Genomic DNA, 52,464 nt, shown 5'->3' on the forward strand with positions numbered 1-52,464 from the left:
TAGCGTTCGAACGTCGCGCGGCGCAGCGGGCGATCGGCCGTGATGTGCGCGGCGATCGCGCGGATCTTCGATTCCATCGCGCCGGGCTTGCCGGTGACCTTGACGTCCGATACGTAGCCTTCGACGACCGTAACGCGCACGACGCCGTTCTCGAACGTTTGCGCGGGAATGAACGCGAACGACAGCGCATAGCCGCGACCCTGGTACAGCTTGGTCACGCCGTTGGCGGTTTCGATGAGCTCGCCGATCGTGATGTCCTTGCCGACGAGGGGTGTGAAGCGACGCGAGATTTCGTCGAACGGCACCGACTTCACGCCTTCGACCTGGAACGTCGTCGGCGTCAGGTGCCGTGACAGCAGCTCCTGCAGTTGCGGTGCCTGCGGCGCGACCTGCACGGTGACGCTCGGGCCTTTCTGCGGCGCGTTGATCTGGGGGAGGGAATCGAGCGGGTTACCTGCCGCGCGTGTCTGTGCATGTGCCGTGCCTGCTGCCGCGATGGCGAGCAGCATCATCCATCTGTCGAGTCTGGATTTCATTGTTCTTCCTCGTAGGCCTTGCTTTTCGTCTTCTTTCTTATGCGGGCGCGCGACACCAGGGTGTCGCGCGCCGCGTGCCGCGTTGCCGGTTGTGCTTGTACGGCCGTGCCTCGTGCTCCGGCTGCAAAGGCGCGACCGTCCTCCTTACTTGCCGACGCTACCCAGCGTGCCGAGCAGTCCCGTGACCGGTGCCAGCAGACCCGTCGAGCTGCCCGACGATGCCGCACCCGTCACGCCGCCGACCAGCGACGTGACCGGCGCGAGCGGGCTCGCCGACCCCCCGGTTCCCGCGGCACCGCCGACTGCGCCGGTGACAGTATTCAGCAAACCGGTGACGGGCGCGAGAGGGTTTGCCCCGCCGGCGCCACCTGTTGCGCCGCCCAGCGTGCCCGTGACCGTCGACACGAGGCCCGTGACCGGTGCGAGCGGATTGCTGCCCGAGCTACCCGTTGCGCCGCCGACTGCACCCGTGAGCGAACCGAGCGGCGTCGAGCCGAGCCCGGACAGCAGGCCGCCGAGCGGGTTCGTCGAGCTGGAGCCCGACGACGTGCCGCTCTGGACGGTTGCCGTTGAACCGCCGACAAGGCTCGTGATCAGGCCGGGGATCGGTGCCGCGCCGTTCGGGCCGTTCGGGTTCACGAGGCCCCCCGCGTTGGTCACGGTGTTGCCGACCGCGGTGACGAGCTGGCCGACGTCGCCGACGAGCGGCTGGTTAGACGTGCTTGCGACCTTCGTGCCCGCCGAGCTGATCGCGCCGCCGACCTGGCCGAGCAGGCCCGACACGGGTTGCCCGAGGCCGGTGGTCGTGCCGACCTGTTGCGTGACCTGGCCTGCGGTGATCACCAGCGGTGTAATCGCCGAGCTGAGCGGTTGCGTAACCTGCTGCACGGCACCCGACGACAGCGTCGAGCCGATCGTCGTGCCGGCGGCCGACAGGCCGTTGGCAACCGTGTCGAGCACGGTGCCGACCGGTGTCGTGACAGGGGCGAGCGGTGCGAGCTGACCCGTGCCGAGCGCCTTGACCGTCGAACTCAGCCCAGACACGGTATTGCTCGTCGCGCCGACGACATTCCCGAGGCCGGCGACCGTCGTGCCGACGGGATCCTTGATCGAGCCGGTCTGTCCCAACCCGTTGCTCAACGCATCGGCGGCCGCGTTGATGATCGTGCCGGTGCTCGAGACGGTGCTGCCGACACCCTTCGTCACGCCGTCGCCGAGGCCCGGCACGCTGACGTTGCCGATCGTGCTGCCGAGGTCGGTCGCGGTCTGGCCGATCGTGCTGACAGCGCCCTTGGTGCCGGTGGACGAGCCGCTGGTGCCGCTCGTGCCGCTGGAGCCGCCGGCGTTGCTGCTGGTCGGCGGCGTGCTGACGCTGTTGCCGCCGCATGCGGCCAGCAGGCATGCCGTGGCGAAGGCGGTGAGGGGCACGCGCCACTGGTTCAGGGCGGCCGTCGTGATCGAACGTTGCTGGGACATGATGGACTCCTCGCTGTCTTGTCGATGAATGGATGTCGGATTACTTGCCGTGCGTACCGCCGAGCAGGCCGCCGATCAACGACGTGACAGGCGCGAGCAGATTCGAGTTCGAGCCCGAATTCGTGACGGCGCCCGTGGTGCCGCTCAGTGCCGGTACGCCGACCGTGCTGGTGACCGTGGAGACCGCGCCCGTCACGGGAGCGAGCGCGGCGCTGCCGCCTGCGCCGCCCGTTGCGCTGCCGAGCGCACCGGTGACCGTCGAGACCAGGCCCGTGACCGGGGCGAGCGGGCCGCTGCTGCCGCCGGCTGCGCCGCCGAGTGCGCCGGTGACGGTGGAGACGAGACCGGTGACCGGAGCAAGCGGGCCGCCGCTCGTGCCGCCCGTTGCACCGCCGAGTGCGCCGGTGACGGTGGAGACGAGACCGGTGACCGGAGCGAGCGGGCCGCCGCTCGTGCCGCCCGTTGCGCCGCCGAGTGTGCCGGTGACGGTGGAGACGAGACCGGTGACCGGAGCAAGCGGGCCGCCGCTCGTGCCGCCCGTTGCACCGCCGAGTGCGCCGGTGACGGTGGAGACGAGACCGGTGACCGGGGCGAGCGGGCCACTGCTCGTACCGCCCGTTGCGCCGCCGAGTGTGCCGGTGACCGTCGTGAGGAGGCCCGTGAGCGGTGCCAGCGGGTTGGTTGCACCGCTGGTGCTGCCCGTGAGCAGGCCGCCGACAGCCTTCACGGTATTGCCGGTCGACGAGACGGTGTTGCCGAGGCCTGTCGTGACGGGATTGCCCCCCGTCGACGCGATCAGCGCGCCGCCCTGGTTCAGGCCGTTGCCGATCGTGCCGAGCAGCGTGTTGACCGGGGCGCCGAGGCCGGTGGCCGTCCCGATCGTCTGCGTCGTCTGACCGACCATCGTCGTGATCGGCGTGATCGCCGAGCTGACCGTCTGCGTGAGCTGCTGGATCGGGCCGCTCGACAGCACGTTGGACAGCGTGGTGCCGCCGTTCGATACCGCGTTGCCGACCTGCGTCACGAGGCCGCCGACGGCGCCGGTGACGGGGGCGAGCGGCGACAGCGGGCCGCTGCCGAGGCTCGTGACCAGGTTGCCGGTCTGCGTGACTGCGCCGCCGAGCTGGTTCACCACGCCGCCGGTGCTGGCGACCGTGACGCCGACCGGGTCCTTCGTCGCGCCGAGCTGGCCGAGGCCGTTGCCGAGGCCATTGCCGAGTGCAGTGACCGCGCCGCCGACGTTCTGGACGATACCGCCTGCCGCCTGCGTCGTGGCCGGGTCGACGCCAGGCAATGACTGGCTCGCGACGACGCCGCCCAGATTCGAGACGGTGCCACCGAGACCGGTGACGAGATTGCTGCCGCTTGCGAGGAGATTACCCACTGCGTTCGACGACACACCGGAGGTGCCGCTCGTGCCGCTGGACGTTCCGCTCGTCGTGCCGCTGGTGCTGCCGCTCGTCGAGCCGCTGGTGCTACCCGACGTGCTGCCGCTGGTCGAGCCGCTGGTGCTGCCCGACGTGCCGCCGCTCGTCGAGCCGGACGTGCCACCCGAGGTGCCGCCGCCCGACGTGGAGATCGAGTCGCCACTGCCGGAGCTGGAGCCGCCGCTGAGCCCCTTGCTGATGGAGCCGGAACCGCCGCACGCGGAGAGGGAAAGCATGGCTGCCACGGTGGCCGCGATCATAGTCGTCCGGAGCGTGCCATGAGGGATAACCTGAATGTCCATTTCGTCCTCGCATTGAAACTGATGTTGTGTTGAGTGATGCGGGGATTACTCTGCAACTGTCGTGCCATTTCGATGGTCGACGGTTCGACGATTGGTTTTAAACGGTGCAATTCCTTGTCGGAAAAGGAGTTTGTGGTAATTGAAAGACTGTTGAGATTGTTTAAAAACAGTCAGACGAGAACGGTTTCGGCCGTTTTGTAACGTAACGTCACAACATTGGCGTTACGCGTGCGGCGTAACGTGGGAGGGCGTACAGGCTTGGGGGGCTTGGTTGTTTTACTGGTGGATTAGGTGTGCACATCTAACCTATCGTAAATCCTATGTGTAAGTCGTACCGAAACACCGTACAAATACGCAGTGCTCCCGGAAAGTTTTTTCGACCCGGCCTTAAAAGAGGTTGGAAGTTAAATAGGATCGGATATAGAATCCGGAGCAAGTGTAAGTAAATGTACAGCTCGGTACACGACGTTCGAGGAGGGTCACTATCGCGAATGTTAACTTGCATCAAATTGTGATACATACCCCTCGGGGTGATATATAAAGAAGGCGCACCTGGTTGTCGTTACTCAGGTTAACGAACAGCGCGGGGCAAGGGCCAGATATGCGGGGTTGCACAACGTATAAAAGGCCAAAAAACGTACATACAGGCACGAGGAATTAAAAAATGAAAGCACTCTTCAAGCGCTTCCTCAAGGAAGAAGACGGGGTTACCGCGATCGAGTATGGGCTGATTGCGGGTCTGATTGCGGTGGCAATCATCGCAAGCGTTTCGACGATCGGTTCGAATCTCGGAACCATGTTCTCGACTATCTCCAGTTGCGTGACCACGCCTGCTACCTGTAAGGCCAGTTGATCTCCGTGTTCCGCTGAGGCGGCGAGCGAACGCACTGGGGTTCGCTCGTCCTCCTGCGGGCGGTTGGTTGTTGTCATGGCGCATCTTTTGTTCGGCGGGATTTTCCTCGCCTGGGCTACGTTCGTCGGAAACGCTGATATTCGGTATCGGCGTATTCCGAATTCACTGGTTATTGCGGGTTTGGCAGGCGCTTTGGTAGGCGCTGCCGCCAGTGGAAATCCGTTCGGGGTTACCGTGGTTCAGTCGCTGATCGGCGCGTCGGTGGGCCTTGTCTGCTTTTTCCCCTTCTTCGCATTACGTGTGATGGGCGCGGCAGACGTCAAGGTATTCGCCGTGCTCGGTGCGTGGTGCGGCGTGCAAGCGTTGCCATGGTTCTGGGCTATCGCAAGTATCGCCGCGGGTTTCCACGCGCTCTGGTTAATGGTGCTGTCACGGACTTCGATTGCTGCGCTGTACAAGCGCGGTACGCCCGCGATGGCACTCGGTGGCCGTCGAGCGACGCCTTACGCAGCGTTTCTCGTGATGCCCGCTGCTGCTTGGTTTCTGTATCTTATGCGTGTGAGGGGAGTGTGATGGCTCGGTGGGCGCAAGCACGCCAGTCGCCCGCGCGGCGGCGGCAACGGGGAGTGGCGGCGATCGAGTTCGCGTTCGTATTTCCCTTGTTCTTCCTGATTTTTTACGCGATCGTCACGTTCGGGATGGTGTTCATCATCCAGCAAAGCCTGACATTCGCCGCATCCGAAGGCGCGCGCGCTGCGCTGAACTACGCATCGGCGCCGTGCGATCGGCTGCAGGTCAATGCGCGAAATGCCGTGACGCAAGCATTGGGCGGCGCGCCGTGGTCGAAGAATGTCAGTTTCGCCGCACAAGTTTCCACATCGGTACCTGCACCCACATCGACGCCCGGCGTGACCTGCGGCACGACATTCGCATCGACGTCCACATCCGCATTCAACGTGATGGTCACAACGACCTACTCATACGCGGCGAATCCGCTGATTCCGTGGATATTCATATTCAACGCGCCGCAACTGCAGAGCAGTGCGACCGTGCAGGTTCAGCCCAGCATGCTTTGAATCGCACACCTATCGAATGTTGTCGCCCGACCGTTGCCACGCTCCAGAACCTGATTCCGGCATCCCCATATCAACATGGCCAACAATCTGACAAAAATCATCGCGGGGTTGCTGATTGCGATCGCTGTTCTGCTCGGAATCTACGCATGGATGCTTGGACGCAGTACGTCGCGTCCTGTCCCTGTACAACAGGCCGCCGCTGCGAGCCCGGTGCCGGTGGTCATCGCGACGCGCACGCTGCAGGCCGGTCAGCCGATTGCCGCCGATGCGTTGAAAGTTCAACCGACCGCTCCCGCGCCTGGAGGCGTGTTTGCCGATCCGGCCACCCTGGTCGGTCGGGTTCCTGCGAGGGACATCCCGGCGTCCGCACCGATCGTGTCGGACGCACTGGTATCCGGGCTCGCCGAGGACGTTCAGCCGGGCGAACGCGCAATTGCGGTTCACGTCGACGAGACCAATGCGGTCGGCAATCGGCTCCGGCCGGGCAACTTCGTCGACGTATTCGTGAACCTGAAGCGTGAAGGGGGCGGCGCGATGTTCGACGGCGAAGTTTCGCAGACGCAAGCGCGGCTGCTGATGTCGAAGGTTCGCGTGCTGTCGTTCGGTGACGCGACACCGGACCGCGACAGCGGTAACAACACGAACGGCAATAACGGCCAGCCGAGCAATGCGCGCATCGCGATACTCGCGGTGCCGACCGCGCAGGTCGATGCACTGACACTCGGCGAGGCGAGCGGCCGGCTGACGCTCGCGTTGCGCAATCCGCGCGACGACGAGCTTGCGACGCAGACGGTGGCGGTGCGCACGGACAACAAGCTGTCGCCGTCGGCGCTTGCCGCGGCCGGCGTATCGCTGCAACAACTGTCCGGCACGTCGAGGACCGCGGTGGCCAACGTGAATGTGCCGCCGCTGCCGTCGCGCCTGCCGCCGGCGACGCGGCCCGGCGGCAGCGGAGGCGGGGGCGGCATCGAGGTGATCCGTGGCGGCCGGTCGGAAACGGTTGCGTATTGAGCAACATCGATGGCCATCGATATCAGCGACAAGTAACGGCCGTGCGACGGTCCAACAAACAATGAAAAACATACTGATTGCATTCGCGATTGCGCTCTGGACCCTGACATTCGCCTCCATTGCAAGCGCGAGCGGCACGATCGAACTCGCGGTCGGCGCGCAGCGGCAGATTTCCGCCGGCCGCGCGCTGCAGCGGGTCGCCGTCGGCGATCCGGCGATCGCCGATGTGCTCATCATGAAGGGAAGTCGTTCCGGTTCGGTGCTGCTGACCGCGAAAGCGCCGGGTGCGACGAACGTGATGTTGTGGGAGCGCGGTCACGATGAGCCGACGGTGTGGAGCGTGGAAGTCGTCGATGCGGCTGCGCAAGCGGTACTCGACGGTTCGACGCCGCAGGTGAAAGCCTACGGCGGGACGTCGGTGCTGCGGGGAACGTCGGCATCGCTCGATGCGCACGAACGGGCCGCGGCGGTCGCCAAGAACATGAGCCCCAAAGGTACGGTGATCGATCGCTCGACGCTGGCCGGCAAGAACGTCGTGCAGGTCGACGTTCGGGTGGTGGAATTCAGTCGCTCGGTGCTCAAGCAGGTCGGCTTCAACTTCTTCAAGCAGAGCAACGGCTTTTCGTTCGGTTCGTTCGCACCGGGCGGCGTGCAGTCGTATAACGGCGGATCGGGCCCGGGCACGGGCGGGTACATTCCGACGCTTGGCGCACCGGTGGCATCGGCATTCAACCTGGTCGTGAACGCAGCGGGCCGTGGCATCTTCGCCGACCTGTCGTTGCTCGAAGCCAACAACATGGCGCGCGTGCTCGCGGAGCCGACGCTCGTCGCACTATCCGGCCAGAGCGCCAGCTTCCTCGCAGGCGGCGAGATTCCGGTGCCGTCGCCGCAGGGGCTCGGCTCGACCGCGATCCAGTGGAAGCAATACGGTGTCGGGCTGTCGCTGACCCCGACGGTGCTGAGCCCGAACCGGATCGCGCTGAAGGTCGCGCCGGAATCGAGCCAGCTCGACTTCGTGAACAGCGTGACGATCAGCGGCGTCGCCGTGCCGGGCATCACGACGCGCCGTGCCGATACGACGGTCGAACTCGGTGACGGCGAGAGCTTCGTGATTGGCGGCCTGATCGACCGCCAGACGATGTCGAACGTGAACAAGGTACCGCTGCTGGGTGACCTGCCGATCATCGGCACGTTCTTCAAGAACCTGAACTACCAGCAGAACGACAAGGAATTGCTGATCATCGTGACACCGCATCTCGTCGCACCGATTGCGAAGGGCGCGGTACTGCCGGCGACGCCCGGCGAATTGTCCGAGCAGCGTGACGGGCCGGTGTGGCGATCCTATCTGGGCGGTGCGGCGTCGCCGGATGCAGCACCGGGCTTTTCGAAATGAATCTGAAGCATTGCGCGTCGCGGCACATCGCTACGCCTTGCGTAATCGGGGGTGTTCGACATGAATGCACGAACCCAATCATTGTGTGAACCCGCCGTGACCGACTACTTCATTTGTGCATCGACGAAGGAAGCGCACGTGCGCTGGCTTGCCGATACGCTGGTGTCGGCCGGGGCGGTCGAGGCCGCGGCGCTGGAGCCGGGCGCGCTTGCGCAGCGCATCACGGGGCTCAATCCGGCACTTGTGTTCATCGATTTCTCCGACCGCAGCGACGCGGCGAGCGTCGCTGCTGCCACGATACGCGCGGCACATCCGGGGTTGCCCATCGTTGCGCTCGGCTCGCTCACCCAGCCGGAGAGCACGCTCGCCGCACTGCGCGCGGGCGTACGCGATTTCATCGACGTGTCGGCCTCGGCCGAGGAAGCATTGCGGACGACGCGTGGATTGCTGTCCCACGTTGGCGAGCCGACGAGCCGTCACGGCAAGGTCGTCGCGTTGCTCGGGGCGCGTGCGGGCATGGGCGTCAGCACGCTTGCCGCGAATCTCGCGGTCTGGCTGCAGAAGCGGGCGCTCGGCCCGGGTGCGGCGGGCGGCCCTGACGGCGGCGCGCCGGTCGGTCGCCAAACCGCGCTGATCGATCTGGGGTTGCCGACCGGTGACGGCGCATTGTTCCTGAACACGCGCTGTGAATTCCATTTCATCGACGCCGTGCAGAATCTGCGCCGCATCGATCGCACGTTCGTGAACACCGCACTCACGCGGCACCAGAGCGGCCTCGCACTGACGTCACTGCCACCGGACCTTGGCGCGCTGCGCGACGTGTCTTATGCGTCATGCATCGGTTTGCTGAACCGTTTTCGCGCGTTCTTCGACCAGCAGGTCGTCGATCTCGGCGGCTTCTCGAATCGCGAGTTCGTCACGCAGATCGCCGCATCGACCGATGAGGCGTGGCTTGTCTGCGATCAGGGCGTCGCATCGATCGTGTCGGCGGCCGATCTGCTCACCGGGCTGCGCGATGCGGGCATCGATACCGATCGCGTCAAGCTCGTGGTCAATCAGTACGATCCCGCGCTGGACCTGATGCCCGGGCAGATCGCCGAGCGTCTCGGATTGTCGCTGGTCGGTACCATGCCCGCGCGTCGCGTCGCGATCGGCCGTGCTGCGAACCAGGGGCGGCTCATCGTCGATGCAGCGGAGCGCGATCCGTACGTGCGCGCACTCGAATCCCTCGCCGCGCGGCTGCCCGGCGTATCGGGCATGGCGGGCGCGTCGCGCGCCGCGCCGGGCCTGTCCGTGCTCAAGCGTTTCATTCAACCCTCGTCCAAGCGGTCGTAACCGATGGCACACGACATTCAATTTGCCGACGGCGCAGCGCCGTTCTCCCAGACGCAGCAATTCCACGACATCAAGAATGCCGCGCACGAGCACCTGCTGACGCGTATCGAGGAACTGGGCGCCGAGTTCGGCCGATGGTCGCGCCAGGCGATCAATCAGTTCGTCGATCTCGAGATCGACAGTTTCGTGCGCCTGCGCCGCATTCCGCTCAACGAGAACGAAGTGCGTGCGATCGCCGAGGCGCTGACGAAGGAACTCGCGGGCTTCGGGCCGATCGAGGACCTGCTCGCGGATCCGGCGGTCGAGGACATCCTGATCAACGGCTACAAGGACGTGTACGTGTCGCGTCACGGGATCCTCGCGAAGCTGCCGCTACGCTTCACCGACAACGCGCATCTGCTGCGAATCGTGCGCCGAATCCTCGCGCCGATCGGGCGCCGTCTCGACGAGTCGAACCCGATGGTCGACGCGCGACTGCCCGATGGCGGACGCGTGAACGTCGTGATCGAGCCCTTGTCGATCGACGGCCCGATCGTGTCGATCCGGAAATTCCGCAAGGATCCCCTCAAGCCCTCGGACCTGCTCGGCAACGGCACGTATAACGAAGAGATCGGCGCGCTGCTCGAGGCGGCGGTCGAGGCACGTTGCAACGTGCTCGTGTCGGGCGGCACGAGTTCGGGAAAGACGTCGCTGCTCAACGCGCTCGCGTTCCACATTCCGGAGGCCGAACGTGTCGTGACGATCGAGGATACGGCCGAACTGTCGCTGAACCACCCGCACGTCGTGCGGCTCGAAAGCCGGCCGGGCGGGTTCGACGGTAGCGGCGTCGTGACGATTCGCGATCTGTTGCGCAACACGCTGCGGATGCGTCCGGACCGGATCATCGTCGGCGAAGTGCGCGGCGGTGAAGTGCTCGAAATGCTGCAGGCCATGAACACGGGCCACGACGGCTCGATGGGCACCGTGCATGCGAGCTCGCCGCGCGAATGCCTGTACCGTCTCGAGATGCTCGCCGGCTTCGCGGGATTCCAGGGGACCGAGTCGAGCCTGCGTCGCCAGATCGCGAACGCGATCGATTTCATCGTGCAGATCGGGCGGCTGTCGAATGGACGTCGCCGGATTCTGTCGATCACCGAAGTGACCGGTCTGTCCGACAACATCATCGCGACGCAGGAGCTGTATCGCTATGAAGCGCGCGTGACACCCGAGGGCGAGGAAGTCGATCACTGGGAATCGCTGGGCATTCATCCGCATTCGCCGAAGCTCGCACGCTTCCGCCAGACGCTGACGAGCAGCGGCCTGGGCGGTGGCGGTTTCGGCGGCGGCTTTGGCGGCGGAGGGTTCGGCCGCGGCGGGGGCTTCAATGTATAGCGCGATGATCTGGGTGCTCGCGGTCGCGATGCTGTGCGTGGCATCGGCACTGATGCTGTGGCGACATGCGGAAACCCGGCGCGTGCGCACCGATGCGAAGCGCTTCATCGACAGTCGGCTCGAACCCGGCGCACGTGTGGCGGCACCGGCTGCGAGATCGGCGTCACCAGCCGCGTCGCGGAGCGTGTCGTCATCCGGTGGCGCACGCGATGCCGCGTCTGGCGCTTTCTGGGTGCACTGGTATGCGGTCGCAACGGAGTATCTGACCAACCTCGTGAACCGTGCCGGAATCGAAGGCGCACGTGGCAAGGCGATCGTCGCGCTGGCGGTTCTCGTCGTGGTAGCGGCAATCGCGGGCGGCCGCGGCGGCGCGCTCGCGTGTTTTGCCGCACTTGTCTGCGGGAGCGCGATTTTCGGCATCTGGCTCACGTCGCGAATCCATCGGCGGCGACTGAAAATCGTCCGGCAGATTCCTTCGTTTCTGGACGGGATCGTGCGACTGGTGACGCTTGGCAATAGCGTGCCGGCTGCATTCCAGGCTGCGCTGCTGACGACGGAAGAACCGCTGCGGGGATGTCTCGATCACGTGTCCCGGATGTTGCGCACGGGAGTTGAGATCGATCGCGCGATGCTCCATATCGCGAAGATCTACCGGACGCAAGAATTCGAACTTCTCGGATCTGTGCTGCGGTTGTCGGTCAAGTATGGCGGTCGTGCGGACGTGATGCTCGAACGCATGGCTGTGTTCATGCGCGATCTCGAGCAGGCGGAACGCGAGCTGACGGCGATGTCGGCGGAGACACGGTTGTCGGCGTTCGTGCTCGTGATGCTGCCGATCGCGATCGGCAGCTTTGTCGTGATGACCAATCCAAAGTATCTGGAAGGTATGTGGATTGACCCGAGCGGACGCACGCTCCTCATCGTCGCGTTCCTGATGCAGGTTGCGGGTAGCGTGTGGTTGTATCGAATGGCTCGACTCAGGTGACGCGATGACGGCAACTCAGATCGGATCGGTTGCTCTGGCGCTCGGCGCGCTGGGCGTGCTCTTGTTTGGCGTGGTCGCGTTGCTGCGCGCGAGCGCGGCGTCACGTGCCGAACGTGCGTTGGCCGAGGCGCTCCACCAGCGTATGGCGGCACTCGAAGCGGCCAAGGTTCGGACCGCGGCGGATGACAGTGCTGACGCGAAGCCGGACACTCGTGGCCGCCAGTGCATCGAGCGGATGCTTGCACGGTTGTCGGTGGCGGGGATGCGCTGGCTCGACACCGGGTTCGGCAAGCACATCGTCGCGGAAGAGGATCGCCGTCTTCTCGAGCAATGTGGCTACGTCGATACGCGCACGCGCGGACTGTTCCTGAGCGCGCGAATCGCTTGCGGGATCGTGTCGCCGCTTCTGTTCGCGATATGCGCCAGCGGGCGAATGAAGGGCGGACACTGGATCATCGGGATGTTCGCCGCATTCGGGCTCGGCTTCATGCTGCCGAAGCTTTTCCTGCGGCGTCGTGCTGCGGCCCGTCGCCAAAGCGTCGTCGATGAACTGCCGCTGTTTGTCGACATGCTGCGCCTGTTGCAGGGTGTCGGCCTGTCGCTCGATCAAAGCCTGCAGGTCGTGACCAACGATTTCCGCGGGATGATGCCGGTGCTGTCGTCCGAGGTAGGAATCGCGCAGCGTCAGTTCGCGGCGGGCCGCACGCGCGATCAATCGATGCAGAGATTGTCGGGCGGGTTCGACAACGAGGATCTGCGCGCGATTGCCCGGTTGATGGTGCAGGTGGACAAGCACGGCGGCGCGGTACAGGAGCCGCTCAAGCAGTTCGGCGACCGACTGCGCGAGACGCGCCGCGCGATGCTGCGCGAGCGGATCGGTCGACTGACCGTGAAGATGACGGGTGTCATGGTCCTGACGCTGTTGCCTGCGCTGCTGATCGTGACGGCAGGCCCCGGGTTTCTGGCAGTGCTGCATGCGCTGTCGGCGCACCATTGATGGGTGGAAGGAAAGACGATGAAGCGGATCAGCAGGATGGCAAGGCACGCAAGCATGGCGACAGCGGTGCTGTTGCTTGGTGCTTGCGCGACCAAGGAAAGCGGGTACGGTGTCGGCGCACAGACGGAACGCGCGGCGCTGATTCAGGCGGCCGACCAGAAGCAGGCGGTACCGGATACGCCCGCGATGTATCTCGGCTTGATCCAGCGGATGCAGGCACAGGGTCTCTACTACGCGTCGCTCGCGCACATCGATGCTTACGACAGCGCGTATGGCGTGTCGCCGGACACGATCCTGCTGCGAGCGGACGCACTGCGCATGACCGACCAGCCGGCTGCCAGCACCGCTGCCTATACGCAGTTGCTGAAGACACGGCTCGCTGCGCGCGGTTATCGCGGGCTCGGGTTGGTCGCCGGTGCGGCCGGCGATTTCGGCCAGGCTGTGCAGGCTCTGACGCAGGCGTCCGACCTCGCGCCGACCGACGCGTCGCTGCTGTCCGATCTCGCTTATGCAAAATTGCGTAATGGCGATGTGGTCGGCGCGCGGGTGCCGCTGATGAAGGCGGCGGAGCTGGATCAACGCAATCCGAAGATCGTCAGCAACCTGGTGCTGTATCTGCTCGCTGCCGGGCGCACCCAGGATGCGCAACGGCTGATGAACCAGCAGCATCTGCCGTCAGATATCCGCAAGGACATCATTGGGGATGCCGCAAGAATTGCGGCCGCGGCACGGGCGCAGCAGCGTGCGGTCGCGACGCCACCGGTGGTGTCGCGGCGCGCCGCGACGGCACCAATCACGCCGATGGCGAACAATTTCGGCTATGACCAGACGGTGCCACTGCTGCAACGGTTTGCACAATGAACGGACAGGCGGGAACGACATGAACAATAAACAATATCGAAACACGTTTGCGCATCGAGTCGTGGTGTTGAGCGCGATCATGGGCATGGCGGTAGGCACTGCAGCCGCACAGGCGCAACAGGGAACGGCACCGGCCGCGTCCGACGTCGACCGTTCGACGAAGGAGTGGCTTTCGATGCAACGAGACAACCGCGCGGCGGCACCGACGCAGCCGATGCTCGGAGACGTCGCGTCGCTCGTTTATCAACGCTATCTCGATTCGTTCAAGAACAAGATTCCCGAGTCGATGAGCACGCAACTTGGTAGTTCGTCCGGCGGCATGTCGGGTAGCGGGCAGGGTGCGCAGTAAGCGAGATGACGATGCGCGCAGATCAACCATATGGAGCTCGGGGGCGCGGCGTTCGCTGGCCGGGGAAGCGACGTCAACGCGGCGCCATCGTCGTCATGGCGGCGATTTGGGTCCTGGTCGCGATTGTCGTGCTCGGGGTGATCGACATCGCGAATCTGTATTTGCAGAAGCGGGATCTGCAGCGGGTCGTGGACCTGGCCGCGCTGGCGGCAGTGCAGCCCATGACGAGCGATCCGAGCGGTTGCCTGAGCGATGCGAAAAACAACGTGACGACGAGTGCGAACATCAACGACAAGGGTTATGCGTTCACGTTGATCAGCACCACGGCGACGGCAAGTCCTACCGCGGGCAACGATCAGATTGCCGTCAGCTGCGGAAGGTGGGATCCGTCGACCGCTTACGTGACGCCGGCGCCGGCTTCGGCGAATGCGGCCCGGGTTACGGCCTACCGGCAGGTGAACTACTTCTTCCTGGGACTGCTGAGTCAGTTGAGTGGGCGGCGGGCCGTTGTCTCCGCTACGGCTACCGCACGCGCGGCGGCGATCGACACATTCAGCGTTGGTTCGACGCTTGCCAGCCTGAATACTTCGTCATCCGCGATACTCGATCCGCTACTCACCGGATTGCTGGGTTCCACGACCAACGTCAATGTGGGATTGGCGAGTTACCAGTCGTTGGCCGGGGCAAACGTCACGCTTGGGCAGCTGGCGAATGCGGCGGTGCAACTCGGCACGGACGGCATGTCGAGTCCGGCCAGCATCGGAAAGCTGCTCGGTCTCAATCTGACCGTAGCTGAAATCCTGAACCTTTCCGCCACAGCGATAGGCAGCAATACCACGGTCGGCACGGTGCTCTCCGCGCTGAGCAAAAATGTTGGTGCCAATGTCAATGTCAACAAGATCACTTTGGGGAGTCTCCTTCAATACTCGGGCAGCAATGCGGAGGCGGCGGCGAACGCCAGTGTCAATGTGCTTCAGTTGTTGCTCGCGACGGCGGAGATCGGTGCCTACAACAGTGCGCTGACGGTATCGGTCGGTCAAGCCAACTGCCCCGGCAGTGCGTTTTGCCCGCTTATTTCTGCCGTGTCGTCGCTGGTTCGAGTCAATAGCCTCCAATTGCAGGTGCTGGCACCGCCGTCGATTGGAATCGGGGAGGCCGGACAAGTGAACGGCATCTGGCGCACGCAGGCCTCGCAAGCGGAGATCGGGCTCTACGTCGATGTACAAGTGCTGTCGGATCCGCTGCCGCTGGGAATTCCTGGCCTGTTGACGCTTCAGCTTACGGGTCCGCACTTGCCCCTCTATATCATTCTGGGTGGCCCGGGTCGCGCCTGGCTGGCCAACACGAGTTGCCAATCGACCCCGGCATCGAGCACCGTGACGTTCGGTGCGTTGCCGGGTGTGGCGATGATTTGCGCCGGACAAAATACTGGGGGGACGCTGAACCTCAATTCCCCGAGCTGTGCGTCCAGCTCGGGCACGATTCCTGTTGCGAAGCTGTCGGGTGGGGGGCTACTCGGCAATTTTTCGCTTCTGCAAGTCGCCTTGTCGCTGTCGAACCCCGTAGCGTATGTCGGGAGCAGTACCAGTACCCCTATCTATAGCGGGCCGCCATTGCCGTCAATTCCGGGCGCGCTGAGCGCCAGCCTGCCGTTGAACGGTACGGGGATCCTCTATCCGAACAGTTCGCAGTACTCGTTCTGTAATACCAAGCCGAGTAACGGTGCGTGTACTTCGTCCGCATGGTCTCCGGGGCCCAACTGGACGACGTCGTCGACAGCGACCAACTCGCTCAACGTGCAACTGACCAACCTGTTGAACGGAACGTCGCTCCAGCTCAACGTTTTGGGACTGGATCTATCGATCCTGACTCAGATTCTTGAGCCGCTCACGGGGCAGCTCATTCCTTTGCTGCTCGGGCTCGTCAACCCGTTGATCAACCAGTTGGTCACGCCGTTGTTGACGGCATTAGGATTGCAAATCGGCCAACTGACCGTGATACAACACAGCCTGACTTGCAACGCCCCGCAAATCGTTCATTGAAAGCATCAACAATGAGAACCACCTCCGCAATCGCAGAACTCGACCTGTACGTCTGGGAAGGCAAGGCGGACATTGTCGACCGCGTTGCCCGCTGCATGGCGAGCTTCGACGTCGAAGTGATCCGCGCCGACAATGCGGAAATCTCGCCGGAGCGCGCCGCATTGCGGCCGTCGCTCGCGATCATCAGCGTGACGATGATCGAAACCGGTGCGGCGTTCCTGCGCGACTGGCAGGCCAACATCGGCATGCCGGTCGTCTGGGTCGGCGCGGCGCGCGACCACGACGCGTCGCAGTATCCGCCCGACTATTCGCACATCCTGCCGCTCGACTTCACCTGCGCTGAACTGCGCGGGATGGTCGGCAAGCTCGTCACGCAACTGCGCGCGCACGCTGCCGAAACGCTGCAGCCGTCCGAACTCGTCGCGCACTCGGAGTCGATGCAGGCGCTGCTGCACGAGGTCGACACGTTTGCCGACTGCGACACCAACGTGCTGCTGCACGGCGAAACCGGCGTCGGCAAGGAGCGCATCGCGCAATTGCTCCACGAAAAGCATTCGCGTTACCGGGACGGCGAATTCGTGCCGGTCAACTGCGGTGCGATTCCGGATGGTCTGTTCGAATCGCTGTTCTTCGGGCATGCGAAAGGCTCGTTTACCGGTGCGGTTGTTGCGCACAAAGGCTATTTCGAGCAGGCGGCGGGCGGCACGCTGTTCCTCGACGAAGTTGGCGATCTGCCGTTGTATCAGCAGGTCAAGCTGTTGCGCGTGCTCGAGGACGGCGCCGTGCTGCGGGTCGGCGCGACGACGCCGATCAAGGTCGATTTCCGTCTCGTCGCGGCCAGCAACAAGAAGCTGCCGCAGCTCGTGAAGGAAGGCCTGTTCCGCGCGGATCTTTACTATCGGCTCGCGGTGATCGAGTTGAGCATTCCGTCGCTGGAAGAGCGGGGCGCGGTCGACAAGATCGCGCTGTTCAAGTCGTTCGTCGCGGAGGTGGTCGGCGACGAACGGCTCGCGCAGCTGTCCGACCTGCCTTACTGGCTCGCGGAAGCGGTCGCGGACAGCTATTTCCCCGGCAACGTGCGCGAACTGCGCAACCTTGCGGAGCGCGTCGGCGTGACGGTGCGTCAAACGGGCGGCTGGGATGCCGCGCGACTGCAGCGGCTGGTCGCGCATGCGCGCAATTCGGCGCAGCCGGTGCCGGTGGAGAGCGCGGCGGAGGTCTTCGTCGACCGCAGCAAGTGGGACATGAACGAACGCAGCCGCGTGATCGCGGCCCTCGACGCAAACGGCTGGCGGCGCCAGGATACAGCGCAGCAGCTCGGCATCAGCCGGAAGGTACTGTGGGAAAAGATGCGCAAATATCAGATATTCGACGAAGAGCCCGAGACCCGCGAAAGCGAGTAATTAATGAGATAAAATCGCGCAGAATTACAACGACACGGGCGGGGAATCGAAATTCATGAGCCATATGACGGGGTTAGGGCGGGCGTGTGTGTTGCTCGCCATGATGGGAGGCATGCAGGGCGCGTTCGCGCAGGGGTTGGCGGGCAATACATCGCCGGCGGTACAGCAGGCGTCGGCACCAGTGGCGACGATTCCGGTGATCGATCAGCAGGTTCAGACGTCGGTGCAGCCGCAGGCGGGTGAGACGACCGGGCAGAGTACGGTCGACGAACTGCAGCGCCTGATCCAGGCGCATTCGCTGACGGAAATGCGCACCAGCTATAACGGCAGCTACGGCGCGAGCCAGTTGTTCAGCGTGAAGGACGGTTCCTATTTCGTCGCGCTGTTCCAGCAGAAGGCGTTCTGGCGCGTGATCAAGACTTACGACGAAACGCGGGCGGAAGCGATCTATCGCGATTTCTCGCGTCAGGCGGAACGGTTGGCCGTCAACGAGCTGCGTGCGGCGAAGCTGGAATCGCTGAAGGTGCAGACGGACCGGCAGATCGAAGTCACGCAGGAGCGGGCACGGCGTCTGCAGGCCGACATCTCGATAGCACGGGAGCAGCAGGCGGCGGTGACGGATCGCCAGAAGAGCGTCCGCAACGAAACGGCGGCGTTGCAGGCGCAACAGGCGGCGCTTCAGTCGCAATTGCGCGCATTGCAGCAACAGGTGCGTTCGCTGCAGCGCGAGGCCGACGCAGGCTTGCCGACGACGGCACACTGAGCGATCACGGCACGGCCGGTGCGGCGACATGCCGCGCCGACCCACCAGGAAAAAGGGCAAGCCGCTTGGCTTGCCCTTTTGTTTTACTGGCCGTCCGGCACGATTCGCCGGCGGCGCGTGACGATCACCGGCCCGTTGCCGCCGCGTGCGTCGGACGGCGACGCGCTGCCCGATGCGTCGCCGGCATCGCGCGGTGCGCCGTAGCTTTCGCGCGGGGCGCTGTAGCCTTCGCGGGGCTCGCGCGGCGCGCCATAACCCTCGCGCGGTTCGCGGGAGCCATAGCCTTCACGCGGTTCACGGGAACCGTAACCTTCACGCGGTTCACGCGAGCCGTAGCCGCCATCGCCGCGCGACTCGCGGGGGCCGCCGTGCGAGCCGTACGGGCTGTGGCCGCCGCCTTCGCGGCCGCCCGGCCGACCGCCGGTACGCGGGCCGCGGGGGCCGCCGCCGCCCGGGCGCGAGCCGCCCGTGTCGAGCTGGATCGTGGAAATCGCACGCTTGTAGATGCCTTGCAGACCCACGGGGGTGCGCAGCATCACCAGGTACTGGTCGAACGACTCGATACACCCCGTCAGACGAATGCCGTTGACGAGATAGATTTCAACACGCTTACGTTCCTTGCGCGCCGAATTGATGAAGTCGTTTTGCGGATGGGATTCTGCGGGATTGGCCATTGAGGTGCGGCAGGAGCCTGCGTCAGAGAATATGTTGTGCGTGTGTGTGGCGTGGTCGCCCACCAAGGGTTTGGCGGGATTTTACCCTGTTCGTTCCACCAGCGCGCAGTCGCGATTGTGTCGAACCGTAACCCACTATAGACGTTCCCGTGCATTTTCGCGATTCGGTCAAATGGCTAGTGCCGTTTCGTTACGTCGCGTTACGACTCTCGCAACGGCGTAGCACCTGGCGGCGCGCGTCGGGATTACATTCGACGCCCATGCCGGGCAGGCCGGCGGATCCGGGAAGGGGAACATGAACAAGAGGGGATTGGCGGTGTGGATCGGGGGCGTGGCATTGCTCGCTTCCGGCAGTGCAATGGCGGGGCACGTCGACCTGTCGGTGGGTATCGGCGTGCCGGTCGCGCCGGTCTATGTCGAGCCGGCACCGGTCTATGTAGCGCCGCAGCCGGCGGTGGTCGCGTATCCGGGTTACGGATACGGCTACTACGGCGACGAGGACGACGAAGGCTACCGGAAATGGCGCAAGCACTATTACAAGCATTGGCGCAAGCATCACGACGATGACGACGATTGACCGCGACGTGCGTGGCGCCGGTGACGGTCAGAACGCGTAGTCCGGGTTCTTCGGGTCGAACGCGGATTCGTCGAGCGTCGCCGGCGCGATCTTCTCGATGACGATCCGCTCGAAGATCTTGCCGTCGTTGTCATAGGACTCGACGGTGCGGAAGTAGGGGGCGTGCAGGTCGAGCCCGAGGATTTCCTTCTTCGCGTAGAACTGCGGTCGGCCGGTCGGCGTCTCGTAGGTGAGCGCGACGACGCGCACGCCGCCGATCGTCTTCGTTTCCACCTGCGTCGGCCGCTGCACGCCGGCTTCCTGGTATTTCTTTCCTTCGGTCAGGTACAGGTTCGTGATGAACTCGGTGCCGAGATCCTTCACCTGGTGATTCGACTGTGCTCGCGCGAGTGCGCCGTCGAGTGCCGTCCACAACGGAATCCTGCCGAGCAGGCCGCCGAGATGACCGTACATCTCGTCCTTGCGCTGCGTGGTGTCGTAGATCGTCTCCTGTCCCGCATGCGCGCCGCCCGGCAGCCATTTCGCATAAACCCGCAACGGCTCACGGGTCGTCTTCACGAGCATGCGGTCGGGCGTGTCGTACCATTTCCCGCTGATGCGTTCCTGACGCACCATCGTGAACTGGTACGACGGATAGCCATTGGGACCATTGCGGATATAGAGCGGTACGGCGAGCGGATCGAGTGCCTTGAACAGCGCCGTGAGCGTCGCGTCGTCGAGTTGTGCGAGCGTGCCGCGCTGTGCGGCCGTGCGCAGCCAGCGCGCCTGCTGCGCGACCGGTTCGCGCGCGACCTTCGCCAGGTCCGCCGGCAGTGCGGCCTCTTGTGCCGCGCTCGCGGCATCGGTGGTTTCCTGCGCATGCAGGCCGGCTTGCGCGAGCGACAGCATGCACGCGACCGCCGCGGCGGCGTGCCGTGTGCGGCGCTTCGTTCCTTCGTTCATCGACAGCGTCTCCCGGGGCGTTGGATCGTTCAGCCTTGCTTCGTCGCCTTGAGCTTGGCGAGTTCCTCGTCGCGCAGCGCGCGGCGCAGGATCTTGCCGACGTTCGTCTGCGGCAGCGCGTCGCGGAACTCGACGAACTTCGGCATCTTGTAGCCGGTCAGGTTCTTGCGGCAGTGCGCGAGCACGTCGTCGACCGTCAGCGTCGGGTCGCGGCGCACGACGAACACCTTGATCCGTTCGCCCTGCACTTCGTCCGGGATGCCGATCGCAGCGGCTTCGCTGATGCCCGGATGCGCGACCAGCACTTCCTCGATCTCGTTCGGATACACGTTGAAGCCCGAGACGAGGATCATGTCCTTCTTGCGGTCGATGAGACGGATGAAGCCGCGCTCGTCCATCACGCCGATGTCGCCGGTACCGAGCCAGCCGTCGGCGTCGATCACCTTCGCGGTCTCGTCGGGCCGCTGCCAGTAGCCGCGCATCACCTGCGGGCCGTGCACGCACAGCTCGCCCGGTTCGCCGACGGCGGCCCAGGTGCCGTCCTCGCGGCGAAAGCGCACGCGTGTCGACGGGGCGGGCAGGCCGATCGAGCCGCTGAACGCGGCCATGTCGTCCAGGTCAACCGGATTCATCGTGACGATCGGCGAGCATTCGGTGAGCCCGTAGCCTTCGACGACCGGCCGGCCCGTGACCTGCTGAAACCGCTCCGCGACCGCGCGCTGCATCGCCATGCCGCCCGCCATCGCGAGCTTGAGCTTCGAGAAGTCACGCTTGCGGAATTCCTCGTTGTCGAGGAACGCGTTGTACAGCGTGTTGATCCCGGTGATCCCGGTGAACGTTTCGTTGCGGATGATCTTCATCACCATGTTCATGTCGCGCGGGTTCGCGATCAGGATGTTGCGCCCGCCGAGCCCCATGAAGATGAACGCGTTCACCGTCAGCGAATAGATGTGATAGAGCGGCAGCGGCGTCAGTACGGTCTCGACGTCGCCCGAGACCTGGTCGGCGATCCACGCCTTGGCCTGCAGCAGGTTCGCGATCAGGTTGCCGTGCGTGAGCATCGCGCCTTTCGCGACGCCGGTCGTGCCGCCCGTGTATTGCAGGAATGCGAGATCGTCGCGCGTCGGCTGCACCGGTTGCGGTTTGGCGCGCGCGCCGAGCGCGAGGGCGGAGCGCAAGCGGATCGCCTGTGGCAGGCTGTAGGCCGGCACGAGCTTCTTCACGTGCTTCAGCACGAAATTGATCAGGCGTCCCTTTGCATTGAAACCGTCGGCGAGCAGGTCGCCGAGCGCGGTGACGACGATGTTCTTCACCTGTGTTTCGGGTAGCGCGTCCTGTAGTGTGCGGGCGAAGTTCTCGAACACGATGATCGTTTGCGCGCCGCTGTCCTTCAACTGGTGCGCGAGTTCGCGCGCGGTGTAGAGCGGGTTGACGTTGACGACGATCGCGCCGGCCTTCAGCGTTCCGAACAGCGCGACCGGGTACTGGAACGTGTTCGGCAGCATGATCGCGACGCGGTCGCCTGGCTTCACGCCGGTGCTTTGCAGATACGACGCGAACGCATCGACTTTCTGCGCGAGCGTGCGGTAGGTCATCGATGCGCCTGCGCTTACGTAGGCGACCCGCTCGGCGAAGCGCGTCGTGCATTCGTCGAAGAACTGCACGAGCGAGGCGTATTGCGTGACGTCGATCTCGTGCGGCACACCGGGCGGATACGACGCGTACCAGATGCCGTCGCTGTTCGGCGGGAGCTGGGCCGGTTCGGTTGCTGCGAATGATGACATGATGTGTCTCCGTGTCGGTGAGAGTTAGCGCTTTAGCGCTTACTCTCACCCCATGCTTTGCGGTCGGTGAGAGCTGGCGCTTTAGCGCCTTACCCTCGCGATGCCTTTCGTCGGCGTACGCAAGCCAGCCTAAGCTTCCGCCGCATGACATTCGTTCGGCCCGGACCGGCACATCATCGCCGGCCCGAGCCACCTCTATTCGTGAGTCGCCGCCTGCGCGGCCTGGTGCGATCAGCTCGCCGAATGCGCCGTCGCCGCATCGGCCGCGGTCGTACTCGACGACAGCCCGAACGCTTCGCTCGCGCCGGCATCGTCGAGCACGGCCGCGAAGATCGACAACTGCGCGCTGTCGGGCATCGGCGCCTTCAGCGCGGCGACGATCAGCGAGGAAAGCCGCGCGATCATCTGCACGTCGTTCATCGTGCGGCCTTGCGAGAATTCGTCGATCAGGCTTTCGGTTTCAGCACCGGCCAGCGCGCCGGACAGCGCGCCGATCGCGAAATGCAGCCGCCAGCCGAGCTCCGTGCGCGGCAGATGCGGCAGGGCGCGCTGGAATGCGTCGAAGAAGCGGCCTGCGACGCTCGCATAGTGCGCGGTCAGGAAGTTGCGTACGAACGGCGACGGATCGGTGTACGCGCGGCCGATCAGCCGGAGGAACGCGGGGCCGCCGCGCTCGGGGTCGCGCGACGCCTTCAGCGCGGGAATGAACATCGCGCCGAGCACGTGCTCGCAGGTGATGTGCGCACCGAGCTGCGCATCGAAGCGGTCGAGGATGCCGAGGCGTTCCTGGTTGAGCTGATCGAGCCGACGCGACAGCATCGCGTGGATCAGCGCTTCCTTGCTGCCGAAGTGGTAGTTCACCGCGGCGAGGTTCACCGCCGCGCGCGACGTGATCTGCCGCATCGACATCGCCTCGAAGCCATGTTCGATGAACAGGTCCTCGGCCGCATCGAGAATGCGCGCCTTCGTCCCGCCGGTCTGCCGATTGCCGGATGACCGCGTCCCGGACGGCCGTCCCGCGGACGCTCGCCCCTCCTGACTTACTGCCATGTCCCGCCTCCCAATGCCGGTCGCCCGGCCGCGAACAGGTGATTTGATTATCTGATTCAAACAGTCGTTTTTATTAAGATAAAAAAACGCGGGCGGCGCGGGCAAGCGGGGAATCTGGACAAATTCCTCTAGTTCGATGTGCGGATGCGGAAAGTATTTCGCGCGGCCCCGGTGGAACGGGGCACGCGCGATGGTGCGATGCGGCAATGTGCGGGCTCAGCCGACGGTGGTACGCGTATTGACCGATTGCGTCATGTCGATGCCGCGCCGTTCGCGGCTGAACAGGATCAGCACGGCGATCACGACGGCGACGATGCCGGCCACGAGCGCCAGCGCGAAGCTGTAGTTGTTGCCCTTGGAAACCGCGAGCGATGCCTGCATCGTCGCGTTGCCCGACGCGAGCAGGTTGCCGAGCTGGTAGACGACGCCGGGGAAGGTCGCGCGGATCTCGTCGGGCGAGATCTCGTTCAGGTGGACGGGGATCACGCCCCACGCACCCTGTACCGAGATCTGCATCAGGAACGCACCGGCGGCGAGCGCGATCGGGCCGCTCGAGAACGCCCACAGCGGCAGGACCGGCAGCGCGATCAGCGCGGCGATGAAGATTGCGCGACGGCGGCCGATGCGCTCCGAGATCGCGCCGAACGACAGGCCACCGACGATCGCACCGATGTTCAGCACGATCGTGATCCACGACACGGTGTGCGGATCGAAGTGATGCTGTTCGCGCAGGAAGGTCGGGTAAAGATCCTGCGTGCCGTGCGAGAAGAAATTGAACGCGGTCATTAGCACGATCGCATAGATCGTGAGCTTCCAGTTCTGTTGCAGCGTGGCGCCGAGGCTTGGCCGCGGACGCTTTTCCATTTGCTTCCAGGCCGGCGATTCGGGCACGTGCGTGCGCACGTACAGCACGAGCAGCGCGGGCAGCACGCCGACCATGAACATCCCGCGCCAGCCGATGTACTGGTAGAGCAGGCCGAACACGACGGACGCGAGCAGGTAGCCGCTCGGATAGCCGGCCTGCAGCAAGCCCGACACGAAGCCGCGCGCATGGGTTGGCACGGTTTCCATCGTCAGCGCGGAGCCGACGCCCCATTCGCCGCCCATCGCGATGCCGAACAGCGCGCGCAGCACCAGCAGCGCGGTGAGGCTCGGCGCGAAGCCCGACGCGAGCTCGAGCAGCGAATAGCACGCGATATTGACCATCAGCGTCGGACGGCGGCCGAAGCGATCGGCGAGCCGGCCGAAGATCAGTGCGCCGATCGGGCGCATGGCGAGCGTCAGCGTGAGTGCGAACGCGACGGCGGGGATCGTCGACCCGAATTCGGCGGCGATGTCCTTCAGCACGAAGACCATCAGGAAGAAATCGAACGCGTCGAGCGTCCACCCCAGGTAGGCGGCGATCGTGACGTTGCGTTGTTCGCGGGTCCAGCTCATGTCCGGGTCTCCTCGTTGGCTTGCGCGCTCACGATCCGCCGGCGGATGCCGGCCCGGCTTGCGCGCGGCGCGGGGGCATGGATCGAGTGTAGGCCGCGGCGCCGTGCGATGCGGGGCGCGATAACCGCGAATCGGGAATAATCCCTATGAAATGATCTGTTGAGAAAACGGAAATGAGCGTGCGCGAGGCAGGCGACAGGCGTCTGTATCATTTCTGAAGGCTTTTTGGTATCAGTTATGTAATGTGCGCGATGCGCATCGCCACCGAATCAGGAGTCCCGATGACCGAACCATCCGTTGCCGCGTTGCCCGTCCTGGAGACCGGGCGGCTGTGGCTGCGCCCGCGCGTGCTGGCCGACCTCGACGCGAGCATCGAGATGGATCGCGATCCCGAGGTCACGCGGTATATCGCGGGTCCGTGGCACGACCCGGATGAACATCGCCGCTTCGTCACGCACCGGATCACACGCGCCTATCCGTCGGGCCTCGGCTACTGGTCGATCTTCGAGAAGACCGCGCCCGATGCGTTCATCGGCTGGATCCTGCTGATTCCCGACTATGCGGACGGCGGGCACGACGTCGAGATCGGCTGGCGACTCGTGCGCGCGGCGTGGGGGCGCGGCATCGCGTGCGAAGCTGCAGCGGCCGTCGTGCGTCACGCGTTCGACACCGTGCGGCTGCCGCGCGTGATCGCCGATATCGCGGAGGCGAACGCGGGCTCGCTGAACGTCGCGCGCAAGCTCGGGATGCGGCGCGTGAGCGTCGTTCACGACGGAATTCCTTACGTTCGCCATCGCCTCGAACGCGATGACCTGCGTGCATAGTGTCGCGTCGCGCACGAGCGCGGCCGGTTGTCAGAGATGGTCAAGCCCAAGCGTATCGAGGTCGCGACGTATTAACGGCTCGGAAGATCAGGAGTATCGTTGCCGGAAATTCGCGACATAGGGTACGACCATGGCACTCGGCAACGACGTTCATCTCATTCCCGTCCGGCTCGACGCACTGCGTCCGACGCAAATGACGGTCGGCTATCGCGAAGTGAAAGCGAAGCGCAAGCACTGGAAGTCGCTCGACAAGCGCGCACGCAAGGCCGCGATCGAGTCGCACTGGTTTCCGGCCGTCCTCGGCCCGGGCGGCTTGCACTACATCACTGACCATCACCATCTCGGCCTCGCGCTGATCGAGGAAGGGGAGGCGCGCGTGAACGCGATGCTGCTGAAGGATCTGTCCTGGCTCGACGACACGATCTTCTGGCGGATGATGGAACATAACCAGTGGGTGCATCCGTTCGGCGCGGATGGCTCGCGGCGTGACTACGCCCATCTGCCGAAGGTGCTGACGGGGCTCGAGGACGATCCGTACCGGAGCCTCGCTGGCGAGCTGCGCACGGCCGGCGGCTACGCGAAGGATGCGACGCCGTTCAGCGAATTCCTGTGGGCCGACTATCTGCGCCAGCACGTGACGCTCGACCAGATCCGCAAGAACTTCGCGAAGGCGCTCGACGTCTCGCTGCGGCGGGCACACGATCAGGACGCGCGCTATCTGCCCGGCTGGTCGGGTGTCATCGCCGTCAAACCCTGACACGCGCCCGGCGCCTACCGCCTCATGACGACCGCCCAGCCACATCCGGATGCCGGCCCGCAGCATCCCGAGCATTTCGCTGCACTCGATGCAGCGTCACCGCGACCCACGCAGCGCATCGGCCTCGATGCACTGGCCGGCCTGTCGATCGCCGGGCTGCTGATTCCCGAGGCGGTCGCGTATGCGGGGCTCGCCAACCTGCCGCCGCAGGCCGGTCTCATCGCGCTGCTGTCGGGACTCGTCGTCTACGCGCTGACCGGCAGCAGCCGCTTTGCGATCGTGTCGTCGACGTCATCGTCGGCGGCCGTCCTCGCGGCGACCGTGCTGGCCGAATCAGGGATGGCGCTTGCCGCGCAGCTCGCGCTGGCGGCCGCGCTCGTCGCGATGACCGGCGTGCTGTTCATCCTGGCGGGCGTCGCGCGGCTGGGCGGCATGTCGGATTTCGTCGCGCGTCCAGTCCTGCGCGGTTTCACGTTCGGCCTGGCGCTGACGATCGTCATCAAGCAGCTGCCGAAGATTCTCGCGATCTCCGTGCAGCACAGCGATGCGCCGCGCGTCGCGCTCGACCTCGTCACCGGCGCACCGCATGCGAACCTCGCGAGCGTCGCGCTCGGCGCGACCGCGCTCGCGCTGCTGTTCCTGCTCGGGCGCAGCAAGCGCGTGCCGGCCACGCTCGTCGTGATCGTGCTGTCGATCGCGGCCGGCTACGTGCTCGACTGGCAGCACTACGGGATCGCGATCGTCGGACACATCGATTTCCAGCACCTCGAGTTCGGGCTGCCGCATCTCGACCGCAACGCATGGATGCAGACGGTCGAGCTCGCTTTCGCGCTGATGCTGATCCTGTATGCGGAATCGTACGGATCGATCCGCAACTTCGCGCTGAAGCACGGCGACAGCGTGTCGGCCAATCGCGATCTGGTCGCGATCGGCTGTGCGAATCTCGTGTCGGGGCTGCTGCACGGGATGCCGGTCGGGGCCGGCTATTCGGCGACGTCGGCGAACGAGGCGGCCGGCGCGCAATCGCGCTTCTCGAGCCTGTGGGCAGCCGGCGTGGTCGCGCTGATCGTATGGTTGCTGCTGCCGCAGCTTGCTCGCACGCCGGAGCCCGTGCTTGCGGCGATCGTGATCTTCGCGGTCAGCCACTCGCTGCATCCGTCGGTGTTCCGGCCGTACTGGGTATGGCATCGCGACCGGCTCGTCGTGATCGCTGCGCTGCTCGCGGTGCTCGTGCTCGGCGTGCTGCACGGGCTGCTCGCGGCCATCGGCGTGAGCCTGCTGCTGACGCTGCGCAAGTTGTCGGAGCCGAACGTCAGCGTGCTCGGCCGGCTGCGCGACGGGCACGACTTCGTCGACGTCGCGAATCACGCCGATGCCAAGCCGGTGCCCGGTGTGCTGATCGTGCGCCCCGAGGCGCAGCTGTTCTTCGCGAACGCCGACCGGATGCTCAATCGCGTGCGCGCGCTGATGAAGGCCGCGCCCGATACTCACGTCGTGATGCTGAGTCTCGAGGAAACGCCGGATGTCGACGGCACGACGATCGAGTCGTTGCGCACGTTCGCGGCCGAATGCGCGGCACGCAGGCTGCAGTTCGCGATCGTGCGGCTCAAGGAGCACGCGCTGCATGCGCTGCGCCGTGCGTCCGACGATACGCTGCGCGACGATGCGATGTCCGAACTGAGTGTCGACGAGAGCCTGCAACTGCTGCAGGCGCGCGGCAATGGTGGGAGGCGTGGTGCGTGACCCGTCAGGCGCGCGCGCTCATGCGCGGGGAGCAGGTTCTGCATCGCATCGATGTCGCGTCGCACGATGTCGAGCACGTCGGCGGGCGGGGGAAGCAGCATGTCGTGCGAGCGGCGGCCAAGCCCGTCGCCCGCGAAATTGACGAGCGCCGTCTCGATGCGCATCCGGTCGAGATGGACGCCGATGCCGAACGCGCCGCGCGGATCGAGACGGATCAGCGATGCCCGCTGGCCGCGCTGGCCTTCGGTGCGGCCGGCGAATTCGATCAGCTTCGCGTCGGCGAGCGACGCGATGATGCTGCCGACCGCCGTGCCCGTCATACTCGCGAGGCGGGCGAGGTCGGCCTTCGACGCGCTGCCCGCACGGCGCAGCGTCTTCAACAGCAGGCGCTCGTCGTAACGGCGCACGTTGGCCGGGTTGCTTCCCTGGCCGATGTGCGGGCTTCTCATGGCGTCTCCTTCAGTCGCGCCGGTTGCCGGCACATTAAATAAAGCACGTTGATTTGTTTAACCGCGCGTGTGATGGGATGTCAGCCTAGGGAAATTCCGATTTCGTTCCCGGATGAAGGCGGGGGCTCGGGTTGACTGGATGTGGGCGGCGCGCGCGGCTGGAGATTTTCGAATTCGTCTGATGGATTTGTCGCTTGCCGCGCGTCACGATTACCGGTCGGGCTGTGTATGACACGACGGCTCGAACGCGGCGATGCCTGCCGGGGCCGGGCGGTGTGGCACCGGCTGCGTCGCTTGTTCATCCGACACGGCGCGGCGGCAGCCGTCCCGCGTCTGCCTTATTCGGGAGAAAACACATGCATCGCGCGACACGTCCTTCGATATCGCTACTCGAACCTTACACCGGCAGCGAACCGCTGCCGCTTTACGCGACGACGGTGACCGTCACCGGCGGTGAATCGGCGCACGGACGGTCGTCCGGACGTGCACGATCCGCCACCGGCGAACTCGATGTGTCGTTGCGACTGCCGGTTGAACTGGGTGGCGCGGGTGGCGGCACGAATCCGGAGCAGTTGTTCGCGGCCGGCTTCGCGGCATGTTTTCATGGCGCGTTGACGCTGGTTGCGACGAAACGCCGGATTCGACTGCCGGCCAATCTCGTGATCTCGGCCAGTGCAACGTTTCAGCGCGACCCGGCGGATGGCTTGTTCGCGATCGTGCTCGATGTCGAAGTCGGCATGCCGGGTGTTGGCGCCGATGATGCCCGTGATCTCGTCGCGGAGACCGAGGCGATTTGTCCTTACGCGAAGATGGCGCGGGAGGGGATTCGGCACACCGTGCGCGTTACCGGGACGGTGTGAGTCGCGATGTGAGGTGGATATTGCGCTTTCCGGAAGCGGAAATGAAAAAGGCCGGCTAGAAGCCGACCTTTTTAAAAACAGATGGTGCCCAGGAGAGGACTCGAACCTCCACGATGTTGCCACCGCTAGGACCTGAACCTAGTGCGTCTACCAATTCCGCCACCTGGGCACGTTTCGCTTGCTGCGATGCGAAGACCGCTATTCTAGCGTGTCTGATGGATCTGTCAACAGAATTTGAGGTCGCGAACGAAAATAATTGGATGGCTTGGTTGCGGTGCTGGAGGAGGGCGCATGCGACAACGCATGCATCGTGGCGTCCGGAGTGCGGACAAATGCTGGTGAGTGCGCGCGTCGCGATTCGGCGCCGGAAATGAAAAAAGGCCGGCTAGAAGCCGACCTTTTTAAAAACAGATGGTGCCCAGGAGAGGACTCGAACCTCCACGATGTTGCCACCGCTAGGACCTGAACCTAGTGCGTCTACCAATTCCGCCACCTGGGCACGTTTTGCAGTAGCTGCTTGCTGCAAAGAAGTGAAATTATAGCGCGCCTGGAGAGGCTGTCAACAGAATTTGATCGATGGCGATAAAAATATCGCGCGTTGCCTGTTCGAGGCATCAGGCGCCGATCGGTTCCGCGCGCTTTGCCGTGAAATTCCAGCGCAGCGCTTCGCTCGCGTCGACGCGGGCGGGCAGCAGACCGGCCGCGAAAAACGTATCGGCGATCTTCTGCTGCTCGCCGAAGTTCTGCGTGACCACGTCGCGCACGAGATAGCTGCGTCGCGCGTTCGCACGCTCGATCGTCTTCGCGTCGAGCCCCCAGATCGGCGCGAGGGTATCGGCAGCCTCTTGCTGGTGTTCGCGCAGCCAAGTACCAGCCTGCGACAGGCGGTCGAAGACGATCTGGATGACGTCCGGACGCGCGGCAGCAAAGCTGCTCGATGCGAGGTAATAGCGCTGGTACGAAGCAAGCCCGTTGCCGTCGGCCAGAATCCGCACGTCGGGATTCGCATCGACGGACGCGACATACGGATCCCACGTGATCCACGCGTCGACACTGCCGCGCTCGAACGCCGCGCGACCGTCCGCCGGTGTCAGGTAGTGGATCGCCGTGTCGGCAGGGGCGAGCCTGGCGCGCGTGAGTGCGGCAAGCAGCAGGTAGTGGCTGCCGGCAGCCTTCGTGACGGCGATGCGCTTGGCCCTGAGGTCGGCGAGCGTGCGCAGCGCGCTGTCGCGCTTGACGATGATGGCCTGCGCTTTCGGTGACGGCGCTTCCTGCGCGACGTACACGAAGCGCGCATGCGCGGCCTGTGCGAAGACAGGAACCGTGTCGGCGACGTCGGCGCTGAAATCGACCGCGCCGACGTTGAGTGCTTCGGTCAGCGGCAAGCCGCTCGCGAATTCATGCCACGACACGCGCAGGCCAAGCGGCGCGAGCGACTGCTCCAGCGCGCCGCGCGTCTTGAGCAGCGCAATGAGCGTCGACGATTTCTGGTATCCGATGCGCAGCGTGGATGGTGTGCTCTCTGCGTGCGTGCGGATGCCGGCGACGCCGAGGCCGGCGGCCAGTATCGCGCGCGTGAACGCTCGGCGGTTCATCGACATCATGGGGCGAACTCCTCGTTGGTTGCGTTGAAAGCAAGGCGGCTAACGTACCAACGGGGAGGGCAATCGATAACCGATTAATTCTGCTATTGATCGGAGCGGCGGGCATATGGCGCGACCAGTACGCACAATGTGAGGCCGGAAATGAAAAAAGGCCGGCTAGAAGCCGACCTTTTTAAAAACAGATGGTGCCCAGGAGAGGACTCGAACCTCCACGATGTTGCCACCGCTAGGACCTGAACCTAGTGCGTCTACCAATTCCGCCACCTGGGCACGTTTTGCAGTAGCTGCTTGCTGCAAAGAAGCGGAATTATAGCGCCCCAATTAATCGTGTCAACACTTTTTTGCGATGCATCGTAAACCGGCCGCCGCGGCGCGTGCACGCGGCATTCGCGTCATTTGGCAACACAGGCGGGTGATAGAATGGTCCGCCGCCGTCACTATAGAACTGTCTGACGGACACTTCTATGTTGATGCCGTGCACCATCAGTCAACGCAACGAGAACAATCATCGACAAACCCTTGAGCAAATATCCGTACCCCATTCCGAGCCGTGAAGAAATTCTCGGCGTGCTGCGTACGAGCGACGCGCCGCTGGCAGCCAACGACATCGCCGAAGCGCTGTCGATCAAGCGTCAGGAGCGCGAGGGGTTCTTCCGGCGTGTCGCCGCGATGGAACGCGACGGCCAGATCCGCCTCGACAAGCGCGGCCACTACCAGCTCACCCATCCGTCGAACTTCGTTGCCGGTCGCGTGCAGGGGCATCGCGACGGCTACGGGTTCGTGATCCGTGACGACGGCCAGGACGACCTGTTCTTGCCGAACGGCGAAATGCAGAAGGTCATGCACAACGACCGCGTGCTCGCGCGGATCGTCGGCTACGATCGCCGCGGCCGCCCGGAAGGGCACGTCGTCGAAGTCACCGAGCGCGCGAACAAGCGCGTGATCGGCCGTCTGCTCAACGAGAACGGCGCGCTGATCGTCGCACCCGAAGACAAGCGCATCGGCCATGACATCCTGATCACGCAGAACGTGAAGAAGGCGAAGGTCGGGCAGGTCGTGGTCGTTGAACTGACCGACTTCCCGAGCCGCCATTCCCAACCGCTCGGCCGCGTGGTCGAAGTGCTCGGCGACATCGACGATCCGGGCATGGAAATCGAGATCGCCGTGCGCAAGTACGGCGTGCCGCACGAATTCAGCCAGCCGGCGCTCGACGAAGCCGCCGCGCTGCCGGACAAGGTGCGGCCAACCGATCTGCGCTTCCGTGTCGATCTGCGCGACGTCCCGCTCGTGACGATCGACGGCGAGGATGCCCGCGACTTCGACGATGCCGTCTACTGCGAGCCGACCAAGGTCGGTCGCGGCGATGGCTTCCGCCTGATCGTCGCGATCGCCGACGTGTCGCACTACGTGCAGCCGGGCAACGGCCTCGATACCGACGCGCTCGAACGCAGCACGTCGGTCTATTTCCCGCGCCGCGTGATCCCGATGCTGCCGGAGAAGCTGTCGAACGGGCTGTGTTCGCTGAATCCCCAGGTCGACCGCTGCGTGCTCGCGTGCGACATGGTGATTACCGCGCGCGGCGAGATCAAGGCGTACCAGTTCTATCCGGCCGTGATCCATTCGGCCGCGCGTCTGACGTACACCGAAGTCGCGGCCGTGCTGTCGAACACGAAGGGGCCGGAGGCGGCGCGACGCGCGGACCTGCTGCCGCACCTGCAGGACCTGTACGGCGTCTACAAGGCGCTGTTCGCCGCACGTCAGAAGCGTGGCGCGATCGACTTCGACACGACCGAGACGTACATCGTCTGCAACTCGCAGGGCAAGATCGAACAGATCGTGCCGCGTCAGCGCAATGACGCGCACAAGCTGATCGAGGAATGCATGCTGGCCGCGAACGTCTGCGCGGCCGATTTCCTGAAGCGCAACAAGCACCCGGGCCTGTACCGCGTGCACGCGGGCCCGACGCCGGAGAAGCTCGAGAACCTGCGCGCGTTCCTGCGCGGCATGGGCCTGTCGCTCGGCGGCGGCGACAAGCCGCATGCGAGCGACTACGCGGCGCTGATGGCGCAGATCCGCGACCGACCCGACGCGCAGATGCTGCAGCCGATGCTGCTGCGCTCGATGCAGCAGGCCGTCTACAGCCCGGACAACATCGGTCACTTCGGTCTCGCCTATGAGGCGTATGCGCACTTCACGAGCCCGATCCGCCGCTACCCCGACCTGCTCACGCACCGCGCGATCTACGCGATCCTGTCCGGCAAGAAGTACGCGCCGAAGGCGCCGGACGGCTTCGAGCTGAACACCGCGCTGTCGCCGCGCGCCCGTGCGATGCAGCAGGCCGACGACGAATCGCGCGGTCGTTCGCGCTCGAACACGGCGATCTGGGAAGAACTCGGCCTGCACTGCTCGGCGAACGAGCGGCGTGCCGACGAAGCGTCGCGCGACGTCGAAGCCTGGCTCAAGTGCTATTTCATGCGCGACAAGCTCGGCGAGGAGTACGGCGGGATGGTGAACGGCGTCACGTCGTTCGGCATCTTCGTGCAGCTCGATACGCTGTTCATCGAAGGGCTCGTGCACGTCACGGAACTCGGCTCGGACTACTTCCAGTACGACGAGATCAAGAACGAGTTGCGCGGCGAGCGCACGGGCATCCGTTATCGCCTGTCGGATCGCGTGCGCGTGCAGGTGAGCCGCGTCGATCTCGACGCGCGCAAGATCGATTTCCGCCTCGTGCGCGACACGCCGGTGAAGGCGCCGCGTCCGGCACCGGTGCCGGCTGTCGCCGTCAACGGTAACGATCGCGGCGGCCCGCGCGTGCGCTCGTTGCCGCCGGTGGAGGACGCCGCGCCGCGCCGCAAGAAGGCGCCCGGCGCACCGACCGCCGCGGTGAAGGAAGCACGTGCCGCGCGCGCCGCGAAGAAGAAGGGCGGCGCGGTGGCGAAGACGCCCGCGAAGAAGGTGCACGCCCGCAAGAAGTATTGAGCGTTCGGGGCGGCGCACGCGCACGCCCTTGCAGTATCGAGAGACGCCGCGTTCTGCCGGTCACCGGCCGGCAACGCGGCGCTTTCCTTTTCCATGGATCGCGGCTGCACCCATCATGCGGCCGCACGTTTGATCGAAGGTTGTTCCAGTCATGTCACGTCTGAAGGTTCTTTACGGTTTTCATGCGGTGACCGCACGTTTGCGGCACGATGCGTCGACGGTTGCGGAGGTGCTGTACGACCAGACGCGCCGCGATCGCCGCATGCAGGACTTCCTGCACGCCGCGAAGGAAGCGGGCGTGCGGCTGATTGCGGCCGACGAAACCCGCCTGTGGGGCCTCGCGCATACCGAGCGCCACCAGGGTGTCGTCGCGCGCGTCGAGGATGTCCCGCTCGCACAGAACCTGTCCGAGCTGCTTGACGGCATCCAGGGCCCGGCGCTGCTGCTGGTGCTCGACGGTGTCACCGATCCGCACAACCTCGGCGCATGCCTGCGCGTCGCCGATTCGGCCGGCGCGCATGCGGTGATCGCGCCGCGTGACCGCGCGGTCGGCCTGAACGCGACCGCGGCGAAGGTCGCGAGCGGCGCGGCCGACACGGTGCCGTACATCACGGTCACGAACCTCGCTCGCGCGTTGCGCGAGCTGAAGGAAGCGGGCGTGTGGATCATCGGCACGTCGGACGAGGCGTCGGGGACGCTGTACGACACGAAGCTCGACGGCCCCGTCGCCATCGTGATGGGTGCGGAAGGCGAAGGCATGCGCCGGCTCACGCGCGACACCTGCGACGAAGTGATGAGCATCCCGATGGCCGGCAGCGTGGAAAGCCTGAACGTGTCGGTCGCGAGCGGCGTCTGCCTGTACGAAGCGGTGCGGCAACGGCGCGTGAAGGGCTGACGCACGCGGTCCCGCGCGATGCGCGGGCCGCCACGACCCGAACGACGCGTGCCGCGACTACGCGCGGCACGCGCCTCCCGGAACTCGCGGACCATGACCCTGTTTCGCCTCGGCGCCTCGTGCGTCATCCTTGGCCTGCTGGCCGCCTGCACGTCGCCGTCGCTGGTCGAGCGCGGCACCTATTACGCCGATACGAGCCCGCATGCGCGCGGCGCCGATTCGCGGATCCGCTTTCTCGTGATGCATTACACCGAAAGCGACGAAGCGAATTCGCTGCACACGCTGACGGGCGATTCGGTCAGCGCGCACTACGTCGTGCCGCCGCAACCGCGCATCGAACACGGGATGCCGGTCGTCTACCAGCTCGTTTCCGAATCGAAACGCGCATGGCACGCGGGCATCAGCGAATGGCAGGGCACGACCGAACTCAACGCGGCGTCGATCGGCATCGAGAACGTGAACCGCGGCCCGCTCGATCCGCAAAATCGCACGTGGCAGCCGTATCCGCCCGAACAGGTCGATGCGCTGATCCGTCTGTCGAAAGATATCGTCGCGCGCTACCGGATTCCGCCGACACGCGTGGTCGGACACAGCGACATCGCGCCCCAGCGCAAGATCGATCCGGGGCCGCTGTTCCCGTGGCATGCGCTCGCGCAAGCTGGCGTCGGCGCGTGGCCGGACGATGCGGCCGTTGCCGCGCGGCTCGGCGGCCGCGATCCGCACGCGCTCGTCGATGTGCGCGAACTGCAGCTCAAGCTCGCGCGCTACGGCTACGACGTGCCGACCGACGGCGTGCTCGACGCACGCACGCGACGCGTGTTCGCGGCGTTCCAGATGCATTTCCGGCCGGCCGACTATGCGGGTAATCCGGACGCCGGGACCGATGCGATCGCGCAGGCGTTGCTCGACAAGTATTTCGCCGCCACGCCGCCGGCGGGCGACGCGTCCGCCACCGGCGCGCCATGATCGCCGGCGTGCCCGGCGCCGATCGCACCGCCGGCACCCGCACCGAAAAAGCCCGGGCCGTCTTCCGAGTCCGGTAAACTGGCGGTTTTCCGCAATCCCGCTGTATTCCCACCCCATGACTCAAGACGAACTCAAACGCCTGGTCGGCCAGGCGGCCGCCGATTATGTGATCCAGAACGTGCCGGAAGGCGCCGTGATCGGCGTCGGCACCGGCTCGACCGCCAACTGCTTCATCGACGCGCTCGCGGCCGTCAAATCGCGCTATCGCGGCGCCGTGTCGAGCTCGATCGCGACGACCGAGCGCCTGAAATCGCACGGCATCAAGGTGTTCGACCTGAACGAGGTCGAATCGCTGCAGGTGTACGTCGACGGTGCCGACGAAATCGACGCAAGCGGTGCAATGATCAAGGGCGGCGGCGGTGCGCTGACGCGCGAGAAGATCGTCGCGTCGGTGGCCGATACGTTCGTCTGCATCGCGGACGGCAGCAAGCGCGTGCCGGTGCTCGGCGCCTTCCCGCTGCCGATCGAGGTCGTGCCGATGGCACGCACGGCGATCGGCCGCCGCGTGACCGCACTCGGCGGCGTGCCGGTGCTGCGCGTGACGAAGGACGGCGCGCCCTACATCACCGACAACGGCAACGAAATCATCGACGTGAAGGGGCTGCAGATCGCCGATCCGCGCGGTTTCGAAGCGCAGGTCAACGCATGGCCGGGCGTCGTGACGGTCGGCCTGTTCGCCGAGCGCGGCGCGAATCTGTGTCTGCTCGGCACGGCAAACGGCGTTGAAACGATTGTTTATCCCGGTTAATTGAAACTGAATGAGAAGCAGTCCGTAATGGCGTCAGGATGCCGTAACGGATTGCATGTTTAAATTTGGCAAAAACCGCGGCCCGGCAAGCGCAGAGCGCTTTCCGGGCCTTTTTTGAAGTCTTATAAATCACCCCGTCAAAAAGAGGGATAACCCTGTCAGGTGTTTACCAGATAGCGAAATATCCCCGAACTCATCAACTTATAGATCATAAGAACAGTCGTAACCAGGGCCGGCGGAACTGCGGAGCAGGTGTTCGCAAATCGACGCACGGGGAGGTGTCATGGAGCAGGGCAAAGACCGGTCACTGGTCGCCAAAGTGATGGATGGGCTTGTCGCGGGTATCGTCGAGGACAAGTACGGCGGCATTCTGCCGCCGCAGGACGTGCTGTCGAAAGAGTTCGACGTGAGCCGTACGGTGATGCGCGAAGCATTGTCGATGTTGCTTGCGCGCGACATGCTCGACGTGCGTCCGAAAGTCGGTACGCGCGTTCGACCGATGCGCGACTGGCGCATGATCGATGAAGACGTGGTGAGCTGGCGGTTTCGTGCGAAGCCGGATCCGCAGTTCATGCGCGACGTCATCGAATTCCGGATGCTGATCGAACCGCGCGCGACCGCGCAGGCGGCCGTCCGTGCGACGGCGGTCGACATCGCGGGCATCCGCGAGGCGTTCGAGGCGTTCAAGGTGTTGCAGCCGGGCGACCCCGGTTACGACACGGCGGACGAGCTGCTGCACACGCGGATCGTCCAGGCGAGCGGCAATCAGTTCTTCCAGCAGATGGCGGCGATCGTGCGCGGCGCGGTGCGTCTCGTGAATCCGCGCGTCGTGCAGAAGGATGGTGCGCACGACATCGCGATGAAGGCGCACGCGCGCGTCGTCGATGCGATCGAACGGCGCGATCCGCGCGAAGCCGAAGCGGCGTCGCTCGCCCTGATCGATTTCAGCGCCGACGAGATCTCGCGCGATTTTTCCGTTGACGTGCCCGTGCGTGCCTGAATCGGCACGCGTCGTTTATCCCTGAGCCGGCGAGCCGTTTATCATGACGGTCGGCCGGCAGCGTGCCGGCCACCGTCATACGACCGACACGGAAGATCCGGATGAACGACCTCGACAACCGCCCGGTGCGCTTCGGCATCGTCGGCGCAGGCAGCATCGCACGACGTTTCGCGCAAAGCCTCGCTCACGTGCCGGGTGCCACGCTCGCCGGTGTGTGGGCACGCCGCGCCGACGCGGCAACCGCCTTCTGCGACAACTGCGGCGGTACGCCCGCCGCCAGCCTCGACGTGCTTCTCGCGAGCGACATCGACGCGATCTATATCGCGACCCTCCATGACAGTCACGCGCACTACGCGCAAGCGGCGCTCGCCGCCGGCAAGGCCGTGCTGTGCGAAAAACCCGCGACGCTGAACGCGACGCAACTCGACGCCGTGCTCGAGACGGCACGCGCTGCCGGACGGCTCTTCATGGAAGCAATGAAGCCGCCATTCTTTCCGCTGTACCGTCAGTTGCGCGCGCACCTGCATGACGATCCGATCGGCGAGATCAGACTCGTGCGCGCGGGCTGCGCATCGTCGTCGGTGCCGGACGATCATTCCGTCTATCGTCTCGATCGCGCCGGCGGCGCGCTGCTCGACATCGGGATCTACGAAGCGTTTCTCGCGGTCGACTGGCTCGGCGCCGCACTCGACGTGCAGACGCTCGGCCGCATCGGCACGACGGGCGTCGACGTGTTCGCGAGCGTGAACACCCGTCACGCGAACGGCGGCATTGCGCAGCTCTTTTGCGGGCTGGACGTGATGGGCCGCGGCGATGCGCTGATCGCGGCGGCGGGCGGGCACGTGACCATTCACGAGAAGTGGTGGAACCCCGCACGGGCGACGATTCGCTATGCCGACGGGCGTATCGTCGAACTCGATGCACCGGTCGACGGCGGCGGTCTGAACTACGAGACCGCGCATTTCTGCGATCTGCTGCGCGCGGGCGAACTCGAGAGCCCGATCATGACCCACGACCATTCGCGACGGATGATCGCGATGACCGACGCGGCACGCGCGGCGCTCGGCGTGCGCTATTCGGGCGAGTAGGCGGGAAAGACGGGGCCGGGCGCGCATCCGCGCCCCGGCGGGCGGTGCAACATGCTCAGTGCCGCGCGGGCAGCGACAGGCGCTTTTCGTACCAGCGCTGGACCCATTCGAGGATCTGGCACAGCACCCAGTAGACAGCGGCGGCGGCCAGGTACAGCGGCAACGGCTGGTAGGTCGCCGCGATCACTTCCTGGGCGCTGCGCAGCAGCTCGGTCACGGTGATGACCGACACGAGCGACGTGTCCTTGATCAGGCTGATCAGGCTGTTCGACAGGCTCGGCACCGCGATGCGCAGCGCCTGCGGGCCGATCACGTAGCGCAGCGTCTGCCCCCACGACAGCCCGAGGCTGTATGCGGCCAGCCATTGGCCGCGCGCGATGCCGTTGATTGCACCGCGCATGCTTTCCGACATGTAGGCGGCGACGTTCGCGGACAGCGCGATCACGCCGGCCGGCGTCGGATCGAGCGAGATACCGAGGCTCGGCAGCCCGTAATAGATGACGAAGATCTGCACGAGCAGCGGCGTGCCGCGCATCAGGCTCACATACGCGCGCGCGAGCCCCGCGAGCGCGTTGACCCAGATGCGCTCGAAGCCTTCGAGCGGCTCGCTTTGCCGGATGCCCATCATCGCGAGCACGACGGCGCCGAGCAGGCCGAACACCATCGACAGCACGGCGAACTTGACGGTCAGTACGGCACCCTGGGCGAGTACCGGCAGCGATTGGACGAGCAGGGACGTTGTCGACATGGAATACGAATCGAATGCGTGCGCGAAAGCGCAATCATAAACCGGACTAATAAAACAAAGGGCGGCATCGTTTCGGATGCCGCCCTTTCCGGCCCGCCGTCAGGCGGGAAGCAGAGGCGTGCTTACTTGACCGGCTTCGTCACGTCGATGCCGAACCACGTGTCCGAGATCTTCGTGAACGTGCCGTCGGCTTCGAGTTGCGCCATCGCGTCGTCGATCGCCTTCTGGAACTTCGGGTTGCCTTTCTTGAACGGGATGCCCGACGGATTCGCGGAGCCGACGTTCGAGCCCGGGCGCAGCGGCAGCTGCGAGTTCTTCGTCAGGTACGCGAGCATCAGGCGGTCGTTCAGCGCCGCGTCGAGACGGCCGGCCGCGAGGTCGCGCAGGTACTCGGGCGCGCCCGGGTACGTCTTCACGTCGATGCCGGGAACCGACTTCGCCATGTCCATGTAGTTCGTGCCGAGCGCGACGCCGAGCTTCTTGCCCTTCAGGTCCTCGAGCGACTTGAACTGGCGCGTGTCGTCCTTGCGCTGGATCAGCTGCGCGGATGAGTACGTGTACGCGGGCGAGAAGTCCAGCGTTTCCTTGCGCTTGTCGGTGATGCCGACCTGGTTGGCGATCACGTCGAACTTGCCGGCCTGCAGGCCCGCGATGATGCCGCTCCATTCGGTCGTGACGAACTCGACCTTCACGCCGAGCTTCGCGGCGATAGCCTTCGCGATGTCGACGTCGAAGCCGACGAGTTCGCCTTGCGGGTTCTTCGAGTTGAACGGCGGGAACGTGCCTTCGAGGCCGACGCGCAGCGTGCCGCGTTGCTTCACCTGGTCGAGGAGGTCGGCCGCATGCGCGGTGGCGGCGGCGAACGACGTGCCGATCAGGCCGGCGACCAGCAGCTTCTTCAGCAGCGAAATTTTCATCGTGTGAGTTTCCTTGCCCCCAGCGGGGCGCTTGATTCTGACAGTGGGGTCGATCATAGCAAAAAAGCAATCGGCCACTAAATATCGTTTGTTTATGGCTATATTACGCGGTGCCATCGCGCGCGATGGCCTTCACGCATTCGGCCACGAGCGCGGGGCCGCGATAGATGAAGCCTGTGTACAGCTGGACGAGCGACGCGCCGGCCGCGAGCTTCGTGCGCGCGTCCTCGCCCGAGAAGATGCCGCCGACGCCGATGATCGGCACCGCGCTGCCGACTTCGGCATGCAGCTTGCGGATTACTTCGTTCGACGCGTCGAACACCGGGCGGCCCGACAGGCCGCCGGCTTCGTCCGCGTGCGGTAGGCCCTGCACGGCCGCGCGCGACAGCGTCGTGTTGGTGGCGATGACCGCTTCGATCTTGTGGCGCAGCAGCGTGTCGCCGATTTCCTTGACCTGTTCGTCGTCGAGATCGGGCGCGATCTTCAGCGCGAGCGGCACGAGCTTGCCGTGCAGGTCGGCGAGACGCTGCTGCTTGTCCTTCAATGCGGCGAGCAGCGCATCGAGTTCGCCCGCGCCCTGCAGCTGGCGCAGGTTCTTCGTGTTCGGCGACGAAATGTTGATCGTCACGTAGCTCGCGAACGGATACACGCGCTCGAGGCAGTAGAGATAGTCTTCCGCGGCGCGTTCGATCGGCGTGTCGGCATTCTTGCCGATGTTCAGGCCGAGAATGCCGCGATAGCGGGCCGCCTGGACGTTCTTCACGAACTGGTCGACGCCGTGGTTGTTGAAGCCCATCCGGTTGATCAGCGCGTCGGCCTGCGGCAGGCGGAACATCCGCGGGCGCGGGTTGCCCGGCTGCGGGCGCGGCGTGACCGTGCCGACCTCGATGAAACCGAAGCCGAGCGACGCGAGGCCGTCGATGGCCGCGCCGTCCTTGTCGAGGCCGGCGGCGAGACCGACCGGGTTGCGGAACGTGAGCCCCATCACGGTGCGCGGCGCATCAGGCACGCGAGCCGACAGCGCACAGGCGAGGCCGGTGCGGCCGGCCGCGCCGAGCGCGCGCAGCGTGAGGTGGTGGGCGTCTTCCGCATCCATCTTGAACAGGGATGCGCGGGCCAGCGGGTAGAGGGAACTGAACACGGGAATTGGGCGGACGGCCGGAATGAATGACAACCCGCTATTTTACCGGGAGTTGCGCGGCAAGGGCGGGCTTCGCTTCGCACGTGCCGGCGGTGGCAGTTCTCGTGTGGTGGTGCGGTGGCCCGTGCATGGGCAGAAACAGTGCCCGTTGCAAGCCGCGAAGCCGCGCCGCGGGGCGGCCCGTCAACCCGACCCGGAATGTCCGCCCGGCAACGGCGCGCGAGCCAGTGCAGCGTCGACCGGCGGCAGGTCGACCCGATCGGGATCGAGCACTTTCCAGCGGCCGTCGAGCAGCCCTTCGAGCGGATGGAAGTTCGCCTTGTAGGCCATCTTCGGGCTCTCGCGAATCCAGTAGCCGAGATACACGTACGGCAGGCCGAGGCTCTTCGCCTGCTCGATCTGCCACAGGATGTTGTAGGTGCCGTAGCTCGTGTGCTGGTCGTCGGGTTCGAAGAACGTGTAGACCGACGACAGTCCGTCGCCGAGGATGTCGATCATGCTGACCATGCGCAGCTTGCCGGGCTCGCCGCCCGGTGCATCGAGGTCGCGGAATTCGACGAGGCGCGAATTGATCCGGCTCTGCAGCAGGAACTGTTCGTACTGGTCGCGGCTGTCGCGATCCATGCCGCCGCCTGCGTGGCGCGCCGACTGGTAGCGCATGTAGAGCGCGTAGTGCTCCTCGTCGTAGTGCAGCGGCGAGACCGTCGCGACGAGCGTGCGGTGCCGCTTCCACATCCGGCGTTGCGTGCGCGACGGCGTGAACGCGCCGACCGGCACGCGCACCGGCACGCAGGCACGGCAGCCGTCGCAGTACGGGCGATAGGTGAACACGCCCGAGCGCCGGAAGCCGGCCTTCACGAGCTCGGTATAGATGTCGGAGTTGATCAGGTGGCTCGGCGTCGCGACTTGCGAGCGCGCGACGCGGCCGTCCAGATAGCTGCACGGATAGGGCGCCGTTGCATAGAATTGCAGCGCCGAAAGCGGTGAAAGCGGCAGCTCAGTCGGGTGAGTCATGGGCAGCTCTCGATGCAGGGAGGGAGTGCCGCGCTAGCGCTCGATTCCGGAGGGGGCCGCCGGTTCGGCGGGGCCCGTCAGCGCAGCGAGCACGCGCTTGTCGAACTGCCACGGAATCGGCGGTTCGGCTACCGCGCGGCGCACGTGAGCAACAAAGGCCTTGCGTGCGATCTCGCGGCCGCCGAGCGACGCTAGATGCGACGTATTCTGCTGGCAGTCTATCATCTCCAGCCCCTGCTCGCGAAGGTGGGCGACGAGCGTTGCCAGCGCGATCTTCGACGCATCGGTGGCATCGGCGTACATCGACTCGCCGAAAAACATGCGCCCGAACGCGACGCCGTAGAGGCCGCCCACGCGGCGTCCGTCGTGCCACGTCTCGATGCTGTGCGCATTGCCGGAGCGGTAGAGCGACGTATACGCGTCGATGATCTCGGCCGTGATCCAGGTGCCGCGCTGCCCGCGGCGCGGCGCCTGCGCGCACGCGCGCATCACGCCCGGAAAGTCATGGTCGACGCGTACTTCCCACGCGGGGTCGCGCAGCACGCGTTTGAGCGTCTTGCGCAGCGACGGGGACACCTTGAATTCGGCCGGCGCGAGGATCATCCGCGGGTCGGGGCTCCACCACAGCACGGGCTGGCCGTCCGAATACCACGGGAAGATGCCGCGCAGGTAGGCGTCGATCAGGCGGGACGGCAGCAGGTCGGCGCTCGCGGCGAGCAGCCCCGGTGCGCCGGTCGCGGGGCCGAGCGCGCGTTCGACAGGCGGAAACGGATCGTCCGGGCCGAGCCAGGGGACCATGGGGCGCGGACTCAGCCGTTGCGCAGCGAGCGGAAGATATCGCCGGTGTGGACGCCGTAGCCGCCGGCGGCGCGATCGGCGAAGAAGAAGCGCAGCGTCTGGCTGACGGTCGGGAACGCAATTTCGTCCCACGGAATGTCGGCTTCGTCGAACAGCTTGACTTCGAGGCTTTCCTCGCCGGCCTCGTAAGCCGGATCGGTGAGCCGCGCCAGATAGAACAGGTGGACCTGATGCACGTGCGGCACGTTGAGCAGCGTGAACAGGTTCTGCACCTCGACGCGCGCGCCGGCTTCCTCGAGCGTTTCGCGCGCGGCGGCCTCGGCCGTTGTCTCACCCATTTCCATGAAGCCTGCCGGCAGCGTCCAGAAACCGTAGCGTGGTTCGATCGCGCGACGGCACAGCAGGACCTGATCGCCCCAGACCGGCACCGTGCCGACCACGTTGCGCGGATTCTGGTAGTGGATCGTGCCGCAGTGATCGCAGATGAAGCGCTCGCGGTTGTCGCCCGGAGGAATGCGCGCGATGACTTCGTGACCGCAGACGGAGCAGAATTTCATGACGAGTGGAAGGGACGAGGTGATGCGAGTGTATCACCGGGGCGGGGCATTCTCGAACGCGAGCGCATGTGCGCGGCGTGCGCCGCGAAGCGCAACGTGCGATGCGCGCAATCGCGCGCCGAAAAACAAAAAGCCCGGCATGGAGCCGGGCTTTTTGCATGAATCGGGACGTTGGTTGCGGGGGTAGGATTTGAACCTACGACCTTCGGGTTATGAGCCCGACGAGCTGCCAGACTGCTCCACCCCGCGTCCGTCGAAGAATTGAATTATATGGACTAACCCGAATGCTTGCAAGCACTTTCTGACAATCGCGCTGCAATCGCGGACGGGACGCTTGCAGGGCCGGTACGGCAGGCGCGTGCGCTAGAATCGTGCGGTTTGCTTGTGTCGTTCATTCCCGCAGCGGAGTCGTGCGCGAAGCGCGTCGGTGCCGTTGCAACACTCACTACTGCATCGACGGATTCATGGACATCGCTCACGATCTGCAATCGATCGGCGCGCAGGAACAGGCGCTCGTGTTTCCCTATTTCGACCCGGCTCGTGCCTGGGCGCTCGGCAACCGGATGCATGCACTCGCGACGTCGCGCGGCCATGCGATCGCGATCGACATCGTCACGTTCGGCCAGCCGATGTTCTACGCGGCGCTCGCCGGCGCGACGCCCGACAACGCCGACTGGGTGCGGCGCAAGCGCAACGTCGTCGCGCATTTTCGCCGCAGCTCGTATGCGATCGGCCTGCGCATGCAGCAGGCCGGCGCGACGCTCGCGGACAAGCACGGGCTGCCGATCTCCGAATATTCGCCGCACGGCGGCGCGTTTCCGCTGACCGTCGCGGGGGCCGGCGTGATCGGCTCGATCACCGCATCGGGGCTGCCGCAGCGCGCGGATCACGAGTTCGTCGTCGAAGCGCTGTGCGCCGAGCTCGGGCAGGACTATGCCGTGCTGGCACTTGCAAGGAGCTGAGCGATGCAGCTTCCGGGTTACGCATGGCTCGCGATCGCGATCGTCGCGGAAGTGGTCGGCACGTCCGCGCTGCGTGCGGCGGACGGCTTCACGCGCTTCTGGCCGTCTGCGCTCGTCGTGGCCGGTTACGGCATCGCGTTCTACTGTCTGTCGCTCACGCTGCGCACGATGCCCGTCGGCATCATCTATGCGGTGTGGTCGGGTGCCGGCATCGTGCTGATCACGCTCGTCGCGATGCTGCTCTATCGCCAGGTGCCGGACCTGCCGGCCGTGATCGGCCTTGGGCTGATCATCTCGGGCGTCGTGGTGCTGAACCTGTTCTCGAAGATGCAGGCGCACTGAGCGTGCGCCCGCGATACGCCGGATGGCTCACATGACCGATTCCACTGCCGCTTCCGCCGAAGCCGCCCAGCCCGACGTGCGCGCGCATGTCGCGAACCGTATCGGCTATCTCGAACTAAACCGGCCGAAGGCGCTGAACGCGCTGTCGGTCGGGATGATCCGCCTGATGCAGCAGGCGCTCGATGCGTGGCGCGACGACACGGAGGTAGTCGCCGTCGTCGTGCACAGCCCGCATCCGCGCGCGTTCTGCGCGGGCGGCGACGTGCGCTTCTTCCACGAAGCGTGGCAGCGCGGCGACCGCGATGCGGTCGACACGTTCTTCATCGAGGAATACACGCTCAACCATACGATCTTCACCTTTCCGAAACCGTACATCGCGTTGATGCACGGCGTCGTGATGGGGGGCGGCATGGGCATTTCGCAGGCGGCGCGGCATACGGGCGGCCTGCGTGTGGTCACCGATTCGACGAAGATGGCGATGCCCGAAACGCGCATCGGCCTGTTCCCGGACGTCGGGATGAGCTGGTTCCTCGCGCGCACGCCGGGCGCGATCGGCCGCTATCTCGCGGTGACCGGCGCGACGCTGGACGCGGCCGGCGCGCTGTATGCGCAGCTCGCCGACGTGTACCTGCCCGATGCCGCGCTGCCGGCACTGCTCGATACGCTGCGCGGCGCGCGCATCGACAACGGTGCGCAGGCCGTCGCATGCGTGGCCGACGCGGCTGCCGCGCACAAGGTCGTGCCGACGCCCGACACGTCGGCGCTGGCCGACGCGCGTGCCGGGATCGACCGGCATTTCGCGCAAGCCGATATCGGTGCGATCCTTACGTCGCTCGACGCCGAGCAGGATTGCGCCGCAGTCGACGGATGGGTCGAGAAGGCGACGCACGCGATGCGCAGCCAGCTGTCGCCGCTGTCGATGGCCGTGTCGCTCGAAGTCGTCGAACGGGCGCGCGGTGCGACGATGGCCGATTGCCTGCGGCGCGATCTCGACCTCACGCGTTCGACGTTCGCGCACGGCGACGTGATCGAAGGCGTGCGCGCGCTGATCGTCGACAAGGACAACCAGCCGGTCTGGCGCTTCAAGTCGACTGCCGATATCGACCGGGCCGACGTGCTCGCGATGTTCGACAGCCCGTGGACGCCCGACACACATCCGCTGCGCGACCTGAAGGACTGACGGGCCGCGGTATCGAAGCGAAAAGCATGAAGGCCGCCTGCATGTGCAGGCGGCCTTCTCATTTGCGGATGCCGATCCGGCTCGGCGACGGCGGGCCGGGGCCTCGCCGCAAGTCGCGCATTATTCGTCGCCGGCGTCATCCGACATGAACGCGCGCATGAACACGAGCGCGCCGAAGCCCCATACAGCGTTCGCCGCGAAACCGGCCGCGAGCACCGGCATCATGTTGCCCGACGGCCAGATCCCGCGCAGCGGATCGATCGCGAACACGCGGGCGGCCGTCAGCACGATGCCGCCGAACACCAGCGCGCCGATCCACGGCGCTTCGCGGTCGGGCGACACGCGCAGCAGCCACGCCATCGGGATCGCGCAGCACGCACTGATCAGCGCGTTCGCGACAAATTCAGGAATGCCGAGCGGCGCGAACGGTTGCGTGGAGAACCCGGCGGCGGCGATCAGGTCGGCCGTGTGCAGGAGCGCGAGCGTCGCTTCGCGAAAGAAGAGGGCGGCCAGGAAGCCGGACAGGAACGGCAGGATGACTTTCTGCATCGATGAGTGCATTGCGGGCGCGGCCGGCCGGGGCTGTCCGCGCGATGTTATTCGGATAGGTGCGTCATTATAGGGCCCGGCCGACGCGATATTCGCTGGAGCGTCGTGCTAATCACGAAAGCGGAAAACCTAAGCTCAAAAAAATCGTTCCAAAGCCCTGCACCGATCCCTAGACTGATTTCCCAGAAACAGCCGTGCAATCGCGTACTCGCCCGCGGCACGGCCTGACCGGCGAGCCATCCCGATTCGAACGCTCACCATGCATGCGTCGCTCATTCGCGACGCGAGCAGGGCCTCGTTTTATCCAGATTCCGGCAAGGACAGTCAAGCAGGAGCAGCAGATGAACGTTTTCTGGTTTATTCCCACGCACGGCGACAGCCGTTACCTCGGCACCGCCGAAGGCGCGCGCGCCGCGGATTACGATTATTTCAAGCAGATCGCCGTCGCGGCCGACACGCTCGGCTATGAAGGCGTGCTGCTGCCGACCGGCCGTTCCTGCGAGGATGCGTGGGTCGTCGCGTCGAGCCTGATTCCGGCGACGCAGCGTCTGAAATTCCTGGTCGCCGTGCGTCCCGGCATCGCATCGCCCGGCCTTGCGGCGCGGATGGCCGCGACGTTCGACCGTCTGTCGGGCGGCCGCCTGCTGATCAACGTCGTGACGGGCGGCGATGCCGCCGAGCTCGAAGGCGACGGACTGTTCGCCGATCACGATACGCGCTATGAAATCACCGACGACTTCCTGAACATCTGGCGCGGGCTGCTGTCCGCATCGCACGACAACGGCGGGTTCGACTACATCGGCAAGCACCTTCAGTCGAAGGGCGGCAAGGCGCTGTATCCACCCGTGCAGCACCCGCATCCGCCGTTGTGGTTCGGCGGATCGTCGCCGGCCGCGCACGCGATCGCCGCGGATCACATCGACACCTATCTGACCTGGGGCGAGCCGCCCGAGGCCGTCGCGAAGAAGATCGCCGACATCCGAGCCCGCGCCGAGGCGCGCGGCCGCAAGATCAGGTTCGGCATCCGCCTGCACGTGATCGTGCGCGAGACCGAGGACGAAGCGTGGCGCGATGCAGAGCGCCTGATCAGCCGTCTCGACGACGAGACGATCGCCCGCGCGCAGAAGGCATTCGCGAACATGGATTCGGAAGGCCAGCGCCGGATGGCCGCGCTGCACGGCGGCAAGCGCGGTGGCCGCGAGGCCCTCGAGGTGTATCCGAATCTGTGGGCCGGTGTCGGCCTCGTGCGCGGTGGCGCGGGCACCGCACTCGTCGGCAACCCCGAGCAGGTCGCGGAACGCATGCGCGAATACGCGGATCTCGGCATCGAGACGTTCATCCTGTCCGGCTATCCGCACCTCGAGGAGTCGTACCGTTTCGCCGAACTCGTGTTCCCGCTGATCAAGGGCAACGGTGCGGCGCGGCCGTCCGGCCCGCTGTCGGGGCCGTTCGGCGAGATCGTCGGCAACAACTACTTGCCGAAGGCAAGCCAGAGCTGAACGAAGGAGGCCTGCGATGACAACGAAAACGTCGACGACGGGCGCCGCCGTGGCCGCCCGCGCCTGGCGCGGCATCGCGCCGTGGCTCGTGCCGCTCGCGCTGCTGGCCGCATGGGAGGCCGGCGCGCGCGTCGGCTGGCTGTCGACCCGCGTGCTGCCCGAGCCGGTGGCGGTCGTGCGTGCCGCGTGGTCGCTCGTGACGTCGGGCGAGATGTGGGCGAACGTGAAGGTCAGTACCTGGCGCGCGCTGTTCGGCTTCGCGATCGGCGGTGGCGTCGGCCTGGCGCTCGGGCTCGCGACCGGCCTGTCGAAAGCGGCGGAGGTCGCGCTCGATTCAACGATCCAGATGATCCGCAACATCCCCGCGCTCGCGATGATTCCGCTCGTGATCCTGTGGTTCGGCATCGACGAGAAGGCGAAGCTGTTCCTCGTCGCGCTGGGCGTGTTCTTTCCGGTCTACATCAACACGTATCACGGGATCCGCTCGGTCGACGCGAACCTGATCGAGATGGCGAAGAGCTACGGCGTGCGCGGCTTCGCGCTGTATCGCGACGTGATCCTGCCCGGCGCATTGCCGTCGATCCTCGTCGGCGTGCGCTTCGCGCTCGGGCTGATGTGGGTGATGCTGATCGTCGCGGAAACGATTTCCGCGCAGTCGGGCATCGGCTACATGACGATGAACGCGCGCGAATTCCTGCAAACCGATGTGGTGGTGGTCGGCATCCTGCTGTATGCGGTGCTCGGCAAGCTGGCCGACGTGCTGGCGAAATGGATCGAGCGCGTGACGCTGCGCTGGCACCCCGCTTATCAATCAGGAGCAAAGGCATGAATGCGACGACTTCGGCGGCCGCCTACGGCCCGCTCGCCGGCGCAGACCTCGAGGCCGAACTGGCGCACGCGCGCGTGACGGACGACGACGCACGGGATGCGGCGATCGTCGATCGGGACGGCGGTGCATCCGTCGTTCCGCTTGCACGGCGGCGCACGGGCAGCCCGGCACAGGACGACGCGGTGACGCTGTCGGGCGTCAGCAAGCGCTTCGGCACGCGCACCGTGCTCGACAACGTCGAGCTCGGCATCGCGCGCGGCAGCTTCGTCGCGATCGTCGGCCGCAGCGGCTGCGGGAAATCCACGCTGCTGCGTCTGGTCGCGGGACTCGAAGCGCCGAGCAGCGGGGCGCTCGTGACGCGCGGCGAGCGTGGCGGCACGCTCGACACGCGGATCATGTACCAGGATGCCCGATTGCTGCCGTGGAAGACGGTGCTGCAGAACGTGATGCTGGGCCTGGGTCGCGGGGCACGCGATCAGGCGCGGGCGGTCCTCGACGAAGTCGGGCTGCTCGAGCGTGCCAACGACTGGCCCGCGCAGCTGTCGGGCGGCCAGCGGCAGCGCGTCGCGCTCGCGCGTGCGCTCGTGCACCGGCCGCAGCTGCTGCTGCTCGATGAGCCGCTCGGCGCGCTCGACGCGCTGACCCGTATCGAGATGCATGCGCTGATCGAGCGGTTGTGGCGCGAGCATCGGTTCACCGCGCTGCTCGTCACACACGACGTACAGGAGGCCGTCGCGCTCGGCGACCGGATCCTGCTGATCGAGCAAGGGCGCGTCGCCCTCGATCAGTCCGTACCGCTCGACCGGCCGCGTGGGCGCGCATCGGCTGCGTTCGCGGCGCTGGAAGATCGCGTGCTGCAACGCGTGCTCGCCGGCGGGCCGGGCGGGGGCGATCGGGGCGCGGCGCCCGAAGTCGATGATGTACGACCGGTCGGGCAGATTCGCTGGGCCGTTTAAATCCGGGCGGCGCCGGCCGCCCGTTCTCAAACATTTTTCTTCGGAGCGATCAACCCGATGAGCATCACTGCAATCAACGTGCGTAACCAGTTCAAAGGCAAGGTGAAGGAGATCATTCGCGGGCCCGTGGTGTCCGAGGTCGACGTCGAGACGCCGTTCGGCATCGTCACGTCGGTGATTACGACTCGCTCGGTCGACGAACTCGAGCTGAAGGTCGGCGCGGAAGTCGTCGCGCTCGTGAAATCCACCGAAGTGTCGATCGCGCGCCTCTGAACGTGTTTCCGGTGCCGGCGCCGCGGACGGGCTGCCTGGTCGTCCGTGGCGCCAGGCCTCATGGTCGCGCGTTTGCCGCGGTATTCGGCGTCCGGACGAAGTGCTAGGATGGAGCGACACCGACGCCGGAGGCCAACGCATGACCCCCATCCTTTCTCCCGAAGCCATCGAGGCGCTGAAGTGGATCGACCAGTTCGGCGACAGCCGGCCGGTCCCCGCCGCGTTCGACGATGTCGTCTATGCGTTGCTGAACGAAGGGCTGATCTACCAGGCGGCGGCCGACCGTGTCGACCTGACCGCCGACGGCAAATCCATCTTGTCTAACGAATACGACTGAGCGCACGGCGCCGGCCGCCGAGGCGGCCCGGCGCTGCGTCGCCACGGAGCGAGCGATGGAACCGAGAGGCAGCGATCTCGGCGATTTCAGCGAGCCGTACCGCGGCTACGAGATCGAGGTGAAGACCGAGCAGGTATGGGACGGCGAGCATGCGCACTACCGCGTGCTGCAGGGCGCGGCCGTGCGGATCGACTGGCGGCTCGTGAAAGTCGATGGGATCCTGCTGACCGAACGGCGCGTGATCGAGCGCGTACTCGACGAGGCGCGGCGGGCCGTCGACGCCGAACTGGGCGAGGGCGGGCCGGTCTAGTCAGGCTGCCGGGCCGGCCTGGTCGCGTTGCGGTAAAATCTCGGGTTGTTTCCCGCGCCGCTTGCTGCCCCGAATTCCATGTCCGCACCGTCCTCGCTTCCTCCCCGCCGCGTTTCCGTGGCGCCCATGCTCGACTGGACCGACCGTCATTGCCGGTCGTTCCATCGCACGCTGACGCGCGACACGTGGCTGTATACGGAAATGATCACCACGGGCGCGCTGCTGTTCGGCGACGCCCAGCGGCATCTCGCGTTCACGCCGAACGAATCGCCGGTCGCGCTGCAACTGGGCGGCAGCGAACGGGACGATCTCGCGCGCGCGGCGAAACTCGGCGAGCAATGGGGCTACGACGAGATCAACCTGAATTGCGGCTGTCCGTCCGAGCGCGTGCAGCGCGGCGCGTTCGGCGCGTGCCTGATGAACGAGCCGCAACTCGTTGCCGACTGCGTGAAGGCGATGCGCGATGCGGTATCGGTGCCGGTCACGGTCAAGCACCGGATCGGCGTCGACGCGGTCGAGGATTATGCGTTCGTGCGGGACTTCGTCGGCAAGGTGGCGGAGGCGGGCTGCGAAACGTTCGTGGTGCACGCGCGCAATGCGATCCTGAAGGGGTTGTCGCCGAAGGAGAACCGCGAGATCCCGACGCTCAAGTATGACTATGCGTATCAGCTGAAGCGCGATTTTCCGTCGCTCGAGATCGTGATCAATGGCGGGATCAAGACGCTCGACGAAGTCGCGCAACATCTCGAGCATGTGGACGGCGTGATGCTCGGGCGCGAGGCGTATCACAACCCGTATGTGCTCGCCGGCGTCGATGCGCGCTTCTATGGGTCGACTGCGGCAGTGCCGACGCGCGAGGAGGCCGAGGCGAAACTGATCGAATACTGCGCGGCGGAACTGAAGCGCGGCACGTATCTCGGCGCGATCGTCCGGCACGCACTCGGGTTGTATCGTGGCGTCGCGGGTGCGCGCGGCTGGCGTCGTGTGCTGTCCGACAACAAGAAGCTCGCGCGCGGCGATCTGGCCGTGTTCGACGAGGCGCGCACGCATCTGAACGACGCCGAAGAAATTTTTAAAAAAAATGCTTTGCAAGATTCAAAAGTGTTCGTATAATCTTGTTCTTCGCTGCTGAACACGAAACGAAGCAGCGAAGAACCAAAGCAGTATCAGTGGTGGCTGTAGCTCAGTTGGTAGAGTCCAGGATTGTGATTCCTGTCGTCGTGGGTTCGAGTCCCATCAGCCACCCCAAAGAATTCTGAGCGGTATCCAGTAGTTAGAAACGGCACTGTCCCACAAGACAGTGCCGTTTTTGTTTTGTAATTCCCAAATTGGGAATTACATACCGCGTCGCTTAAGGAAGGTCTGCATAACCGCGTAACTCTCGACGAGGCATCAATTCAGCGACCGATGCCCCTGCCCATCACGCCATACA

At 65.4% G+C, this 52,464-nt stretch carries 51 protein-coding genes, 5 tRNA genes and 1 pseudogene (1 of these 57 cut by a window edge); 36 read left to right on the top strand and 21 right to left on the bottom strand.

The genetic code is table 11. The features are described 5' to 3' along the window. The 3 genes from DIE06_RS25955 to DIE06_RS25965 form a co-directional block, all read right to left on the bottom strand. On the bottom strand, window positions 1-536 hold the 5' end (the start) of the coding sequence (locus DIE06_RS25955; RefSeq protein ID WP_124663829.1) for a ShlB/FhaC/HecB family hemolysin secretion/activation protein. It extends 1,150 nt beyond the left edge of the window; the window shows 536 of its 1,686 coding nt (coding positions 1-536); the start codon lies at window positions 534-536; its stop codon lies off the left edge, out of view. A gap of 144 nt (window positions 537-680) precedes the next feature. After that, window positions 681-2,012, bottom strand: coding sequence for a collagen-like triple helix repeat-containing protein (locus DIE06_RS25960; RefSeq protein ID WP_124663830.1), 1,332 nt, complete (start codon window positions 2,010-2,012; stop codon window positions 681-683). Between the two features lie 40 nt (window positions 2,013-2,052). Then, window positions 2,053-3,741 (bottom strand): collagen-like triple helix repeat-containing protein, encoded by a 1,689-nt coding sequence (locus DIE06_RS25965; RefSeq protein ID WP_124663831.1) that lies wholly within the window; start codon window positions 3,739-3,741, stop codon window positions 2,053-2,055. A gap of 664 nt (window positions 3,742-4,405) precedes the next feature. On the opposite strand from DIE06_RS25965, the gene DIE06_RS25975 reads away from it, so the two are divergent. The 14 genes from DIE06_RS25975 (at window position 4,406) to DIE06_RS26040 (ending at window position 18,180) form a co-directional block, all read left to right on the top strand. Further along, a complete protein-coding gene (locus DIE06_RS25975; RefSeq protein WP_124663832.1) occupies window positions 4,406-4,594 on the top strand; it encodes a Flp family type IVb pilin in 189 nt (62 codons plus the stop codon). Window positions 4,595-4,669: 75 nt separating this feature from the next. Then, the gene (locus DIE06_RS25980; RefSeq protein ID WP_124663833.1) at window positions 4,670-5,167 is read left to right on the top strand and encodes a prepilin peptidase; all 498 of its coding nucleotides are present in this window, start codon (window positions 4,670-4,672) and stop codon (window positions 5,165-5,167) included. Further along, window positions 5,167-5,670: a TadE/TadG family type IV pilus assembly protein gene (locus DIE06_RS25985; protein WP_124663834.1), complete on the top strand. Its 504-nt coding sequence runs from the start codon at window positions 5,167-5,169 to the stop codon at window positions 5,668-5,670. Before DIE06_RS25980 ends, DIE06_RS25985 begins: the two co-directional genes overlap by 1 nt. 75 nt (window positions 5,671-5,745) lie before the next feature. Beyond that, window positions 5,746-6,681 carry a Flp pilus assembly protein CpaB gene (gene cpaB, locus DIE06_RS25990; RefSeq protein ID WP_124663835.1) on the top strand — a complete coding sequence of 312 codons (936 nt, stop codon included), beginning with the start codon at window positions 5,746-5,748 and terminating at the stop codon, window positions 6,679-6,681. A gap of 61 nt (window positions 6,682-6,742) precedes the next feature. Next, on the top strand, window positions 6,743-8,074 hold the full coding sequence (locus DIE06_RS25995; protein WP_124663836.1) for a type II and III secretion system protein family protein: 1,332 nt from the start codon (window positions 6,743-6,745) through the stop codon (window positions 8,072-8,074). 60 nt (window positions 8,075-8,134) lie between these two features. Beyond that, on the top strand, window positions 8,135-9,409 hold the full coding sequence (locus DIE06_RS26000) for a fimbrial protein (protein WP_124663837.1): 1,275 nt from the start codon (window positions 8,135-8,137) through the stop codon (window positions 9,407-9,409). Between the two features lie 3 nt (window positions 9,410-9,412). Continuing rightward, window positions 9,413-10,780: a CpaF family protein gene (locus DIE06_RS26005; protein ID WP_124663838.1), complete on the top strand. Its 1,368-nt coding sequence runs from the start codon at window positions 9,413-9,415 to the stop codon at window positions 10,778-10,780. After that, window positions 10,773-11,765 (top strand): type II secretion system F family protein, encoded by a 993-nt coding sequence (locus DIE06_RS26010; protein WP_124663839.1) that lies wholly within the window; start codon window positions 10,773-10,775, stop codon window positions 11,763-11,765. The genes DIE06_RS26005 and DIE06_RS26010 overlap by 8 nt, the downstream gene beginning before the upstream one ends. Window positions 11,766-11,769: 4 nt before the next feature. Next, the gene (locus DIE06_RS26015) at window positions 11,770-12,762 is read left to right on the top strand and encodes a type II secretion system F family protein (RefSeq protein WP_124663840.1); all 993 of its coding nucleotides are present in this window, start codon (window positions 11,770-11,772) and stop codon (window positions 12,760-12,762) included. A gap of 18 nt (window positions 12,763-12,780) precedes the next feature. Then, window positions 12,781-13,623, top strand: a complete 843-nt coding sequence (locus tag DIE06_RS26020) for a tetratricopeptide repeat protein (RefSeq protein WP_124663841.1) — start codon at window positions 12,781-12,783, stop codon at window positions 13,621-13,623. Between the two features lie 19 nt (window positions 13,624-13,642). Beyond that, the gene (locus tag DIE06_RS26025; protein ID WP_124663842.1) at window positions 13,643-13,972 is read left to right on the top strand and encodes a DUF3613 domain-containing protein; all 330 of its coding nucleotides are present in this window, start codon (window positions 13,643-13,645) and stop codon (window positions 13,970-13,972) included. An 11-nt stretch (window positions 13,973-13,983) separates the two neighbouring features. Next, the gene (locus DIE06_RS26030) at window positions 13,984-16,014 is read left to right on the top strand and encodes a TadG family pilus assembly protein (RefSeq protein WP_185733478.1); all 2,031 of its coding nucleotides are present in this window, start codon (window positions 13,984-13,986) and stop codon (window positions 16,012-16,014) included. 11 nt (window positions 16,015-16,025) lie between these two features. Then, window positions 16,026-17,417: a sigma 54-interacting transcriptional regulator gene (locus tag DIE06_RS26035; RefSeq protein ID WP_124663844.1), complete on the top strand. Its 1,392-nt coding sequence runs from the start codon at window positions 16,026-16,028 to the stop codon at window positions 17,415-17,417. 55 nt (window positions 17,418-17,472) lie between these two features. Then, window positions 17,473-18,180: a DUF2968 domain-containing protein gene (locus DIE06_RS26040; RefSeq protein WP_124663845.1), complete on the top strand. Its 708-nt coding sequence runs from the start codon at window positions 17,473-17,475 to the stop codon at window positions 18,178-18,180. Between the two features lie 83 nt (window positions 18,181-18,263). Here DIE06_RS26040 and hfq read toward each other — a convergent pair whose 3' ends face one another. Then, window positions 18,264-18,854: an RNA chaperone Hfq gene (gene hfq / locus DIE06_RS26045; protein WP_124663871.1), complete on the bottom strand. Its 591-nt coding sequence runs from the start codon at window positions 18,852-18,854 to the stop codon at window positions 18,264-18,266. Window positions 18,855-19,149: 295 nt separating this feature from the next. Here hfq and DIE06_RS26050 point away from each other — a divergent pair, with 295 nt between their 5' ends. Next, window positions 19,150-19,431: a PXPV repeat protein gene (locus DIE06_RS26050; RefSeq protein ID WP_124663846.1), complete on the top strand. Its 282-nt coding sequence runs from the start codon at window positions 19,150-19,152 to the stop codon at window positions 19,429-19,431. 27 nt (window positions 19,432-19,458) lie between these two features. Here the strand turns inward: DIE06_RS26050 and DIE06_RS26055 are convergent, their stop codons facing one another. The 4 genes from DIE06_RS26055 to DIE06_RS26070 all read right to left on the bottom strand — a co-directional run bounded on the left by DIE06_RS26055 (window position 19,459) and on the right by DIE06_RS26070 (window position 24,644). Further along, the gene (locus tag DIE06_RS26055) at window positions 19,459-20,373 is read right to left on the bottom strand and encodes a DUF1571 domain-containing protein (protein WP_124663847.1); all 915 of its coding nucleotides are present in this window, start codon (window positions 20,371-20,373) and stop codon (window positions 19,459-19,461) included. Between the two features lie 29 nt (window positions 20,374-20,402). Next, window positions 20,403-22,157: an AMP-binding protein gene (locus tag DIE06_RS26060; protein WP_124663848.1), complete on the bottom strand. Its 1,755-nt coding sequence runs from the start codon at window positions 22,155-22,157 to the stop codon at window positions 20,403-20,405. A gap of 231 nt (window positions 22,158-22,388) precedes the next feature. Next, window positions 22,389-23,207: a TetR/AcrR family transcriptional regulator gene (locus DIE06_RS26065; protein WP_124663849.1), complete on the bottom strand. Its 819-nt coding sequence runs from the start codon at window positions 23,205-23,207 to the stop codon at window positions 22,389-22,391. Between the two features lie 216 nt (window positions 23,208-23,423). Beyond that, on the bottom strand, window positions 23,424-24,644 hold the full coding sequence (locus tag DIE06_RS26070; RefSeq protein ID WP_124663850.1) for an MFS transporter: 1,221 nt from the start codon (window positions 24,642-24,644) through the stop codon (window positions 23,424-23,426). A gap of 281 nt (window positions 24,645-24,925) precedes the next feature. Between DIE06_RS26070 and DIE06_RS26075 the strand changes: the two genes are divergently transcribed. The 3 genes from DIE06_RS26075 to DIE06_RS26085 all read left to right on the top strand — a co-directional run bounded on the left by DIE06_RS26075 (window position 24,926) and on the right by DIE06_RS26085 (window position 27,968). Continuing rightward, entirely contained in the window at window positions 24,926-25,468 is a 543-nt protein-coding gene (locus tag DIE06_RS26075; RefSeq protein ID WP_124663851.1) for a GNAT family N-acetyltransferase, read from the top strand. A 130-nt stretch (window positions 25,469-25,598) separates the two neighbouring features. After that, on the top strand, window positions 25,599-26,225 hold the full coding sequence (locus DIE06_RS26080) for a ParB-like protein (RefSeq protein ID WP_124663852.1): 627 nt from the start codon (window positions 25,599-25,601) through the stop codon (window positions 26,223-26,225). A 24-nt stretch (window positions 26,226-26,249) separates the two neighbouring features. Then, window positions 26,250-27,968, top strand: coding sequence for a SulP family inorganic anion transporter (locus DIE06_RS26085; RefSeq protein WP_124663853.1), 1,719 nt, complete (start codon window positions 26,250-26,252; stop codon window positions 27,966-27,968). Here DIE06_RS26085 and DIE06_RS26090 read toward each other — a convergent pair. Then, window positions 27,968-28,417: pseudogene (locus DIE06_RS26090) on the bottom strand (N-acylmannosamine kinase); the annotation flags it as partial. The gene DIE06_RS26085 and the pseudogene DIE06_RS26090 overlap by 1 nt on opposite strands. Window positions 28,418-28,773: 356 nt before the next feature. Between DIE06_RS26090 and DIE06_RS26095 the strand changes: the two are divergent. Continuing rightward, window positions 28,774-29,277 (top strand): Ohr family peroxiredoxin, encoded by a 504-nt coding sequence (locus DIE06_RS26095; RefSeq protein WP_124663872.1) that lies wholly within the window; start codon window positions 28,774-28,776, stop codon window positions 29,275-29,277. An 82-nt stretch (window positions 29,278-29,359) separates the two neighbouring features. Here the strand turns inward: DIE06_RS26095 and DIE06_RS26100 are convergent. From DIE06_RS26100 to DIE06_RS26115, 4 genes are all read right to left on the bottom strand, one after another. Then, a tRNA-Leu gene (locus DIE06_RS26100) sits at window positions 29,360-29,446 on the bottom strand. 243 nt (window positions 29,447-29,689) lie between these two features. Further along, window positions 29,690-29,776, bottom strand: a tRNA-Leu gene (locus DIE06_RS26105). A 115-nt stretch (window positions 29,777-29,891) separates the two neighbouring features. Next, window positions 29,892-30,881 (bottom strand): aliphatic sulfonate ABC transporter substrate-binding protein, encoded by a 990-nt coding sequence (locus tag DIE06_RS26110; protein ID WP_124663854.1) that lies wholly within the window; start codon window positions 30,879-30,881, stop codon window positions 29,892-29,894. Window positions 30,882-31,064: 183 nt separating this feature from the next. Next, window positions 31,065-31,151 (bottom strand) — tRNA-Leu (locus tag DIE06_RS26115). A 249-nt stretch (window positions 31,152-31,400) separates the two neighbouring features. On the opposite strand from DIE06_RS26115, the gene rnr reads away from it, so the two are divergent. The 6 genes from rnr to DIE06_RS26145 all read left to right on the top strand — a co-directional run bounded on the left by rnr (window position 31,401) and on the right by DIE06_RS26145 (window position 38,620). Continuing rightward, on the top strand, window positions 31,401-33,863 hold the full coding sequence (gene rnr / locus DIE06_RS26120; RefSeq protein ID WP_124663855.1) for a ribonuclease R: 2,463 nt from the start codon (window positions 31,401-31,403) through the stop codon (window positions 33,861-33,863). Window positions 33,864-34,014: 151 nt separating this feature from the next. After that, window positions 34,015-34,758: a 23S rRNA (guanosine(2251)-2'-O)-methyltransferase RlmB gene (gene rlmB, locus DIE06_RS26125; protein WP_124663856.1), complete on the top strand. Its 744-nt coding sequence runs from the start codon at window positions 34,015-34,017 to the stop codon at window positions 34,756-34,758. A gap of 93 nt (window positions 34,759-34,851) precedes the next feature. Then, window positions 34,852-35,724, top strand: coding sequence for an N-acetylmuramoyl-L-alanine amidase (locus DIE06_RS26130; protein ID WP_124663857.1), 873 nt, complete (start codon window positions 34,852-34,854; stop codon window positions 35,722-35,724). A gap of 115 nt (window positions 35,725-35,839) precedes the next feature. Further along, window positions 35,840-36,532 carry a ribose-5-phosphate isomerase RpiA gene (gene rpiA, locus DIE06_RS26135; RefSeq protein ID WP_124663858.1) on the top strand — a complete coding sequence of 231 codons (693 nt, stop codon included), beginning with the start codon at window positions 35,840-35,842 and terminating at the stop codon, window positions 36,530-36,532. Between the two features lie 283 nt (window positions 36,533-36,815). After that, entirely contained in the window at window positions 36,816-37,532 is a 717-nt protein-coding gene (locus DIE06_RS26140) for a FadR/GntR family transcriptional regulator (protein WP_124663859.1), read from the top strand. Window positions 37,533-37,633: 101 nt separating this feature from the next. Beyond that, complete coding sequence (locus DIE06_RS26145) at window positions 37,634-38,620, top strand: Gfo/Idh/MocA family protein (RefSeq protein WP_124663860.1); 987 nt, start codon at window positions 37,634-37,636, stop codon at window positions 38,618-38,620. A 55-nt stretch (window positions 38,621-38,675) separates the two neighbouring features. Here DIE06_RS26145 and DIE06_RS26150 read toward each other — a convergent pair whose 3' ends face one another. The 7 genes from DIE06_RS26150 to DIE06_RS26180 form a co-directional block, all read right to left on the bottom strand. Further along, on the bottom strand, window positions 38,676-39,368 hold the full coding sequence (locus tag DIE06_RS26150) for an amino acid ABC transporter permease (RefSeq protein WP_124610677.1): 693 nt from the start codon (window positions 39,366-39,368) through the stop codon (window positions 38,676-38,678). Between the two features lie 122 nt (window positions 39,369-39,490). Further along, the gene (locus tag DIE06_RS26155) at window positions 39,491-40,285 is read right to left on the bottom strand and encodes a cystine ABC transporter substrate-binding protein (RefSeq protein WP_124663861.1); all 795 of its coding nucleotides are present in this window, start codon (window positions 40,283-40,285) and stop codon (window positions 39,491-39,493) included. 103 nt (window positions 40,286-40,388) lie between these two features. Further along, window positions 40,389-41,426: a quinone-dependent dihydroorotate dehydrogenase gene (locus DIE06_RS26160; protein ID WP_124663862.1), complete on the bottom strand. Its 1,038-nt coding sequence runs from the start codon at window positions 41,424-41,426 to the stop codon at window positions 40,389-40,391. A 183-nt stretch (window positions 41,427-41,609) separates the two neighbouring features. Beyond that, window positions 41,610-42,440: an arginyltransferase gene (locus DIE06_RS26165; RefSeq protein WP_124663863.1), complete on the bottom strand. Its 831-nt coding sequence runs from the start codon at window positions 42,438-42,440 to the stop codon at window positions 41,610-41,612. 33 nt (window positions 42,441-42,473) lie between these two features. Further along, window positions 42,474-43,238, bottom strand: a complete 765-nt coding sequence (aat, locus tag DIE06_RS26170; protein WP_124663864.1) for a leucyl/phenylalanyl-tRNA--protein transferase — start codon at window positions 43,236-43,238, stop codon at window positions 42,474-42,476. Window positions 43,239-43,249: 11 nt separating this feature from the next. Further along, window positions 43,250-43,795 (bottom strand): NUDIX hydrolase, encoded by a 546-nt coding sequence (locus DIE06_RS26175; protein WP_124610682.1) that lies wholly within the window; start codon window positions 43,793-43,795, stop codon window positions 43,250-43,252. A 172-nt stretch (window positions 43,796-43,967) separates the two neighbouring features. Next, window positions 43,968-44,044 (bottom strand) — tRNA-Met (locus DIE06_RS26180). Between the two features lie 215 nt (window positions 44,045-44,259). Here DIE06_RS26180 and DIE06_RS26185 point away from each other — a divergent pair. From DIE06_RS26185 to DIE06_RS26195, 3 genes are read left to right on the top strand one after another with little or no spacing between them, the layout of a single operon-like run. Beyond that, a complete protein-coding gene (locus DIE06_RS26185) occupies window positions 44,260-44,757 on the top strand; it encodes a heme-degrading domain-containing protein (protein ID WP_124663865.1) in 498 nt (165 codons plus the stop codon). 3 nt (window positions 44,758-44,760) lie between these two features. Continuing rightward, window positions 44,761-45,099, top strand: a complete 339-nt coding sequence (locus DIE06_RS26190; protein ID WP_034186989.1) for a multidrug efflux SMR transporter — start codon at window positions 44,761-44,763, stop codon at window positions 45,097-45,099. 31 nt (window positions 45,100-45,130) lie between these two features. Continuing rightward, a complete protein-coding gene (locus DIE06_RS26195; protein ID WP_124663866.1) occupies window positions 45,131-46,279 on the top strand; it encodes an enoyl-CoA hydratase/isomerase family protein in 1,149 nt (382 codons plus the stop codon). 120 nt (window positions 46,280-46,399) lie between these two features. On the opposite strand, the gene DIE06_RS26200 is transcribed toward DIE06_RS26195, so the two are convergent. Then, window positions 46,400-46,828 carry a hypothetical protein gene (locus DIE06_RS26200; RefSeq protein ID WP_124610686.1) on the bottom strand — a complete coding sequence of 143 codons (429 nt, stop codon included), beginning with the start codon at window positions 46,826-46,828 and terminating at the stop codon, window positions 46,400-46,402. Window positions 46,829-47,169: 341 nt separating this feature from the next. Here DIE06_RS26200 and ssuD point away from each other — a divergent pair, with 341 nt between their 5' ends. The 8 genes from ssuD to DIE06_RS26240 all read left to right on the top strand — a co-directional run bounded on the left by ssuD (window position 47,170) and on the right by DIE06_RS26240 (window position 52,280). Continuing rightward, entirely contained in the window at window positions 47,170-48,327 is a 1,158-nt protein-coding gene (gene ssuD, locus DIE06_RS26205) for an FMNH2-dependent alkanesulfonate monooxygenase (protein ID WP_124663867.1), read from the top strand. 16 nt (window positions 48,328-48,343) lie between these two features. Then, complete coding sequence (gene ssuC / locus DIE06_RS26210) at window positions 48,344-49,156, top strand: aliphatic sulfonate ABC transporter permease SsuC (RefSeq protein ID WP_124663868.1); 813 nt, start codon at window positions 48,344-48,346, stop codon at window positions 49,154-49,156. After that, complete coding sequence (locus DIE06_RS26215; protein ID WP_124663869.1) at window positions 49,153-50,112, top strand: ATP-binding cassette domain-containing protein; 960 nt, start codon at window positions 49,153-49,155, stop codon at window positions 50,110-50,112. Before ssuC ends, DIE06_RS26215 begins: the two co-directional genes overlap by 4 nt. Before the next feature lie 57 nt (window positions 50,113-50,169). Next, window positions 50,170-50,385, top strand: a complete 216-nt coding sequence (locus tag DIE06_RS26220) for a molybdopterin-binding protein (RefSeq protein WP_006400187.1) — start codon at window positions 50,170-50,172, stop codon at window positions 50,383-50,385. Window positions 50,386-50,524: 139 nt separating this feature from the next. Then, window positions 50,525-50,722: a hypothetical protein gene (locus DIE06_RS26225; protein WP_014897153.1), complete on the top strand. Its 198-nt coding sequence runs from the start codon at window positions 50,525-50,527 to the stop codon at window positions 50,720-50,722. Window positions 50,723-50,777: 55 nt separating this feature from the next. After that, window positions 50,778-51,032 (top strand): hypothetical protein, encoded by a 255-nt coding sequence (locus tag DIE06_RS26230; RefSeq protein WP_124610691.1) that lies wholly within the window; start codon window positions 50,778-50,780, stop codon window positions 51,030-51,032. Window positions 51,033-51,158: 126 nt separating this feature from the next. Next, window positions 51,159-52,145 carry a tRNA dihydrouridine(20/20a) synthase DusA gene (gene dusA, locus DIE06_RS26235; RefSeq protein WP_260433770.1) on the top strand — a complete coding sequence of 329 codons (987 nt, stop codon included), beginning with the start codon at window positions 51,159-51,161 and terminating at the stop codon, window positions 52,143-52,145. A gap of 59 nt (window positions 52,146-52,204) precedes the next feature. Continuing rightward, window positions 52,205-52,280, top strand: a tRNA-His gene (locus DIE06_RS26240). The last annotated feature ends 184 nt before the right edge of the window (window positions 52,281-52,464 follow it).

Source organism: Burkholderia sp. Bp8998 (genome assembly GCF_003854235.1).
GTDB lineage: Bacteria > Pseudomonadota > Gammaproteobacteria > Burkholderiales > Burkholderiaceae > Burkholderia.

Bases quoted from the DNA above. Each gene is read 5' to 3' on its own strand.
- DIE06_RS26095 (WP_124663872.1), top strand. From the start codon at position 28,774: ATGCATCGCGCGACACGTCCTTCGATATCGCTACTCGAACCTTACACC.
- DIE06_RS26190 (WP_034186989.1), top strand. From the start codon at position 44,761: ATGCAGCTTCCGGGTTACGCATGGCTCGCGATCGCGATCGTCGCGGAA.
- DIE06_RS25960 (WP_124663830.1), bottom strand. From the start codon at position 2,012: ATGTCCCAGCAACGTTCGATCACGACGGCCGCCCTGAACCAGTGGCGC.
- DIE06_RS26230 (WP_124610691.1), top strand. From the start codon at position 50,778: ATGGAACCGAGAGGCAGCGATCTCGGCGATTTCAGCGAGCCGTACCGC.
- DIE06_RS25980 (WP_124663833.1), top strand. From the start codon at position 4,670: ATGGCGCATCTTTTGTTCGGCGGGATTTTCCTCGCCTGGGCTACGTTC.
- ssuD (WP_124663867.1), top strand. From the start codon at position 47,170: ATGAACGTTTTCTGGTTTATTCCCACGCACGGCGACAGCCGTTACCTC.
- DIE06_RS26165 (WP_124663863.1), bottom strand. From the start codon at position 42,440: ATGACTCACCCGACTGAGCTGCCGCTTTCACCGCTTTCGGCGCTGCAA.
- DIE06_RS26145 (WP_124663860.1), top strand. From the start codon at position 37,634: ATGAACGACCTCGACAACCGCCCGGTGCGCTTCGGCATCGTCGGCGCA.
- DIE06_RS26020 (WP_124663841.1), top strand. From the start codon at position 12,781: ATGAAGCGGATCAGCAGGATGGCAAGGCACGCAAGCATGGCGACAGCG.
- cpaB (WP_124663835.1), top strand. From the start codon at position 5,746: ATGGCCAACAATCTGACAAAAATCATCGCGGGGTTGCTGATTGCGATC.
- DIE06_RS26185 (WP_124663865.1), top strand. From the start codon at position 44,260: ATGGACATCGCTCACGATCTGCAATCGATCGGCGCGCAGGAACAGGCG.
- DIE06_RS26225 (WP_014897153.1), top strand. From the start codon at position 50,525: ATGACCCCCATCCTTTCTCCCGAAGCCATCGAGGCGCTGAAGTGGATC.
- DIE06_RS26025 (WP_124663842.1), top strand. From the start codon at position 13,643: ATGAACAATAAACAATATCGAAACACGTTTGCGCATCGAGTCGTGGTG.
- hfq (WP_124663871.1), bottom strand. From the start codon at position 18,854: ATGGCCAATCCCGCAGAATCCCATCCGCAAAACGACTTCATCAATTCG.
- DIE06_RS26140 (WP_124663859.1), top strand. From the start codon at position 36,816: ATGGAGCAGGGCAAAGACCGGTCACTGGTCGCCAAAGTGATGGATGGG.
- DIE06_RS26005 (WP_124663838.1), top strand. From the start codon at position 9,413: ATGGCACACGACATTCAATTTGCCGACGGCGCAGCGCCGTTCTCCCAG.
- DIE06_RS26085 (WP_124663853.1), top strand. From the start codon at position 26,250: ATGACGACCGCCCAGCCACATCCGGATGCCGGCCCGCAGCATCCCGAG.
- DIE06_RS26110 (WP_124663854.1), bottom strand. From the start codon at position 30,881: ATGATGTCGATGAACCGCCGAGCGTTCACGCGCGCGATACTGGCCGCC.
- DIE06_RS26075 (WP_124663851.1), top strand. From the start codon at position 24,926: ATGACCGAACCATCCGTTGCCGCGTTGCCCGTCCTGGAGACCGGGCGG.
- ssuC (WP_124663868.1), top strand. From the start codon at position 48,344: ATGACAACGAAAACGTCGACGACGGGCGCCGCCGTGGCCGCCCGCGCC.
- rpiA (WP_124663858.1), top strand. From the start codon at position 35,840: ATGACTCAAGACGAACTCAAACGCCTGGTCGGCCAGGCGGCCGCCGAT.
- DIE06_RS26015 (WP_124663840.1), top strand. From the start codon at position 11,770: ATGACGGCAACTCAGATCGGATCGGTTGCTCTGGCGCTCGGCGCGCTG.
- DIE06_RS26050 (WP_124663846.1), top strand. From the start codon at position 19,150: ATGAACAAGAGGGGATTGGCGGTGTGGATCGGGGGCGTGGCATTGCTC.
- rlmB (WP_124663856.1), top strand. From the start codon at position 34,015: ATGTCACGTCTGAAGGTTCTTTACGGTTTTCATGCGGTGACCGCACGT.
- DIE06_RS26220 (WP_006400187.1), top strand. From the start codon at position 50,170: ATGAGCATCACTGCAATCAACGTGCGTAACCAGTTCAAAGGCAAGGTG.
- DIE06_RS26000 (WP_124663837.1), top strand. From the start codon at position 8,135: ATGAATGCACGAACCCAATCATTGTGTGAACCCGCCGTGACCGACTAC.
- DIE06_RS26150 (WP_124610677.1), bottom strand. From the start codon at position 39,368: ATGTCGACAACGTCCCTGCTCGTCCAATCGCTGCCGGTACTCGCCCAG.
- DIE06_RS25965 (WP_124663831.1), bottom strand. From the start codon at position 3,741: ATGGACATTCAGGTTATCCCTCATGGCACGCTCCGGACGACTATGATC.
- DIE06_RS25975 (WP_124663832.1), top strand. From the start codon at position 4,406: ATGAAAGCACTCTTCAAGCGCTTCCTCAAGGAAGAAGACGGGGTTACC.
- DIE06_RS26035 (WP_124663844.1), top strand. From the start codon at position 16,026: ATGAGAACCACCTCCGCAATCGCAGAACTCGACCTGTACGTCTGGGAA.
- DIE06_RS26055 (WP_124663847.1), bottom strand. From the start codon at position 20,373: ATGAACGAAGGAACGAAGCGCCGCACACGGCACGCCGCCGCGGCGGTC.
- dusA (WP_260433770.1), top strand. From the start codon at position 51,159: ATGCTCGACTGGACCGACCGTCATTGCCGGTCGTTCCATCGCACGCTG.
- aat (WP_124663864.1), bottom strand. From the start codon at position 43,238: ATGGTCCCCTGGCTCGGCCCGGACGATCCGTTTCCGCCTGTCGAACGC.
- DIE06_RS26215 (WP_124663869.1), top strand. From the start codon at position 49,153: ATGAATGCGACGACTTCGGCGGCCGCCTACGGCCCGCTCGCCGGCGCA.
- DIE06_RS26130 (WP_124663857.1), top strand. From the start codon at position 34,852: ATGACCCTGTTTCGCCTCGGCGCCTCGTGCGTCATCCTTGGCCTGCTG.
- DIE06_RS26060 (WP_124663848.1), bottom strand. From the start codon at position 22,157: ATGTCATCATTCGCAGCAACCGAACCGGCCCAGCTCCCGCCGAACAGC.
- DIE06_RS26030 (WP_185733478.1), top strand. From the start codon at position 13,984: ATGCGCGCAGATCAACCATATGGAGCTCGGGGGCGCGGCGTTCGCTGG.
- DIE06_RS26195 (WP_124663866.1), top strand. From the start codon at position 45,131: ATGACCGATTCCACTGCCGCTTCCGCCGAAGCCGCCCAGCCCGACGTG.
- DIE06_RS26040 (WP_124663845.1), top strand. From the start codon at position 17,473: ATGAGCCATATGACGGGGTTAGGGCGGGCGTGTGTGTTGCTCGCCATG.
- DIE06_RS26080 (WP_124663852.1), top strand. From the start codon at position 25,599: ATGGCACTCGGCAACGACGTTCATCTCATTCCCGTCCGGCTCGACGCA.
- DIE06_RS26200 (WP_124610686.1), bottom strand. From the start codon at position 46,828: ATGCAGAAAGTCATCCTGCCGTTCCTGTCCGGCTTCCTGGCCGCCCTC.
- DIE06_RS25995 (WP_124663836.1), top strand. From the start codon at position 6,743: ATGAAAAACATACTGATTGCATTCGCGATTGCGCTCTGGACCCTGACA.
- DIE06_RS26010 (WP_124663839.1), top strand. From the start codon at position 10,773: ATGTATAGCGCGATGATCTGGGTGCTCGCGGTCGCGATGCTGTGCGTG.
- DIE06_RS26065 (WP_124663849.1), bottom strand. From the start codon at position 23,207: ATGGCAGTAAGTCAGGAGGGGCGAGCGTCCGCGGGACGGCCGTCCGGG.
- DIE06_RS26175 (WP_124610682.1), bottom strand. From the start codon at position 43,795: ATGAAATTCTGCTCCGTCTGCGGTCACGAAGTCATCGCGCGCATTCCT.
- DIE06_RS25985 (WP_124663834.1), top strand. From the start codon at position 5,167: ATGGCTCGGTGGGCGCAAGCACGCCAGTCGCCCGCGCGGCGGCGGCAA.
- DIE06_RS26070 (WP_124663850.1), bottom strand. From the start codon at position 24,644: ATGAGCTGGACCCGCGAACAACGCAACGTCACGATCGCCGCCTACCTG.
- DIE06_RS26155 (WP_124663861.1), bottom strand. From the start codon at position 40,285: ATGAAAATTTCGCTGCTGAAGAAGCTGCTGGTCGCCGGCCTGATCGGC.